Here is a 56,976-nt window from a genome sequence, read left to right as displayed (position 1 = left end):
CACCTTCATCGACGAGCTCCACACCCTCATGGGTGCGGGCGCCGGTGAGGGCAGCGTTGCCGCATCGAACATGCTCAAGCCCATGCTCGCGCGCGGTGAACTCCGGATGATCGGGGCGACGACACTCAACGAATACCGCGAATACATCGAGAAGGATGCCGCCATGGAGCGGCGGTTCCAGCAGGTGTACGTCGGAGAGCCGAGCGTCGAAGACACCGTCGCGATCCTGCGCGGGCTCAAGGAGCGCTACGAAGCCCACCACAAGGTGACAATTGCCGACTCCGCCCTCGTGGCCGCGGCATCCCTCTCGAATCGCTACATTCCATCCCGCCAGCTGCCGGACAAGGCGATCGACCTCATCGACGAAGCAGCCTCACGCCTGCGGATGGAGATCGACTCGTCGCCGGTGGAGATCGACGAACTGCGCCGCAGTGTCGACCGGCTCAAGCTCGAGGAGCTCGCTCTCAAGAAGGAGAAGGACGACGCGTCCAAGGAGCGCCTCGCGAAGCTGCGTGAGGACCTTAAGGAACGCCAGGCCACCCTCTCTGAGTTGCAGGCGCGCTGGGAGAAAGAGCGCGCGAACCTCAACCGAGTCGGTGAGCTGAAGGAGCGACTCGACGCGGCCCGTGTGGCATCCGATCGTGCCCAGCGTGAGGGCAACCTCGAGAAGGCGTCGCGACTGCTCTACGGCGAGATTCCGGTGATGGAGCGCGAACTGCGTGAGGCGGAGCAGGCCGAGAACGACGGGCCGCTCATGGTCAACGACCAGGTCACCGCTGACGACATCGCCGCCGTGATCGCCGCGTGGACCGGTATCCCGGTCGGCAGGCTGCTGCAGGGCGAGACCGAGAAGCTGCTGCACCTCGAAACCGAACTCGGCAAGAGGCTCGTGGGGCAGAAGCAGGCCGTCAAGGCGGTATCGGATGCCGTTCGGCGTACGCGGGCGGGAATCTCAGACCCCAACCGGCCGACGGGATCGTTCATGTTCCTCGGCCCCACCGGCGTCGGTAAGACGGAACTCGCCAAGGCGCTCGCCGAGTTCCTCTTCGACGACGAAAAGGCCATGGTGCGGATCGACATGTCGGAGTATGGCGAAAAGTTCTCCGTCTCCCGGCTCGTCGGTGCCCCTCCCGGCTACGTCGGCTACGAACAGGGCGGCCAGCTGACCGAAGCCGTGCGGCGCAGGCCGTACTCGGTTGTGCTCTTCGACGAGGTCGAGAAGGCCCACCCGGAGGTGTTCGACGTTCTGCTGCAGGTGCTCGACGACGGCCGGCTCACCGATGGGCAGGGCCGTACCGTCGACTTCCGCAACACCATCCTCATCCTCACCTCGAACCTCGGCTCCCACTTCCTCGTGGACCCGTCGATGTCGTGGCCCGAGAAGGAAGAGGCGGTGCAGAACCTCGTTCGGCAGGCGTTCAAGCCGGAGTTCGTGAACCGGCTCGACGACATCGTCGTCTTCTCCGCTCTCACCGAGGAGGACCTCAGCCAGATCGTCGAGCTCTACATCGACCGCCTGCAGCGTCGCCTGCAGGAGCGTCGACTGGAGCTTGCGGTGACACCGGATGCCCGCAGCTGGCTCGCCGAACGCGGGTACGACCCGATCTACGGGGCGCGGCCGCTTCGCAGGCTCATGCAGAACGAGATCGACGACCGGCTCGCCACAGCGATCCTCGAGGGCAGCATTCGCGACGGCAACACGGTTCGCGTCGACCTCGACCCGGTCTCCGACTCGCTCACCGTCGGATCCGTTGCGGTGCCGGTGTAACGGCATCCGCTCGAATCCGATCGAAAACGAAGAAGCCCGCGTCCGCCCTCCATGGGCGCCGCGGGCTTTCTCTGTGAACTCAGGCGTTGACCAGCACGAGGTCCTCGAGCGGGCGGCGAGTGCGTGGGGCGACTTCGCGCTCACGCAGAACGTCACTCGTGAGGGCTTCGGGGGTTCCGAGCACGCCGAGGGCCGTCACGGAGATCGGCTCGAGGTTGTCGTCGATGTCGAACGCCGCCCGCAGGCCGTCGACCTCGATGCCGCCCATCTGGTGAACGTGAAGGCCGTCGTGGTGTGCCTGAACGGTGAGGCTGGCGACAGCCTGACCGAGGTCGTACTGCGACCAGCGGAGCGGTGTGCCGTCTTCGGCAGCGATCTCGGCGAGGTTCACGATGAGGACCTGCGCTGACGACGCCCAGACCTGGTTGAAGCCCATGAGGTTCTCGACGATGGTGGCGTGCTCCGTCGTTCCGCGACGGGCGACGATGAAGCGCCAGGGCTGTGTGTTCGCGGCGGATGCTGACCAGCGGGCGGCCTCGAGGGCTGCCGTGATCTTCTCAGCGGGAACCTCGACGCTCGAGTCGAAGGAGCGGGGGCTCCAGCGCTCGGCGAGCACCTCGTGGATCGGTGCGCTCGTCTCGGCGGTGCGGCTGATGAGGGGGACTGTCATGTGGCTTCCTTCGTGTTGCGGATGTACGGTCGGTCGCCATTGACCCGATCCAATGAAAGCGGAAGGCGCCACGGGATATTCCGTGACGCCTTCTGTGTCGCTCTCTGTGTCGTCGAGTGACGGCATCCGTCAGGACAGGGCCGGGATGACCTCACGTTCGAACAGTTCGATGCCGGACCGGTCGTACGCGGCTTCGGGGAAGTAGGTGATCGCGTACGCGAGGCCCTTCTCCTTCATGCCGGAGAGTCGTTCGACGATTTGTTCGGGCGTGCCGACGCCGAGCGCCTTCCCGCTGCGGTACTCGGCCATGAAGTCTGCGGCCTTCTCTTCACCGAGGTACGGGGTCACCCGGGCCTGGATCGCGTCGAGGCGTTCCGCGACCTCTGCTTCGGTGTCGGCGATGACGATGTTGTAGTTCGAGCTGCGCACGATCTCGTCAAAGTTGCGGCCGACCTTCTCGCAGTGCCCGCGCAGAACGTCGCTCTTGTGTGTGAAACCCTCGGGGGAGCCGTCGAAGTTCGTGTATTGGGCATACTTCGCCGCGATCCGCAGGGTGACCTTCTCCCCGCCGCCGGCGATCCAGAACGGGATGCCGCCTTCCTGCACCGGAAGCGGCCGGACGATCGCGCCGTCGACCTGATAGTGCTTGCCGTCGAGGGTCGCTGTGCCTGTCTCCCACGCCTGCTTCATGATCTGGACGCCCTCGTTGAGACGGCCAAGACGGTCGCCCGCGCTCGGGAACCCGTAGCCGTAAGCGCGCCACTCGTGTTCGTACCAGCCACCGCCGATCCCCATCTCGACGCGTCCGTCTGAGATGACATCGATGGTCGCGGCGACCTTGGCGAGATAGGCCGGGTTCCGGTAGCTCATGCACGTGCACATCTGGCCCAGGCGTACCCGCTTGGTGGTCGCGGCGAAGGCGGACATCAGCGTCCACGCTTCGTGCGTTGCTTCTTCGCTCGGCACCGGGACGGTGTGGAAGTGGTCGTACACCCAGATCGATTCCCAGGGTCCGGCATCCGCGTGGGCGGCCAGGCTGCTCATCGTCTCCCACTGGTCGCGAGTGCCGATTCCAACAAGGTCATGTCGCCATCCCTGGGGGATGAAGGTTCCAAATCTCATCGGCCCAGCCTATTGGGGCAGGTTGGTCCCATAGAGGGATTGACACAACAAACACTTTGGCGAGTCGCGCGTGCGTCGAGGCTATCCGCAGTAAATGAGCCGGTTGCCCCACTGGTCCGTGGCAAGACGCACTGTCCCCGTCGCGATCACCGTCTCCTGGCCGTTGGTCAACCTTTGTTTCACAGTGACAGGAACCGTGGTGTTGTTCGGTGCGGCGTTGTGGGCGCTGGAGGGGTCAATCCCGAAGGTTTCCGCCCACCTGTCGCTCAGCCCGGTGACTTGCGTGCCGTTGACGCTCAGGCTGTAACCGGCGACTGCGGTGTTGTCCTTGGCGTTGTTGGTCCAGGCGTAGTTCAGCCAGTAACCCGGGCTGTTGGGGTCAGGCGCGGAGCAGCGCAACGATTGCGGAGTTGTCACCGTTGCCGAGTTCGACGCAGCCGAGATGTTACCGGCCGCGTCCCTCGCGCGGACCGTGTACGTGTACATCGTGTTTGCCGCAACCGGAGAGTGCGTGAACGTCCGGACGGAGGCGGTCGTCGTGCCGACCTCGGTGCCGTTCCGGTAGACGATGTATCCCGTGACGCCGACGTTGTCTGTCGAAGCGGCCCAGCTGAGCGACACAGATGTGCTTGTTGCCGCTGCAGCAGTCAGGCTGGTCGGGGCTGTCGGCGCCTGGGTGTCCCCAGCAGGCACCGCCCGGAGGCTGAAGGTCTGTGCCGGGTTCGAGGAGTCGCAGGTTTGCTGATCGTAGGTTGCACCGATGGTGTTCGATGCTCCGACGACCGAGAGGCACTTACCGCTGTTGCGAGCGACAAACTGGTAGACGCCGGATGCAACCGCGACGACGCTCCACTGCTGGTTTGTTCCCGAGTTTGGCTGGTGGAGGATCACCCTGGCTGCGTCGTTCCCGGCAGCACCCTCGACGTCCCAGAGGATCGTCGGAGTGAGCCGAGGTGCCACCGTGTAGTACCCGTCGGCGTTCGGACCGGTGAAGTTCCACGACTGGTTGAGGCTGGCCGGGCTGCTGCAGCTCTGCTGTGTCAGAGCGGAGAAGTTGGCGGTGCCGGCAGCGTTCATGCACAGCTGGCTCTTGGTATTGACGAGCTGGTGGTAGCCGGTGGGTGCGCTGACCGCGGGAGTCGTGAGCGTGATCGAGGTAGAGCTCGTCGACTGACCCGCTCCGTCCCGAGCCCGAACCGAATAGCTGTACTGGGTGGAGGGTCGCACCGTCGTATCGACGAATGATGTCGTCGTGGTCGAACCGAGAAGTGTCGAGCCGCGATACACGTCGTATCCGGTCACCGCGACATCATCGGTTGAAGCGGTCCATGCCAACGTTGTCGAAAAACCAGTTGTCCCGGAGAACCTCAGGGCCGTCGGGGCGGACGGGGCTGCATCGCTGAACGTTTGCGGGAGAGGCGTGGCAGCAAGGCTCGACCATTCCCCTTTGGCCATGGCCGTTTCCAGGGAGGCCAGGACCGTTGACCCCGACGTGATCCCGACAGGGTTTGAGAGCGTCGTGCGCACGCAGTAGTGAACCGATGCTTGAGCGTTGAGGGTTCCGGAGAGTGCCAGTGCCGCTGCCCCCCATGCATAGGAAGGTGTATTGGCTGGCAGGACGCAGCTCCCCGCCGTTGTCGTTCGCCAGATCTGTACTGTCAGGCGCCCGGCGAGGGTGGTCGACAGGGGAGTGGCGACTTTAGTGGTGGTCGTGTAGTTCGCCGCCACCGTGCCGCTGTTTGTGAAGCTTGCGGTGTCTGTGCGAGTCAACACTCCCGCAGAAAAAGCGCCAGTCGACGTTTTAGCGCCTGCCGTGGCCGTGACAGTCCCCGCGGTCGCGACCTGCGGCTGTGCTGTCGACGTATCCGACCACAGTGCGTACGTCTGTCCAACGTTGCCAGTTGCCCCGACCGCGATCACTGCCGCGATCACTGCCGCTGCGACGACGGGGGCCCGCCCGAACCTGCGCCAAACGCCGCGACGTCGTGCAGACGCCGCTTCGGCAGGTTGGTTCGTCATGGAGAGGTCAGGTCTCGACTTTCGGAGAAGGAAACTCACCTTGCAGTTTAGCGGTGCAGTCAGGGCGAAAGCTGCGGACCAGCACACCCAATTCGGGGCGCGGTCGATCTCGATACATGGCCTCGCTTCACTCGGGCGTTACTCGATCAGCGGTATGAAGCGCGCGCCCGCACGATCTGCTCGATCCGTGCGGGAACCGTGTCGTCCTGCAGGCTGGTCACATCGCCGAGCGTTCGCCCGTCGGAGATGTCTCCGAGCAGCCGCCGCATGATCTTGCCCGACCGGGTCTTCGGCAGGTCCGGCACCACCACCACATCACGGGGCTTCGCAATCGGCCCGATCTCACTCGACACGTGGGCACGCAGCATCGCCGAAAGTTCATCGGCAAGTCCCAGCCAGTAGTCCGCATGCTCCGCCGCGGCACCGTGGGAACCCGCGGCGGGTATGACGTACGCCGCGATGGCCTGCCCGGTGAGGGCATCCGTCACACCAACGACGCCCGCCTCGCCGACCGCTGGATGCGACACGAGCGCGCTCTCGATCTCGATCGTCGACAGGCGGTGACCGGACACGTTGATCACGTCGTCGACGCGGCCGAGCACCCAGATGTCGCCGTCGGCATCCCACTTCGCGCCGTCTCCGGAGAAGAAGTACCCCTGCTGCCAGAACCGCGCCCAGTAGGAGTCACGGTAGCGCTCAGGGTTGCCCCACACGGTGCGGGCCAGCCCTGGACCCGGCCGGTCGACAACGAGGTAACCGCCCTCACCATACGGAACCGGGTTGCCGACGTCGTCGACGATGAGCGTCGAGAGACCCGGCAGCGCCCGGTTCGCCGACCCGGGCTTGAGTGTCGACACACCGGGAAGCGGCGCCATCACCGACGCTCCGGTCTCGGACTGCCACCAGGTGTCGATGATCGGAAGCCGGCCGCCGCCGAGGTGAGTGTGGAACCACACCCATGCCTCCGGGTTGATGGCTTCGCCAACCGTGCCGAGCACGCGCAGCGACGTCAGGTCATAGTCGGCGGGCACGCCGTCGGGGAACCACGTCATGAGCGTGCGGATCAGGGTCGGTGCCGTGTAATACGTCGTCACGCCGTAGCGCTCGATGATCTCGAAGTGCCGCGCGGTGTGCGGGGTATTCGGTGTGCCCTCGTAGATCACCTGGGTCAGGCCGTTCGACAGCGGCCCGTAGATCTCATAGGTGTGTGCGGTGACCCAGGCAAGGTCGGCGGTGCACCAGTGCACGTCATCGGGCTTGGCGTCGAAGATCGCCCAGTGGCTCCACGACGCCTGGGTCAGGTAACCGCCCGAGGTGTGCACAAGCCCCTTCGGCTTGCCGGTGGTGCCAGACGTGTAAATGATGAACAGCGGCGTCTCAGCGTCGAACGCCTCCGCCTCGTGAACATCGGATGCCACTCCAACCGTGTCGTGCCACCACACGTCGCGCCCCTCGGTCCACGCGATCGGCGGGATGTCATCGCCCGTGCGACGCACGACGAGAACGTGCTCGATGCTGTCGACTCCCGCCACCGCGGCATCCGCATTGTCCTTCACCGCGACAGCCGCGCCGCGCCGGTATTGCCCGTCGGTCGTGATGAGGAGTTTCGCGCGGGTGTCCTCGACCCGGAATCGGAGCGCATCAGCACTGAACCCGCCGAACACGAGGGAGTGGATGGCGCCGATCCGGGCAACGGCGAGCGTCGCGATGATCGTCTCAGGGATCACCGGCAGGTAGATCACGACTCGGTCGCCCTTGCCGATGCCCAGCTCGGTCAGCGCGTTGGCGGCACGCGACACCTCACGCTGCAGGTCGGCGTACGTGATCGAACACCGATCGCCCGGCTCGCCCTCGAAGTGCAGCGCGACCTTGGCGCCGTTTCCGGATGCCACGTGGCGGTCCACGCAATTCACCGCGACGTTAAGCGTGCCTCCGGCAAACCACTCGGCTCTCGGCACGGTGAGTTCGCCGTCTGGCCCCTCGGTCACAGGCTCCCAGGAATGCACCGTGTGCCACGGCTCCGCCCAGTCGAGACGCCGGGCGGCGTCCTCCCAGAACGTGACCGGGTCGGCGTCCGCTTGCGCCCAGTCGGCGGCAGAAACATTGGCCTGCGCGGTGAACGCACCCGGTGCCGGGTACCGTCGCGTTTCGGTGGCGAGGTTGGCAAGAGTGGGGGTGGATGCTTCAAGCGCGGGCATTCTTCGACGGTACGGTGGGCCCGTCGACAGCCGAAATCGCCGGGAAACGCAGCGTAACCTGCGCCGCTGTCAAGGTTTTCGGGGAATTTGTCGCGAAGCCCGCGAAATCTGGCAGATCGCGAGAGGATGGGCGCATGACTGCAAAAAGTGTCCTGTTTCTCGGTGGTACCGGCATCATCAGTTCGGCTTCGGTGGCGCTCGCCGCCGAACGCGGCTGGGAGGTCACAGTCCTCAATCGCGGTGAGTCGACGAAGCGGCCGCTGCCCGACGGTATCGAGACGCTGCAGGCAGACGTCCGCGACACGGATGCCGTGACACACGCCATCGGCGACCGCCGGTTCGATGTCGTCGCCGACTTCCTGAGCTTCACGCCCGACCAGCTGCACCTTGAGACCTTCCGTGACCGCACCGGACAGTACGTGTTCATCAGCTCAGCGTCCGCGTACCAGACGCCGCCGTCCCGCCTGCCCATCACCGAGTCGACCCCGCTCCGCAACCCGTTCTGGGAGTACTCGCGCAACAAGATTGCATGCGAGGACATGCTCGTCGCCGAGTACCGGGAGGGCGGCTACCCGATCACGATCGTGCGCCCGTCGCACACCTACGACCGCACAGCGCTCCCGACCCTCGGCGGATGGACCGACATCGACCGAATGCGACGCGGAGCACCTGTCGTCGTGCACGGCGACGGCAGTTCCCTCTGGACGATCACGCACACGCGGGACTTCGCCGTCGGATTCGTCGGACTGCTGGGTCATCCTGCAGCGCTCGGAGAGTCATTCCACATCACGGGCGATGAGGCACCGACCTGGGATGCCATCTATCGCGCGCTTGGCGCAGCCGCCGGCGTCGAACCGGATCTCGCGCACGTGACGAGCGACGTGATCGCCGCGGCAGCTCCCGACCTGGGAGCCGGCCTGCTCGGTGACAAGACGAATTCGAGTGTGTTCGACAACAGCAAGCTCAAGGCCCTCGTCCCTGACTTCGGCCAGCGCACGCTCTTCAGCGACGGTGCTCGCGAAATCGTCGAGTGGTACGACGCCGACGAGTCGCGCCGGGTCGTGAATGCCGACACGGATGCCCTGTTCGACCGGCTCCTCGCCAACCGCGGCTGAGCGCTCGCGGTCAGTCGCGCTCCGGTACCAGCTCCGCTTGGATCCCGGCGACGAACGCATCGATGTCGGCTTCGGTCGTGTCGAATGAGGCCATCCAGCGCACTTCGTTCTTCGAAGCATCCCAGTCGTAGAACCGGAACTGTTCGCGCAGCCGGTCGGCGACCCCGGGCGGCAGGGTCGCGAACACCGCGTTCGACTGTGTGGGCTGGCTGAACTCAAGCCCCTCGATGGCGCCCGCCGAGACGAGCTCATCGAGCGAGCCGCGAAGGCGGGCGGCCATCGCGTTGGCGTGTGACGCCGAGCGCAGCCACAGGTCGCCCTCCAGAAGCGCGATGAGCTGGGCCGAAACGAAGCGCAGCTTCGACGCCAGCTGCATGTTGAGCTTGCGCAAAAAGATCAGACCGTCGGATGCCGCGGGGTTGAGGACCACGACCGCCTCACCGAACAGCAACCCGTTCTTGGTGCCGCCGAACGAGAGAACGTCGACACCGGCGTCGGTCGTGAAGTCACGGAACGGCACACCGAGCGCCGCAGCAGCGTTCGAGAGGCGCGCGCCGTCCATGTGCAGCTTCATGCCGTGGCGATGCGCGTGTCTCGCGATCGCCTTCACTTCGTCGACGCTGTAGAGAGTGCCGAGCTCCGTGGACTGCGTGATCGAAACGACGAGTGGCTGGGCGCGGTGTTCGTCGCCCCAGCCCCATGCCTCCTGGTCGATCAGCTCGGGGGTGAGTTTGCCGTCCGGGGAATCGACGGTGAGCAGCTTCATTCCGCCCACGCGCTCAGGCGCACCGTTCTCGTCGACGTTGATGTGTGCGCTGGATGCCGAGATGACGGCGCCCCAGCGGGGCAGCATCGACTGCAGCCCGACGACGTTCGCGCCGGTGCCGTTGAAGACCGGGAACACCTGCACGTCGTCGCCGAAGTGCGAAGCGAAGACCTGTCTCAAGCGGGTCGTGTACACGTCAGCGCCGTACGCCGTCTGGTGGCCACCGTTGGCGGAGGCGATCGCTTCGAGAACTTCGGGGTGCACGCCGGCGTAGTTGTCGCTGGCGAATCCGCGGGAGTTGGGGTCGTGCAGAATTTCGGTCACCCCTCTAGTTTTGCGCAGAATTTCGGAGAACGACTGCGCGTCACTCATCGAACAGGTCGGTGTATTGCTCCTGCAGCGAATCCCAGCCGTGCAGCCGTGCGTCTTCGCCGACCATCCGCGGTATCTCGACGCCTCCCGCGACAGCGTCGAGTGCGGTCAGGCACAGGTGCCAGCCGGCAGCGTAACTCGACGCGGTGGCCCGGTCGTCGAAGGTGTGGCTGAGCCGAAGGACGGTGCCGGATGCCGTTGGCGCCACCTCGATGTCGAGAGGATCGCCGCCCCAGATGAGCGACAGCATCCGTTGTGGGGAGACCGTCACGATGGTGCCGATCGAGTCCTCGGAGTCGTCGTCTTCCGCGCGCGTCACACCGGCTTCGGGCAGGGCGACGAACCCGGTCTCGGTGAGGTCCCGATCCGGGTCGAACGGCGCCCACCGACTAACCAGGGTGCGATCCGTCAGGACGGCCCAGATCACGTCGGTGGGGTGAGCAAGTGTGCGCTCGATCGTGACGAGCCAGCGCGAACCGAGGTTGGCGAGGCTCGCTTCGACCGGATGCTGCGGGAGTTGCGACGTCGACATAAAACCCTCCTTGGTGGCGAGTTCCAGTCTGGTCGGCGCGGCATCCCTCGTCCAGATCGGCTACGGCCCGGTTCAGCCGAACAGCGCAACCAGGATGGTCGGGGTGAGTAGCGCCCAGGTTGCACCGAACACGACGCCCGTGGCGATTCCCCACACCGACAGTGCGGTGTGGGCGGGCTCGCGGCCAAGAGCGATCATGCCGAACACGAGCGCGGCGATCGGTGCGAGAGCCGTGAAGCCAACCAGCAACGAACCGAGACCGAGCACCAAAGCTGTGACGCTGAGGCGCTTCGGTCCCGGTTCGAGGTGAACCGGCTCGGGGATCCGAGCCGGGCTGACCATGGCGTGGTAGCGAAGCGGATTGAGCTGCCTTTGTCGTTCTCTTCGGGTGAGAGCGGTTTCGGGCGCAATGGAAGATGTCATGACGGTCCTTTCGGGTCAGACCGGGTGATGTCCGCAGACTATTCCTGAGTGATGCTCATGTCACGGACATTCCCGGAAATGACCCCCGAAGAGGCGGCGTCAGCTCTTGAGTGCCTCGCCCCACTTCACGCGGGCGCCCATCTTCAGCAGCGAGTTCTGGTAGATCCTCGAGCCGACCCAGATGCACGCGACCGTCGTCAGCGCGAGGATCACGAGGGAGAGGATCGGCTCCCACCAGGCGGCCGTTCCCAGGAACAGGCGTACAGGCATCCCCACCGGCGCTGAGAACGGGACGTACGACATGATGGCCATCACCGTCGGGTTCTCGTTGAAGAAGATCACCGCGAAGTACGGGAGCATGATCATCATGGTCACCGGCGTGGTGGTGGAGCCGATGTCCTCCATGCGCGACACCATCGACCCGGTCGCCGCGAACAGGGCGGCGAGCAGAACGAAGCCGATGGCGAAGAAGGCAACGAACCAGATGATGGGCGTGCCGAGTCCGCTCAGCAGGTCGGTCTGCCCTGTGATGGTCAGGCCGATAATCGATAACGCGGCTATGACGGCGATCTGGCCGAACGCGAGGATCGAGTTGCCGAGTACCTTGCCCGCCATGAGAGCGTGAACCGGAATCGCCGACATGAGAATCTCGACCACACGTGTCTGCTTCTCCTCGACGACGTTCTGGGCGATGACAGAACCGAATGTCATCGCTGACATGAAGAAGACGAGTCCGAAACCAAGAGCGACGAAGTAGGTGATGAGCGGGTTGGTTGCGTTCTCGTCGAGGAGCGTCACCGGCGGTGAGATGCTCAACTGGCCGATGAGCCCGCCTGGCGCGCTCGTGTCCGCGATGATCCCGATGCCAAGTGGTGTCGATGTGTCCGGCACGATTGCCGCGTCGACGGTGCCGTCGCGCACGAGCTCCCGAGCCTCATCGACACTGGACGTTTCGGTGATGTCGAGGGCTGCCCCGGAGGGGATCGCTTCCGCTGCCGTGCCGACGACGGCAACGGGCGTCGTTTCGTTCGCCGCGTTCTGTGCCGCGAAGCCGCCGATGACGATCGATGCGAGCACCAGCAGCAAAAGGATGCCCGTGGAGATCAGGAATGCCTTGCTGCGCAGCCGTACGGTGATCTCGCGTTCAGCGACGAGCCACGTGCTCTGCGCGATGCTCGGCGCTGCGGGCCGTGTCGTCGGCGTCGTAGTCATGGTGCTCATCGGATGACCTCCTTGAAAATCTGTGCGAGTGACGGATGCTGCGGGGAGAACGTCGCGACGTCGCCGCGACCAATGGCGTCACGGAGAACGGCCTGGGCCGTTGATTCGGTGTCGACGTCGAAGAGGGCGTAACCACCGTCGAAATCGACGACACTGACTCCGGGAACGGACCGGAGCCAGCCGGCATCCCCGCTCGAGATGAGTTCGTAGCGCAGGGTCGAATGTGCGGCGCGCAGTGATTCGCGGGACCCGTTCGCGCGGATCGACCCGTTCGCGATGATGACGAGGTCATCACAGAGGCGTTCGACGATGTCGAGCTGGTGCGACGAGAAGAGCACAGGGGCGCCGGAGACGGCACGGTCCTTGAGCACGCCGACGACGACGTCGACGGCGAGAGGGTCGAGCCCGGAGAATGGCTCGTCGAGGATGAGGACCTCGGGATCGTGTACGAGCGCTGCTGCGATCTGTGCGCGCTGCTGGTTTCCGAGGGAGAGACTCTCGACCGTTGAGCCTGAGCGCTCGGTGAGGCCGAGCTGTTCGAGCAGAGCGCCGGCGTTCTTCTTCGCCGCTGCTGATGACAGGCCGTGGAGCCGGGCGAGGTAGATGAGTTGCTCTTCGACCTTCATCTTCGGGTACAGGCCGCGTTCCTCGGGCATGTAACCGAAGCGTCGGCGGTCTTCCGGGGTGAGCTTCGTGCCGCCGAGGGTGATGGTTCCGCCGTCCGACGCGAGCACGCCGAGGATGATCCGCATCGTTGTGGTCTTTCCGGCGCCGTTGCCGCCGACGAACCCGGTCATTCTGCCGGGGATGACGTCGAAGTTCACGTCGGTGAGCACCTGGGCGGTGCCATAGCGTTTGTCGACGTTTCGGATCTCGAGCATGCTGCCTCCTCTGGGACGATGACTCAACGGTACGGCCGGGCGGTGAGGGGAGGCATCCGCCTGTCGGGGGGTCTTTTGACGGGTGCTTTCTCCGCCGAGCGGGGGAGCCGCATACGCTGGGCTGGTGCCTCGATTGTCCTTCCCGCGTCTGACGAGCATTCGTCGTCTGCCGCGCGACGTTCTCGTGCTCGGGGTGATCGCGTTTTTCGTGATGGTGGGTTTCGGCGTCGTGGTTCCGGTTCTGCCGGTGTACGTGCGCAGTTTCGATGTCGGCTACCTCGAGGTCGGTGCCGTGGTGTCGGCGTTCGCGCTGATGCGGTTTGTCGCGAGCCCGTTCTGTGGCCGGCTCATCGACTGGATGGGTGAGCGCACGCTGCTCGCGATCGGCATCGGGATCGTCGCCCTCTCGAGTGCGCTCGTCGGCCTGGCCGGGAGCTACATCGAGATTTTGTTGCTGCGCGGGGCAGGCGGCATCGGGTCTGCCATGTTCACCGTGTCGGCGATGACGCTGCTCCTGCGATCGACGCCCGCGTCGAGCCGAGGTCGTTCGGTCGGGTTTTACCAGGGCGGATTCCTGCTCGGGGGCATGGCCGGGCCGGCCATCGGAGGGGTGCTTGCGACGGTGTCGCTCACGGCGCCGTTCTTCTTCTACGCCGGGACGCTCGCGGTTGCCGGGCTCGTCGGACTTCTTCTCCTGCAGCGTGGCGCCGTCGACGACTCGGGTGCGACCGTCCCGGCCGACCTGCCGTTGCGCATCGTTCTGCGGGACCCTCGCTTCCGTGCCGCGTGCCTCGCGAACTTCGCGAACGGCTGGACCTCACTCGGGGTGCGCAGTGCCCTCATCCCGGTGCTCGTCGTCGAGGTGCTCTCGGGAACCGCGGCGTGGACCGGTGCAGCCTTCGCCATTGCTGCGGTCGTGCAGACGGTCGCACTCGGACCCGCCGGTCGCTTTGTCGACACCGTCGGCCGCAAACCCGCGATCCTCGGCGCTTACACCGTCGCGGCTGCGACGATCCTCGCGATCTCGATCGCCCCGAACTTCGCGATTCTCACCGTGCTGTTGTGCGTCTACGGGATCGCTGCCGCGTTCATGGGCACTGCCCCGGCTGCCGCGGTCGGGGACGCAACAGCCGGAGCGCGCGGCGGCCGACCGGTCGCGGTGTTCTCGATGACGAGCGACCTCGGTGCGATCGCCGGACCGCTCGTCGCCGGCTGGCTCGTCGACGTGGCATCCTTCCCCGCCGCCTTCGGCGCTGCGGCGGTATTCCTGCTCATCGCCGCGCTGTCTGCGTTGCGGATGCCGCGTGAGGCTCCGCCGACGGACTAGGCGCCGCAATCGATCGGCCAGAGGGCCTCCCGCAGGTCGTGCGCGTGACCTCGACATCCGTCAGGCGTCTTGACATCGAGACGTATCGGTGGCATCTTCGAAATCGTTGGAAACGTTTACAGTCCGCTCAAAGGAGAGCCTTGGTTCGTGTCACCATCACCCAGGTCGCCGCTCATGCCGGCGTCTCCGTGGCGTCTGCCTCACGCGCGCTGAACGGCCAGATCGCGAGCGCGGAGACGATCGCGAAGGTGGAACACGCGGCGGCCACACTCGGCTATGTCGCCGATGCGACGGCACAGTCCCTCAAACGCGGCCGCACCAAACAGCTCGCCTATGCCGTCGCGGACATCGGAAACCCGGTGTACGTCGAAATGATGAGCGTGATCGAGCGTGTGGTCTCCGCATCCGGTTACCGCCTGGTCCTCTCGTCGACGGGCACCGCGTCATCGTCGGTCGACGTCGTGCGCGACCTCGGACGCGGGTACGTCGACGGCATGATCCTCTCGCCGCTCCGGGTCACCGACGAACTCCTCACGGCGCTCGCCAAGACGCCGACACCTGTCGTCGTCCTCGGTCGTTTGCCCGACGACGTGAACCTCGATACCGTGCGCGCAGACTCGCTCACGGCGATGCGGCTCGTCGTCGGTCACCTGGTTGCCGAGGATCGCCGGGACATCGCCTTCGTGAACGGACCCGTGGACACGACACCCGGCGCTTTTCGCCGCGATGGTTTCGCCGCGGCCGTCCTCGCGCATCCGCTTCTCACGACGCGCAGCGTCGATGCCCAGGACTTCACGATCTCGGCGGGGTACGCCGCCGCGCGCCGCGTTCTCGAGGGCGACCGGCGTCCTGACGCCATCGTCGCCGCAAACGACCTGATCGGCATCGGTGCCATTCGAGCGGCCGAAGACCTCGGACTGCGGGTCCCGCAGGACATCGTCGTCACCGGAATCGACAACACGGAGCTCGCTGGAGTGGTCAGGCCTGGACTGACGAGCGTCGACCTCGGAGCAGAGGAGCGCGGCCGCGTTGCCGCCGAACTCCTGCTTGCCCGCATCGCTGAGCCGTCTCGTGCTGCGCATACCGTCACCGTCGCACCGTCGCTGGTCGTGCGCGGATCGTCGGTTCACCGCCCCAACACGCAGGGCAACGCCGCATCTCCGGCAGACCGCAGTACCGAAGCCACCGGGCTCGGCGAAGAGAGGGCAGCCGGATGAGCAGTGTCGTCACAAAGGTTCCCCGGCAGACGAAGCGGATAGGTCATCGTGCCCGCGCGCAGCGCCGTGAGGCGATAGCCCTCGTCATCCCGGCCCTGCTGCCAATCATCATCTTTTCCGTCATTCCGCTCGCGAGCGGTGTGGCCCTCGGCTTCACGGATGCCACGCTGAAACGCAACGCCGAAATCAACTTCATCGGGCTCGGCAACTTCATCGAACTTCTCGACGATCACCGCTTCTGGGGGTCTTTTGGGATCGGCATCGTCTGGGCCGGCTCGGTGGCGCTTCTGACCCTCGTCTGCGCGATGGCACTCGCGCTGCTGCTCAACAGTGATCTACGGCTGAAGGGGCTCACCCGTGTACTGGCGCTGATCCCGTGGGCGATGCCACCGGTCGTGATCGCGATCGTATGGCGGATGATTTACAACCCCAACTCAGGTCCGCTCAATGGCGCGCTCGAAGTGTTCGGGATTCCCGGCGTCAACTGGCTTGGCGACTTCTCGACGGCCCTCCCGGCGGTCATCGTGGTGGGCGTCTGGTCAGGCATTCCTCAAACCACCGTGCTTCTGCTGGCCGGCATGCAGTCCATCTCGGCAGAACAGCACGAGGCTGCGGCCGTCGACGGCGCAGGTGCATTCCGCCGCTTCTGGCACATCACCCTGCCGAGCCTGCGTCCCATCATCATCGCCGTAACGGCGCTCGACTTCATCTGGCAGTTCAACTCCTTCGGACTCATCTATGTACTCACCGAAGGCGGCCCAGGCGGGCGCACGATGATCCCGCCGCTGTTCACTTACCTCGAGGCGTTCCGTAACCGCGAAATCGGGTACGCGTCGGCGATGGGCGACGTGCTCGTGATCGCCATCATGCTCATCCTGTCGCTCTATCTCGTCAATCAGTTCCGCCAGTCGAAGGGATCACGCGCATGACCATGAAGCGCCCCTGGTACGCAACGGTGCTGATGTACGTAGCACTCGCGATGTTCCTCTTTTTCCTCGGTTTTCCGCTGCTGTGGCTTTTGTCCGCCTCGTTCAAATCGAGTGGAGAGCTGAACTCGCTGGCCGTGAATCTGTTGCCGGCGGAGTGGGACTTCAGCAACTTCGGTGCGGCCCTCGAACGCCAGAACCTGCTGCTCGCGGCAGGCAACTCGCTCTTCGTCTCCATCGCGACGATGGTGATCACCGTGCTGCTGTCCATGCCGATGGCCTACGCGCTCGCTCGCCTCAAGGGGCGCCTGCGAGCCGCGGGCACTGTGTGGATTCTCACCAGCCAGGTGTTCCCATCGATCCTCATCATCATCCCGTTGTTCCTGGTACTGCGCGCCATCAGCCTGAACGACACCCTGCTCGGCCTCATCCTGGTTTACGTCACGTTCACGCTGCCCTTCACCCTTTGGATGCTGCAGGGTTACGTCGCGGCGATCCCACCCGAGCTGGAAGAAGCGGGAGAGATGGACGGCGCTTCACGCATCACCATTCTGCGGACGATCGTTCTTCCTCTGCTTGCACCCGGTCTCGTTGCGACGGCGATGTTCACGTTCGTCTCGGCGTGGAACGAGTTCTTCCTGGCTCTTGTGCTGCTGCAGAGTCCGGAGCTATACACGCTGCCGATCGCCTTGCGCTCATTCCTGGGCGCCGAAGGACAGACCCAGCTCGGACCGCTGGCCGCAGGCGCGATCCTCGCGACCATCCCGTCGCTCATCATTTTCAGCATCCTGCAGAAGAAGCTGACCGGCGGAATGCTCGCCGGCGCAGTCAAAGGCTGACCCGGCCTACCAAGGGGAATCACAATCAGAAAGGCGAGCAACATGAAGAGAATACGAGGCATTGGAGCCGTCGCGTTCGCGGGCGCGGCGGTCCTCGTCCTGAGCGGATGCCAGCAAGGCAGCGCAACCAACAGCGGAGACGGAGGCGACGACGGTGCAGTCACGCTTCAGTTTCAGTCGCTGTCCGACCAGCCAGCGACGCAAGCGGCTGTCAAGGCGATCGTCGACGACTGGAACGCGGAGAACTCCGACGTTCAGGTCAAGATCGTCCAGGCGGGATGGGACGGGACGTTCGACAAGCTCGTTACGCAGTTCACCGGCGGAACGGCACCGGACATCATCCACTATGAGGCAAGCTCGATCGTCTCCTTCGCGGCCGATGGCTATCTCGCCGATCTGACTGACTACATCGATGGGGACCTGAAAGCGGACATCTCCGAGGGCATCTGGGACTCTGTCACCCAGAACGACGAGATCATCGCGTACCCGTCGACGCTGCAGTCCTACATGGCGTTCGCCAACGCGGACCTTCTCGAGGCCGCCGGTGTCGAGGTTCCCACCGGGGACTCGATGACGTGGGATGAGCTTCAGGACATCGCGAAGGCGACCACCACAGGCGACGCCCACGGTCTTGGCTGGGGACTCGCGTCGCCAACTGCGGCGATGATGAGCCTCGCGCTCGGCTTCGACGGCACCTTCTTCTCGGGTGAGGGCGAGGGCGCCTCGATCGAGGTCGGCGACGCGGAACTCGCCGTGCCTGAGTTGGTCCACGAGATGACGTACACCGACAAGTCGGTCGATCCCACCTCCCTGACCCAATCGGGATCAGAGGTGCTCGCATCGTTCTACGGCGGCAAGGTCGCAATGACCGTGCAGGGCTCATTCCAGGCGACGAACATCGCCAACGATGCTCCTGAAGGATTCAACTGGGTGGCTCTGCCTCCGCTTGAAGGCTCCGAAGGCGCTATCCAGGCAGCGAACCCGCAGACGTACTCGGTGAACATCGATTCCGAGTATGTCGAAGAATCGGCCGAGTTCCTCAACTTCTTCATGGCTGGCGACAACCTCGCCCAGATTGCCTACGCCGATGCGCTCATCCCGTCGTCTGACGCGGCGCGCGCCGAGGTGGAGAATCTGGCCGCGGACAACCCCGCCTGGACTCAGGTGCTGGCATCAGGCGATGGTCTCGTCGGACCGCCGTTCCTCAAGGTGGAGAAGTACACCGAGTGGAAAGACACGATCGCGACGCCGGCCTTCCAGCAGTACCTGGCCAATGAGATCACGAGCGAACAGCTCGCCGCTCAGCTGTCCGACGGCTGGGCCGACATCGCCGGCTGATGACACCCCGCGGGGGCGGGCCACCGGTTCGCCCCCGCGTTTGTCGACAGCTGGAGTCAAAAGGAGAAGATATGTTCGTGTTGCAGGACCGAGTGGCCGGAGTGCTCGCAGGAGCCGCGGTGGGAGACGCCCTGGGCGGGGCGACCGAGGGATGGACTCCCGATCAAATCGAAGAACGTCACGGCGGTCGGGTCGAGGGAATCGTTGGGCCGTTCCTTGCCGACTGGAAAACAGCACGGCCGATTGCCCCGTACCACAAGGGCGATGGGCACGTCACCGATGACACCCTCATGACGCACGCGCTCGTGGAGGTATACGCCAAACGACGTCGTCATCTCGACGCTTACGACGTCGCCGGCGACCTGGTTCCGCTCATGATCGGCGAACGACGCTGGGTCCCCGAACTCGAGGACGACGCACTCATCCTGCAGCGCGTCTTTCTCGCCGAGAAGTGGATCGTCGCGAAGCTGCACTACGGCCACGCGGACCCCCGTGAGGCGGGCGTCGGCAACATCGTCAACTGTGGCGCCACGATGTACATGGCACCCGTCGGGCTCGTGCACATCGGTGACGCGCGCGGTGCATACGCCGAGGCGATCGACATCGCCGGCGCGCACCAGTCGTCGTATGGGCGCGAGGCAGCGGGAGTGTTCGCGGCGGCGGTGGCGGCATCCGCAGCCCCCGGTGCGACCATCGCCGATGTCCGCGCTGCCGTACTGGACGTAGCTCACGATGGCACCGCCGCTGCGATTCGCGCGGTGTTCGACGCCGTCGACGCTTTCATGGCCGCCGGTGGATCGGATGATCCCCGGGACCTCGCTCGCATCGTGCGCACTGCCGTCGCCCCGTTCGACACAGTGGGCGACCATTACCGCGCTCCAGCGATGGATGCCCGGCTCCCGTCACGCACCAAGTCGATCGAGGAGCTTCCGGTCGCGTTGGGCTTCGTCGTTGCCCGGGACGGGGATCTGCGGGCGGCCGTGCTCGATGCCGTGAACTACGGTCGTGACTCCGACTCGATCGCGACGATGGCCGGTGCCATCTGCGGCGGTCTCTCCGGCTACGACGCCGTCCCGAGCGAATGGGTGTCCGGCGTCACAACGGCCAGTCGGCTCGATCTCGACGGCGTGGTCGCTTCGATGACGGACGTCGTCCGCGACGTCGCACGAGCGGATGCCGACCGCGCGACGCAGCGAGCGGCGGCCCTAGCAACAGTGATCGGCCGGGAGACCGCGGCGTGAGGTTGACGTGGGCGCAACCGGAAGACCTGGTCCCCGCCGAGCTCGCCGCCCTGCGCGAGCAGGGTGTCGAGGAGAGCGAGATCGCTCCCATCGAACGGCGATGGGCGGACGGGGGCGGGTCGATTGCGCTCGCGCCTTCTGGGGCAAGTGCAGCGCCCGCTCCACCCGAGGTGCGCGCTCTGGCGCGCACAGTGCTTGATGAGCTGCAGGCCCTGCAGACGCCGAGCTCCGAGGAGCCGGACGAGTGGTCCGATATCACCGCGCTGCTCCCCGCCGCTTCATCGCCGGGCGAGGTGTCCGTGGTGTTCGCTCGCGCGCATGGAGCGTGGCTTGGCCGGTCCGCTGGGTGTCTGCTCGGCAAGCCCGTCGAGAAGATTCCTCGCAGGGGCATTGAGGAGATCGCGCGTTCGACAGGGAACTGGCCGATCCAGACGTACTTCACCGCTGTCGGTCTTCCGCCCGATATCGGGAATCGGTGGCCCTGGAACCGTCGCTCGGCACCGACCTCCCTCCTGGAGAACATCGACGGGATGCCTGAGGATGACGATCTCAACTTCCCGATCCTCACGCTCCAGCTGCTCGAGACCCATGGCGCGAACCTGACGACCGAACACATCGCCGAAGCCTGGCTGGGCGCCCTCCCCGCTGGCCGGGTCTTCACCGCCGAGCGTGCGGCGTATCGGAACATCCTCGACGCGCGGCCCGTCCCGGACACGGCGAAACATCACAACCCGTTCCGAGAATGGATCGGCGCTCTCATCCGTGCCGATGTGCATGGCTGGGCGCACCCGGGTGATGTGCGTGCCGCTGCGGCATCGGCATGGACAGACGCGCGACTGAGTCACACCCGCAACGGCATATACGGTGAGATGTGGGCTGCCGCGCTGTGCTCTGCGTCGCTCGTTGCCCCTTCCGCTGGCGAGGCTCTGGACGCTGCAGACACCGTTGTGCCGCCGGGTTCTCGCCTTGCCGCCGCCGTGCGCCTGGGACGGGAAACGGGGCGCTCGCTCGCCACTGGCGGGTTGACCGCGGAATCAGCGCTCGACGCCCTGCATTCTGCCTTCGAGGGGATGCACTGGGTGCACACCCTCAACAATGCGGCGCTCGCGGCCTGCGCTCTTGAGGCGTATGGCGATGATTTCGGCGCCGCGATCGCGTTCGCCATCGCCGGCGGCTGGGACACCGATTCGGTCGGCGCGACCGTCGGATCCGTCGTCGGCGGACTCGTCGGTGCCGAGGGAATCGGTGAGGCGTGGACCGGGCCGTTGAAAGATCGAATCTCGACCTCGATGCCCGGAGGTGCGGAGCGCTCCATCCGGGAACTGGCCGACCGTACACTTCGCCTCTCGAAAGGAATGTCATGAGCGTCGTCATCGTCGGCAGCATCAATCAGGACGTCGTCACGCGCGTCCGCCGGATTCCAGTGCCGGGCGAAACGGTACTCGCGTCCTCGCTCGTGCGCACCGGTGGAGGAAAGGGTGCGAACCAGGCCGTCGCTGCCCGTCGGGCGGGAGGAGCATCCGTCGCCTTCGTCGGGGCGGTGGGAACCGACCCGGAGGGTGAGAATCTTCGGGATGCCCTCGCAGCTGACGGCATCGACGTCTCCGGGCTGTCGCAGGTCGAAGGACCGAGCGGTATGGCATTCATCTCGGTGGACGACACCGCAGACAACACCATTGTTGTCGTGCCCGGCGCCAACGCGGCAGCCACCGCTCTGACGCCAGTTCAGCGTTCGCTCGTGTCACCGGCACGTGTCGTCCTCACACAGCTGGAAATTCCCGTCGCTCTGGTACAGGATGCCGCCACCGGCCGCGGCGCCCAGACCTGGCACCTTCTCAATGCCGCACCGTCGGCGCCATTCCACTCGGCCAGGGCGGCGCTGCTTTCCTCGGTGGATGTGCTCATCGTCAACGAGCATGAGGCGCTCGACATCACCGACGTTGACGACCTCGAGGCGGCGGTGACGGCGCTCGCACCACTCGTACGCGCGCTCGTCGTCACCCTCGGCCGTCGCGGGTCGCTCGTCGTGTGCGGAGATGAGCGCGCCGACATCGCGGCTTTCGCCGCAGACGCCGTCGACACGACCGGCGCGGGCGACACATTCTGTGGGATGTTCGCCGCTGCCCTTGCAGCATCCGGACGCGCACCCCAGAGCGCCGATATTTCATTGCTCGCAGGCGCAGCCAGGGCAGGGGCGGCTGCGGCCGCGATCGCTGTTACCCGCCCGGGCGCGCAGGACGCGGTGCCGTCAGCATGGGAGGTCGCCGCATTGACCGAGAGGACACAGGCATGAGCGGCGGATTTGACCCCCTTCACCCACGCGAGCTGGATCTGCCCACGCGGGTTCCCCTCGACGTCGATCTCTCCGAGGGAGAAGCGGCAACTGTTCTCGACGACGCCAAGATCTTCGCGGCGCCCACCGACGCGGCCGACCTCGACCGGTGGCGCGCCCAACTCGCTGGGTGGCGCGACGGTGCGAGGCGACGCCACGGAGAGCCCACCCGTTACGCCGACCCTGCGTCGGCTTGGGCAAGCAGCTGTTTCACCGTGGCGCAGACCTGGCTGTGGGACGAGCTGTTCTTCGACTTCGAAACCCAACGCTTCACCCCTGAGCGTTTTCTCGCTGATGCCCGGGAGCGCTTCGGTGGTCTCGACGGAATCGTGCTGTGGCACGCCTATCCAGTGATCGGTATCGACGATCGCAATCAGTGGGACTTCTACGAGGTGCCAGGGCTTGCCGACGTCGCCGCGGTGTTGCGTGCCGCGGGCGTTGCCGTGTTTCTCGACTACAACCCGTGGGACACAGGGACCCGTCGAGCCGGTGATGACGCGACCGAACTCGCCACGACGGTGCGCCGAATCGGCGCAGATGGCGTCTTCCTCGACACGCTCAAGAAGGCCGATCCTGACCTCGTCGCAGCACTCGACGCTGCACGAGAAGGCATCGGCCTCGAAGGAGAGTCGAAGCTCGCAACCGAGCGGATCGCCGACCACACGCTCTCGTGGGCCCAATGGTTCGCTGATTCCGAGACCCCGGGCGTCCTGCGCGCCCGGTGGTTCGAGCGCCGCCACATGCAGCATCACATCCGCCGCTGGCACCGCGATCACGCGGCCGAACTTCGATCGGCCTGGCTGAACGGTGTCGGGGTCATGGTGTGGGAGGTCGTCTTCGGCGCCTGGGTCGGATGGAACGACCGGGATGCCGCGACGCTGCGCCGGATGCTTCCCGTCCAGCGCGGGCTCCATCGCTGGCTCGTGGAGGGAGAGTGGACGCCCCTCGCCGTGCACGAGGGCGGGGTCGTCGGTTCAACTTTCGAGCTTGACGGTGTGACCGTGTTGCTTCTCGCCAACACAGCGAACGACGACGCCGTGTATGTTCCCTCCGGCACAGGATGGTCGCCGCTTCACGCCGGTGACACCGCCGAAGCGATCACGGTCCCCGCAGGCGGAATCGCCGCGGCCGTGCAGACCAGCCACGGAGCTCCATTGCCAGAGGAGCTCGGGATTGCGCAGACCGCTCTCGCTGGCCGAACCGCCGACCGGGACGCGTCGTTCCGGCACCGCACCTCCCGGCGTCTCGACGCACCCCGGTGGAACGGACCGGTCGTGCACGATGAATCGGTGTGGGGCCGACCCGTCGAGGTACCCGCCGGCGAATACACGCTCACCGTGCGATACCGGATGAGAGAGACCGGCATGTACGACGGTGCGCCCTACGTCGACGAGTGGAAGCCACTGCCTCCTCGGTTGCACGATCAGCGGACCATCGACCGGGTGGTGGCCGTTGCGCGGCCCGTGCAGGTCGCTGCCTCGGAGGTGAGCGAAGCTGATTACGCTCGCTTCCTCGAAGCGATCGGCGAGGTCGCGGACGCCCGCGACCCTGAACGTCCGGCGACGAACGTGACGTTCATGCGCGCCAGGGAGTACGCGGCCTGGGCTGGCGGCCGGCTTCCCACAGAGGGCGAGTGGCAACTCGCCGCTACCCAGCAGGATTTCACCCGCAGGACCCCGGAGGTGTGGAACTGGACCGAGTCGGAGCACTCAGACGGCCGCTCGCGATTCGTCATGCTGAAGGGCGGCAGCGCCCACTGCAGTGTGGGTTCGGACTGGTATTTCGACGGAGGGGTGAAGTCTCCTGAGTTCAGTGCGAAACTGCTCCTGCCGGGGCTCGGCCAGGATGCGTCGCCGTCGATCGGCTTCCGGATCTGCAGAGAGGATGCGCCGTGAGTGCGCTCGAAGGAGTGCGGGTGGTCGACGCGTCGACGCTGTTCGCCGGCCCCATGGCTGCGATGCACCTCGGCGACATGGGTGCCGACGTCATCAAGGTCGAGCATCCGAACCGGCCTGATCCTGCGCGCGGTCACGGACCCAGCAAGGACGGCCAGAACCTGTGGTGGAAGACGCTCGGTCGCAACAAGCGCACCGTGGCGATCGACCTGCACACCGACGGTGGGCGGGATGCGTTCCTCCGGCTCGCACAAACCGCTGACGTCGTGATCGAGAACTTTCGCCCGGGCACCCTCGAGAGATGGGGGCTCGACTACGCCGCGCTCTCCGCCCAGAATCCCGGACTGGTGCTCGCCCGCGTGACCGGGTTCGGACAGATCGGCCCGTACCGCCGCCGCCCGGGTTTCGGCACCCTTGCGGAGGCAATGAGCGGGTTCGCGTCGTCCACCGGTGAACCCGACGGCCCGCCGACTCTTCCTCCGTTCGGGCTCGCGGATGGGGTGGCGTCACTTGCGACGGCATACGCCATCATGGTGGCCCTGCATGCACGCGATCGAGGTGGCGTCGGCCAGGAAATCGACGTTGCGATCATCGAGCCCATCCTCGCCATGCTCGGCCCGCAGATCACGCGCTGGGATCAACTCGGAACGGTGCAGCCACGGACAGGGAACCGATCGGTCAACAACGCACCTCGAAATGCGTATCGAACCGCTGACGGATCGTGGGTCGCTGTATCGACGAGCGCACAGTCGATCGCCGAGCGGGTCGTTGCTCTGGTGGGCCGGCCAGACCTCGCTGATGAGGCGTGGTTCGCAAGCGGGGCGACTCGCGCTGAGCACTCGGACCTTCTCGACGACGCCGTCGGCGGCTGGATCGCGCAGCACTCGCGCGATGAGGTCATTGCAGCGTTCGAGGAAGCAGAGGCAGCGGTCGCGCCGATCTATGATCCGTCCGACATCGTCGCCGACCCGCAGTTCAACGCGCTCGGTACGATCCACCGCATCCATGATCCCGACCTCGGTGAGATGGCCATGCAGGGACCGCTGTTCCGGCTCTCGCGCGATGACGCGACCATCGCGTTCACGGGTCGGGCGCACGGTGCGGACACCGACGCCGTGCTGGTCGAATTGGGCTACACCGACGACGAGCTCGCGGCCCTGCGTGCTGACGGGAGCATCGTATGACTCAATTGACCATGGTCGCGCTCTACGCTCCGGCAGACCGACCGGAGCGGTTCGAAAAGGCACTCGACGCCGGGGCGGACGCCGTCATCGTCGATCTCGAGGATGCGGTCGCCGCATCGCGCAAGGCGGACGGCCGGGCGGCGCTGAGCGACTTCGCGGCGAAGTGGGGGGCCCGTGGCGAACGGGCACCCACGGTGCAGGTGCGAGTCAACGGGTCCGGATCGGCCGCGCACGACGCCGACCTGGCGGCGATCACCGAACTCCCGATCGCATTCGGCGTGCGCTTGCCGAAGACCCAATCGGCCGAGGACGTCGCAACACTCCGTGCCGCACTTCCGGGCCGCGAGGTGCACGCCCTCCTGGAATCGGCGATCTCGATCGAGCGCGCGTTCGAGATCGCCTGCTCGGGTGTCTCCTCGATCGCAACCGGTGAGGCCGATCTCCGAGCCGAGCTCGGCGTTCCTACGGGGCCGGACGGGGAGGCGGGGCTCGCCTGGTCGCGCAGCCGTATCGTCAATGCCGCCGCAGCGGCCGGGCTCCCGGCGCCTTTGATGGCCGTCTTCGCCGATGTTGCGGATCTCGATGGTCTGGAAGCGAGTTGCCGTGCTGGCCGAGCGCTCGGTTTCGCCGGGCGAACCGCTGTGCATCCGCGCCAGCTCGATGTCATCCGCACAGTCTTCACACCAGATACAGCCGACATTGCCCGCGCGCAACACATCGTCGACCGCGTGCGTTTCGCCGCTGCCGACGGCACCGGCGCATTCGTGCTCGACGACGGCACGTTCATCGACGTCGCGATGGTGCGGGCCGCCGAGCGTGTTCTGCGGCAGGCAGGGGTTCGGCGCGATCTCCAGAGTTGACGGCCCAGAGGCGCCGAGATTGGCGTTTCACCCCCCTGGGACAGCAACCCGGTTCTCGTACGCCCAGACCACGGCTTGAATCCGGTCGCGAAGGCCGAGCTTCTGCAGCACCTTCGACACGTGCGACTTCACCGTTGCTTCCCCGACGAACAGCTGAGTGGCGATCTCGGCGTTCGACATCCCCTGAGCCACGAGCTGCAGCACCTCGGCCTCCCGGTCGGTGAGGGTCTCGAGCGCGGCGGGCGGCGTCGCCGGCGTTGTGCTCGCTTCGACCGGTGACCCGAAACGCTCGATCACGCGCCTGGTCACCGCCGGGGCGAGTAGAGCATCACCCGAGGCGACGACGCGAACGGCGTCGATGAGCTGCTCCGGCGTCGAGTTCTTCAGCAGGAACCCGCTCGCCCCTGCCCGCAGCGCTTCGAACAGGTAGTCGTCACGGTCGAACGTGGTGAGAATGAGCACGGCGGATGCCACGGAGTCGTCCGCAACGATCCTCCGTGTCGCTTCGAGCCCGTCCATATCCGGCATCTGGACGTCCATGCAAATGACGTCCGGCGTCAGCTCCGCAGCGCGGGCGAGAGCCTCGGCGCCGGTGGCGGCTTCTCCGACGATCTCGATGTCGGGCTGGGAACCGAGGATGATGCGGAACCCGGCCCGCACCATCTCGTGGTCGTCGGCGAGGAGCACGCGGGTCGGGGTCATCGGTTACTCCTCGGCGGGAGCCGGTCGAGGGCCTCCGGTGTCGGGTCGGTGGCGGCATCCGTCGGGGTCGATGCCGACAAAGGGGGTGCAGAGGCGAGGGGAAGGCGGGCGCGGACCAGATATCCGCCGCGCTGGCGGGGGCCGAGCTCGAGGCTGCCGCCGAGCGCGTCGACACGCTCCCGCATACCGATCTGGCCGAGTCCGCCTGGGCGCGGGGTCAACGGAACGGTGCCTGTGTTGGTCACCTCGAGCTCGAGGGCGTCCGCGAGATAGCGGAGTCGCACGTCGGCGGTGGCACCCGGTCCGGCGTACTTGCGGGCGTTGGTGAGTGCTTCCTGGGCGATCCGGTACACGCTGAGGGCGACGAGCGGCGACACATCCGACGGTTCGCCGATGACGCTGAGGGTCGTCGGCATCCCCGACCCCGTCGAGTCGCCGACGAGAGCGTTCAGGGATTCGAGGCCGAGCGTCGATGCGCTCGTCGATGCCGCGTCGATGGGGTCGCTTTCACGCAGGGTATGCAGAAGTTTTTGCAGCTCATCGATGGCTGACCTGGCGCCGAGTTCGATGTTCGCGAGGGCATCCCGTGCCGCTGCCCTGTCCGAATCGAGAACCGTGCGTGCGGCGCTGGCCTGCACCCCCATGACCGACACATGGTGCGCAACGACGTCGTGCAGTTCGCGGGCGATCCGAACACGCTCGAGCGCGACGGCCTGGTCTGCGGTCAGTTCCCGTTCCCGTTCGAGCTCGTCGGTGCGGTAGGTGAGCAGCGCCTTCTGCCTCGCCGCAGCGTATGACCGGTCACCGAAGTAGTAGGCGCCACCGAAGTAGAGCAGGTTGGTGAGGATCTGGATCATCAGGAACGCGACGAGCGGTGAGAAGGCGCCGACGCGGGAGAACCCGTCGAGTCCCTCCGGGTTGGTGGTTTCACGGAGCATCGCGATCACGAGCCAACTGAGCATCGCCCCGATGATGAGCCCGCGCACGAGCATCGCTGTTCGCCGGTTGTCGACCCACGCGCCGACGGCATAGAGAGCCATGAACAGGGTGATGTTGCAGAACAGCAACTCGGGCACCCTCAGCTCACCACCGGCGATGAAGGTGACCGACACGATGATCGCGGCAGTGTTCGGGTATCGCCGCCGAAATGCGAGGGGAAGGGTGATGAGGACTGCCCAGATGAGGCTCATCCACATCGGTGCCGGCTCCTCGTAGACACCCGCGATGTCGTACAGCACGAGGCTCATCAGCGTGCCGACGAAGAGGACGGCCGCGAGAATGGCGTCGGCGCGCAGGTCCTTTGGCGACACCGCTGGCCGGCGCCACGCAGAGTCGCCCGGGTCGACGAGGTGCGAGGCTGAAGAAGTCACTCTCTCACGCTAACGAGTCGCGCGGTCACGTGGCATCCGTCGTGAGACGGAGAATCGTGTCAGGTAGCCGGGTCAAGCACGACCCGCGACAGCGATCCGGATGCTGCACCCGAGTCCCACAGGGCCGTCACCTCTGACGCGAGTTGTGCCTCGAGCCCGTCGAGTGCCTTCACGACGAAAATGGTGGCGGATGCCGCCGGTGCAGACTTCGCGAATCCCGCGGCAATCGCACGCACCCAGGTCTCCGCTGCAGCCTTCGCTGCCGCGTAATTGGCGCCACCCGGTGTCGGACGATCGACGCTCGTCGAGGAGACGATCACGAGCCGGCCGGCATCCGATGCGCGGAGGTCGTCGGTGAAGACGCGGGTCGTGTTCCGCAGGGTCGTGAGGACGCGGGAGTGCAGAAAGTCCCAGTCTTCGTCGGCCTGGCCCGCGAGCCCTCCGCCACCACGCCAGCCGCCAACGAGATGGATGAGCCCGTCGATCGGTCCGTTCTCGGAGTGCACGCGCTCGCCGAGGGCGACCACCTCATTGAAATTGCTGAGGTCGCAGACGTGCGTCAGGGCATCCGGAACCGCGTCGGTCACCGCTCGCAGGCGTTCAGCGTCCGATCCGACCGCGACCACGCGGGCACCCGCTGACGCGAGGCTTCGGCAGACCGCGATTCCCGCAGCGCTGGTCGCACCGGCGATGAGCACGGTACGACCAGCGACTGCGGTGACGGGGGAATCAGTCACGACCGGTGATCCCAGCGGTCGACTCGATCACGTCGCGCATCTTCTTCGAGAGTGCTTCGTAGAACATGCTGAGCGGGAACTCGTCGTCCATCACCAGGTCGGTGTACCCCTTCGGCGCCCCGGTGAGCACGTCGTCTGGCAAACCGCGCGCCCACTTCGATGCGGGGTGTGGCTCGACGGTGCCGGACACCAGTTCATATGCAGCGAGCCAGTGCGCGACCTTCGGGCGGTCGATCGAGCGCCAGTACAGGTCATCGATGGCGTTGCCGAGGGCGACGACGACATCGGGCACTTCAGCCCAATCGATCGTGAGCGCGGTGTCTGTCCAGTGCAGAACGTGGTGCTGGTGCAGCCACGCGAACAGCAGCTGCCCGCCGAGCCCGTCATAATTGCGCACGCGACTGCCCGTGAGAGCGAACCGGAAGATCCGGTCGAAGATCACCGCGTACTGCACCAGTTTTGCGTGGGCGAGGATCTCCGTCTCGGCCGCGCTCAGCTCAGCGGGGCTCTGCGCTGACAGCGTGCGCTCGAGCTTCACCGATTCGCGGAACGCGGTGAGGTCGCAGCGCAGTTCCTCGAGTGAGTAGAGGAAGAACGGCATCCGCTGCTTGATCATGAAGGGGTCGAACGGAAGGTCGCCGCGCATGTGGGTGCGGTCGTGGATGAGGTCCCACATCACGAAGGTCTCTTCGGTCAGCTTCTGATCCTCGAGCAGAGCCTGCGCGTCTGCCGGAAGTTCGAGCTTGGTGATCTCGGCCGCGGCTTTGACCACACGGCGGAACCGCGCTGCCTCGCGGTCGGCGAAGATCGCACCCCAGGTGAAGGTCGGGATGGCGCGCATCGCGACGGTCTCAGGGAACAGTACGGCCGAGTTCGTGTCGTACCCGGGCGTGAAGTCGACGAAGCGGATCGGTACGAACAGTTTGTTCGAGTAGTCGCCGGCTTCGAGTTCGGCGATGAACTCGGGCCAGAGCACTTCGACGATCACGGCTTCGACCAGGCGGTCGGTCGATCCGTTCTGCGTGTACATCGGGAACAGCACGAGGTGCGTGCGGCCATCGATGCGGTGCTCCTGCGGCTGGAACGCCATCAGCGAGTCGAAGAAGTCCGGCACACCGAAGTCCTCGCGGGCCCAGCGCTCCATGTCGAGGACGACGGCGTCGAGGTACGCGGCGTCCCACGGAAACAGTGACGCCAGCTCGCGGACCGCGCCGACGATCGTCGCGACGAACTCGCGGGCGGAGGCGTGAGCATCCGTCTCCGGGATCGATCCGTCCTTGACCTGCAGTGGGCGGATGCCGGCGGCAGCGTCCTTGAGGCGGAGCCAGGCCGGGTGGGTGGCCAGGTCGGTGCGGTCTTCAAGCACCTCGGGCTCGCCAACGATCACTTGTGCGTGAGATTTCGACATAACTACCCTCCCGGTGCTTGAGTGTGAGAACTGCGGATACGTCGAGCATATTGGCCCACGGTCAGGCGTTTTCTTGACTCTCACGACCGAGAGCTGCGTCGTTCGTCGCCGCGGCGCAGCTTTACTGCGTGGGGTGAGGTTGAGAGCCGAAGCTAGAGTGCCGGTATGACGGATGCGACAGCGCACGACGTGCAGGACGCGCTCGCCGAGGTGTCGTCGCCGGAGCGGGCCCTGAGCTCAAGCCGGTTCTTCAAGACTGGGCCAGGGCAGTACGGCGAAGGCGATGTGTTCCTCGGTGTGACGGTTCCCGCCACCCGCGCCGTCGTCAAGCGGTTCGTCGACCTTCCGCTCGTCGAGGTGGACGTACTGCTCGACAGCGCGGTGCACGAGCACCGGCTCGCCGGGCTGCTGATCCTCGTCGCGCGATTCGAGCGTGCGTCGAAACCGCGCGGCTTCGACGACCAGGCACGGCGGGAGCTCGCCGTGTTCTACCTCGAGGTGGTGCGTCGGGGCCGGGTCAACAACTGGGACCTCGTCGACTCCTCGGCGCCGACGCTGCTCGGTAGTTACCTGTTCGACCGGCCCCGCGACGTGTTGTTCGAACTCGCGGGGAGCGATGTGCTCTGGCACCGGCGGGTGGCGATGATCGCGACCGCAGCATTCATCAACGCGGGCGACCCGTCGACGACGCTCGAGCTTGCCGAGCTGCTGAGCGGCGATCGGGAGGACCTCATCCAGAAAGCCGTCGGCTGGATGCTCCGTGAGGTCGGCAAACGGAATGACCAGACCCTGCTCACCGGCTTTCTCGACACTCACGCGGCGGCGCTCGGTCGCACGGCACTGAGCTATGCGACCGAGCACCTGCCGGCCGAGGACCGCGCCCGCTACCGGGCGAAGCGCTGAGCGGCCGGCCCGCGGCATCCGTTCTTGCCGAACCCCGGTCGCGAATTCACTCGCGGCGGACGGATACGCCCGGCGCGCTGCGTGATCTGGTCCGCAACGAGTGAATTCGTGCGCCCTACGCCGCTCGCAGCGTCGCGCCCTCCAGCCGTTCCATCGCGAGCTTCTCGGCTGCGGCGAGCGTAGTCGTTCCCTGCTCCGCCGCCGACCGGTACACCGAGCGCAGAGTGTCACCGATGCCATCGACGCGGGTGAGGATCGAGTCGAGGTCGGCCCCCGGCCGTGACGCCATGTCGAGGTAGATCACTCCACCCGCGTTGACGATGAAGTCCGGCGCCCACAGGATGCCCCGCTCGGCCAGTTGTTCGGCGCCATCGCGTTCGGCAAGCTGGTTGTTCGCGGCTCCGACGACGGCACGGCAGCGCAACTCGGCGATGATCTCCCGGGTGAGCGCACCGCCAACACCGCAGGGGATGAAGAGGTCTGTCTCGAAAAGGTGCTCGTCGCCCGGTTCGATCCAACTCGCGCCAATCTCCTCGGCGAGGGCCCGGCGTGCGGGGTTCACGTCTGTGACGATGAGGGATGCTCCGGCAGCGGCCAGTGTGCGGGCGAGACGTCCGCCGACCTGTCCGAGCCCGGAGATGGTAACGTGCCTGCCGCGCACGAGCGGGCTCCCGAGCACCGTGTCGAGTGTCGTGAGAACGGCGGAGAACACACCGGCGGCTGTCGCATCGCTCGGTTCACCGACGCCGCCCCGATCGGCGGGGAGCCCGGAGACGTGCCGGGTCCGTTCCGAGACGATGGCCATGTCGTTGGCGCTCGTGCCGACATCCTCCGCCGTTTGATAGCTGCCGCCGAGGCTCTCGACCGCGTCGCCGAGGTCGAGCATCGCGTTCCTCCGTGTGGTGTCGTCGAGTGAGGTCCCGTGCGGCACGAAGATGACGGACTTGCCGCCGCCGCGGGCGAGTCCTGCTGCGGCGTTCTTGAGGGTCATTCCGGCGGAAAGCCGGAGGGAGTCCTCCACGGCTTCGAGCCAGGACCCGTAGTTCCAGACCCGGGCGCCACCGAGGGCTGGGCCGAGTTTTGTGGAGTGAACGGCGACACTGATCGTGAGAGAAGATCGGATGCCGCGGGTGACCAGGACCGTTTCGTGGTCGATGGTGGGGGAGTGCAGGGCGTCGAGGGACGCGCCCGCATGGAATGGTGACGTCATTGTCGAAATCTCCTTGTGGGTGATGGTGCTGCCCGTGGTGTGGGCGGGTTCGCATCGGCGCGGGTAGCGCTTCGCGAACACCTCCATCTCACCAACAACGCCGCAGTTTCACAAGAGACGCATCAGCTCCAGCGCTTGTTCACCCAGCGCTCGAACAGCCCGACGAGGGAGTCGGTGATCTTGCCGAGGAGGGCGAGGAGCACGATCGCCAGGAAGATGCGGTCGAGCCTGCCGTTGTTTTGGGAATCACTCAGCAGGAAGCCCAGACCCATGGATGCCCCGAGCAGCTCGGCGGCGACGAGGAACAGCCACGCCTGGGCGAGGGCGAGCCGCAGCCCGGAGACGACGGATGGCAGGACCGCGGGGAGCTGCACGGTGGTGAAGAGGCGGGCGCCACCCAGCCCGAACGCGCGACCGGCTTCGACGAGCTGGCGGTCGACGTGGCGGAGGGCGGCGGAGACGGTCGTGTACACGGGGAAGAACGCGCCGATCGCGATGAGGGTGATCTTCGACTCTTCTCCGTACTTGAGCCAGATGATGAGGAGTGGAACCCACGCGAGCGACGGCACGGCGCGGATGGCGCCGAGGCTCGGAGCGAGAAGGATGTCGCCGAGTTTGGAGAGGCCGACGATGGCCCCGAAAAGAAGGCCGAGGCCGGCGCCGATGGCGAAACCGATGAGCACGCGTTGGGTGGAGATTGCGGTGTAGAGACCGAGGTCACCGCGCTTGGCGAGGTCGACGGCCGCCTCCCACACCATCACGGGGGAGGGAAGCTGCGATACCGGGACGAGCTCGAGTGAGGTGACCAGCTGCCAGATCGAGAGGACCAGCACCGGGATCAGCGCGCCACCGAGCGCGATGAACCAGGTGCGACGCGTCAGCGGGCGGCTGATGACCGGGTCGTTTGCCGGACCATCGCCGACGGCATCCGCGGTTCGCCGATCACTCGTCAGGGTGTCGTTGCTCGTCATGCTCAGTCCTCAGAACGTGGAAGGCGGGAGCCCGGATCCGGGCTCCCGCCGGGGCGACTAACCGATCGCGTCGGGGTCTGCTTTCGTCGCGAAGCTGTCGTTGACGATCGACTCGAGTGCCGCGTCCACCTTCTCCTGAGTGGGCACGTCACCGGTTTCGACGAAGATCGGGCCGATGATCTCGAGGACATCGAGCTGGGCGCTGCCGGGAACCGGGTCGACGTCGAGGTTCGAGCGTTCCGCAATGACCTTGGTGGCGACCTCGAGGTCGAGACCCGCGACATCCGCGAGGATCTCAGCGGTCTCCTCGGGGTTTTCGGAGGCCCAGACCCGGGCGTGCTCGTAGGCGTTCACGACGGCCTGCGCGAGGTCGGGCTTCTCCTCGAGGAAGCTCTCGGTGGCGTTGAGGAATCCGTAGCTGTTGAAGTCGACGTTGCGGTAGATGAGATTGGCGCCTTCCTGCTCCGCGCCGGCCATGATCGGGTCGAGCCCGGACCACGCGTCGACGGAACCGTTCTGGAGCGCGGCCCAGCCGTCGGCGTGCTGGAGGTTCTCGATCGTGACGTCTGCGGGGCTGAGGCCCGCTTCTTCAAGCGCCTGGAGCAGGAAGAAGTACGGGTCGGTTCCCTTGGTCGCCGCGATCTTCTTGCCCTTGAGCTCGGCGACGTCGGTGATGGTGGAGTCGGGTCCGACGACGAGCGCCGACCACTCCGGCTGCGAGTACAGGTCGATGACCTGGATGGGTGAACCGTTGGCGCGGGCGAGAAGGGCGGCCGAGCCAGCGGTCGAACCGACGTCGACGGCGTTGGCGCGGAGAGCCTCGTTGGCTTTGTTGGAGCCAGCCGACTGGAGCCAGTTGACGGTGACGTCCTGATCCTCGAGGGCGTCCTCGAGCCAGCCCTTCTCCTTGATGATGAGGGAGAGCGGGTTGTAGGTGGCGAAGTCGATGTTGAGCTCGCCACCGGTCGTGACGGTCTCTCCGCTGGCGTCGGTGGTGGACTCCGATGCGCTTCCGGCGTTCTCACCGGCAACGCATCCGGTGAGGAGGAGGGCGGCTGCGCCGGCGAGGAGCGCCGCGGCCGAGAGGCGTTTGCGAATCATGAGGGTCCTTTGTGGGTTTAGTAGGGGAAGTGGGGGATCGCGGTGGTCGTTTCGACGCCGCGGGCCTGACCGTGGCGGTCGATGCCGAGGCCGTCGAGAAGGCGGCCGCGAAGCTCGGCGAGTTCCGCTGACCCACGGTCGCGCGGACGGGTCCCAGGAACGACGATCTCCTGGGCGATGGTCGACCCGTCGGCGTCGTTCGAGCGGCCGAGCAGGATGATCCGGTCGGCGAGCTGGAGGGCTTCGTCGACGTCGTGGGTGACGAGGAGAACAGTGGTGGGCGCAGCGGCATGCACGTCGAGCAGTAGATCCTGCATCTTCAACCGAGTCAGTGCGTCGAGAGCGCCGAATGGCTCGTCGAGGAGCAGAACGCCTGGATTGCGGGCGAGCGCACGGGCGAGGGATGCTCGCTGCGCCATCCCGCCGGAAATCTCCCGTGGGCGGTGCCCGGAGAAGTCGCTGAGTCCGACGAGTTCGATCAACCGGGCGACGCGGGCAGCGCCGTCAGCTTTGGGGGTTCCTCGGGGAAGCCCGAGGGCGACGTTGTCTGTGATGCTGCGCCACGGCAGCAGCCGTGGTTCCTGAAAACCGACGGCGGTGCGGTCGTCGAAGTCTGTGGCCGGCGTGCCGTCGATGAGCACACGCCCCGCCGTCGCGGTGTCGAGTCCGCCGGCGATGCGGAGCAGAGTGGACTTTCCGCAGCCGCTCGTGCCGAGGATGGCAAGGACTTCGCCAGGCTCCACGGTGATCGAGACGTCGCGAAGGACGGTTCGGGATGCTCCGCGGTCGCTGGGAAACGACCGGCCGAGGCCCTGAAATTCCACCGCGAACGCGGCATCCGCCGTGCCTGTGCGAGCGGACGCGCTGCCGGAGGCGGCGGGTGCTGTGCTGGCGAGGTACATGGGATCTCCGAGAGAGGAAGCGGGTATCTACACGGTAATGAGGTGCCCGCAACCCTGCTCGCTCCACCGAAACACTGTGTAACACTGGCCGACATGGCTGGCGTACCCTCGATCGTCTGGTTCCGCGACGACCTCAGAATTGACGACAACCCGGCGCTCGCCGCCGCTGTCACCCGAGGCGGACCCGTGATCGCGATCTATGTTCTCGACGAAGAATCAGACGGGTTCCGGCCCTATGGCGGCGCCGCACGGTGGTGGCTGCATCACAGCCTCGCCTCACTCGCCGCGTCGCTCGAGAAAATCGGTGGGCGACTCCTGCTTCGGCGCGGGCCTGCTGAGCAGGCACTTCCCGCACTTGTTGCCGAGACCGGTGCGAGCGCGGTGTTCTGGAACCGGCGTTATGGCCGGGCCGAGCGAGAGGTCGATGCGCGGCTGAAGTCCGGCCTGCGGAACGACGGTGTCGAGGTCTCGAGCTTTGCCGCCTCCTTGCTCTACGAACCGTGGACGATCGCCACTGGCCAGGGCACTCCGTACTCCGTCTTCACCCCGTTCTGGCGCGCATGTCAGGCGGCACCGCCTCCCCGCGCGCCGCTCGACGCCCCGACCGCGATCGGCGGCTGGGCGGGCACGGCCCTCAGTGACGACCTCGACGACTGGCAGCTTCTGCCGACGCGACCGGACTGGGGAGGTGGCCTGCGCGACGCGTGGGAGCCGGGCGAGGCATCCGCTCATCGTCTCCTCGACGAGTTCCTCCATGAGAAGCTCGCCGCCTACGACACCGAGCGCGATATTCCGGCGCAGGGCGCGACATCCGGGCTCTCTCCGCACCTGCGCTGGGGGGAGATCAGCCCGAACCGTGTGCTTTCCGAGACGGAGCAGGTTCGGCGGGGCGCCGGCGCTGCGGCGGCCGCAGGGGCGACCCGGTTTCTCACCGAACTGGGCTGGCGCGATTTCTGCTCTCATGTGCTGTTCGCTGCTCCCGATCTCGCGACCGTCAACTGGCGGCGAGAGTTCGACGCATTCCCCTGGCCTCCGCTCAACGAGTCGGCGCTCGCCAACTGGCAGCGGGGAACCACCGGCATCCCGATCGTCGATGCCGGAATGCGGGAGCTGTGGCGCACAGGGAGCATGCACAACCGGGTGCGGATGGTCGTCGCGTCTTTCCTGACGAAGAACCTGCTGATCGACTGGCGGCTCGGGGAGCAGTGGTTCTGGGACACCCTCGTCGACGCCGATGCGGCCAACAACGCTTTCAACTGGCAGTGGGTGGCGGGCTCGGGGGCGGATGCGGCGCCCTACTTCCGCATTTTCAACCCGGAGCTGCAGGCCAAGAAGTTCGACCCGCACGGCGAGTACATCCGCCAGAATGTGCCCGAGTGGGGAACGGATGCCTACCCGCAGCCGATCGTGGACCTTGCGGCGTCGAGAAAGGCGGCGCTCGCCGCGTACGACGTGGTGACGCGGGCAAAGCGGGAGACCGAAGAAGACGTGTCACGGTAGCCGTATTTCGCAGCATCGGTTTCCTCGCTAGGGTGGCTGGATGTCCGACGCCCGGCGAGACACGCTACGTCGGGCTTATCTGAGCCTTGGCGCTGGAGAGTTGATCGCGGCAGGAGTTTTCGCTGCCGTAGCCGTTACCGTCGTCTCCCCCCGGCTCGAGGCGACGGATCGGGCTGCGCTGTGGTCGGCTCTTGTGCCGTTACTCGCGATACTGGTGCAGGCGGGCATGTACTGGTTGCTGGCGCGAACCTGGGTGGGGCGTTCGCAGATGCCGTCCTTTGCCGCGAACCTCTATCGGGTGTTCCGGATCTGCAACGTGGGGCTACTCGTCGGTGGTCTCATCGGAATCGTGGTGTGGAAGCCCGACCAGGCCAGCATCCTCATGCTGGTCACGGCCGTGTGGCTCTTCGGCGCCGTCGAGTACATCAACTACTTCGTAGTTCGCCTGGCCTACCCGTTTCGGCGGTGGCTGAGAGAGGTTGTCCACTGGAAGAAGCCGCGGCTGGTGCGGGATCTCACGTCAGGCCGGTAAGGAACTACCGATCACAGTTGGCGTTCGGACAGCCACGAGGAGATCACGGCAATGAACTCGCGTGGATGCTCGACGCTTGGCAGGTGGGCGGTGTCGGGAAAGATGTGGCGGGTGGCGCCGGGGATCGTTGCCGCGAGGTATTCGAACTGCAGGAGTGCCCGGGAGATGTCGAATTCACCCACGGTGACGAGTGCAGGCACATCGATGTCGACGACGCGGTCGTATGCGGGCGGTTCGAGTTCGTCTGCCGGTGCGTCAACGCCCGGTTGGTGGTGCAGATTCGAGCGGCCGAGTTCGTAGGCGGTGCGGACGAACTCGGGATCGAGCTCGTCCTCGTTCCGGAGGGGACCGATCGCCCAGAGCCGCGTTTCGAGATCGAGTATTTTGCCGAAGTCTCGAGCTTCCCAGGCCTGGTCGATGTCGGTGCAGATCCGGTCTTCTTCGTCGGTGAGTTCCACCTCGGGAAATCCGCTGGGTCCCGATCCGACGGTCACGATTCCGGCCACTCGCTCCGGTGTTTCCACGGCGACGTCGAGGGCGATGCGCCCGCCCCTGGACGCTCCGATGAAGGTGGCCCGTGAGACGCCGAGATGGTCGAGGATCGCGCGTGCATCGTCGCGATCGGAGAACCCTGTGGGCTGGCTACTCGTCTGGCCGAAGCAGCGGGTGTCGTAGCGAATCACGTAGTGGTTTGTCGCGAGGGAGTCGATGAGCGGATCCCACATGCGGAGGGTGGCGATGCCGGCGTGAAGGAGGAGAAGTGGTTCCTCTGAGGCGTGACCGGCGGTTTCGTAGTAAAGCCGGGCTCCCGGCACGTCGACGTGGGGCATGATTCGAGGGTAGCGAGGCGGAGGGCGGACAGCTAGAGCCAGTGTGCAGCCCGCGGTCGTCGACCTGACAGAATGAGGGGGTGTCTGGCGTCCTCACGGGTTTCGGCGTCATCGGCGCCATCATCCTCGTGGGCTATATCGTCGGTCGGGCCGACTTCCTCGGGCCTCACGGTCAGCCGGTCATTGCGAGGACAGTGTTCTTCGTTCTCTCGCCGTTCCTGTTGTTCACGGTTCTCGCCGATGCCGAGGTCGACCGGTTGTTCTCGCCGCTCCTCGTGGTGTCACTGCTCGCCGCGGTTGCTGCGTTCGCTCTCTTCCTCGCGGTTGCCGCCGTGTTCTGGCGCCGGAAGCTGCCAGAGGCAACCATCGGCGCGCTCAGCGCCGGCTACGTGAATGCCAACAACATTGGCATTCCGGTTTCGGTATATGTGCTGGGGGATGCCGCGTACTCGGCGCCGGTTGTGCTGCTCCAGTTGCTCGTGTTCACCCCGATCGCACTGACGCTCCTCGATGTCGGGACCGGTGGCAAAACATCCGTCGGAAGGGTTCTCACCCAGCCGTTCCGGAATCCCATCATCATCGGCTCGTTGCTGGGGCTCATCGTCTCGGTTACCGATCTCGAGATTCCGGTGCCGGTCATGGAACCGTTCCGCCTCATCGGTGCTGCTGCGGTGCCAATGATGCTCATCAATTATGGGATGTCACTGCACGGCACGCGGGTTCTGGAACCGGGCGGCAGCAGGCGGGATGTTGTTCTTGCAACGTCGATCAAGCTCGCGTTCATGCCGGTGGCTGCGTGGTTGATCGGGCAGTACGGATTCGGGATCACGGGAACCGAACTCTTCGCAATCGTGGTGCTCGCCGGGCTTCCGACCGCTCAGAACGTCTTCAACTATGCCCAGCGATATGACCGCGGTGTCCTGCTTGCCCGTGACACCGTGCTGCTCACGACCTTCGGTTCGGTCGCGGTGCTGCTGATCGCATCCCTGTTGCTGCACTGAGCGTTGTTGCACTGACCGCTCTTGCTGCACCGGGCCGACGGCTCAGTCGCGATCACCGATCTCGCGTCCGAGGCGCTGCGATGCCCAGACCGGCAGGAGTGAGAAGAGGATCACGACCGTAGCGACAACGTTGACCATGCTCGCCTCGTTGGGGCGCGCCATCTGGTTCATCATCCACAGGGGAAGAGTGTCGACGCCGGGGGGAGCGGTGAAGATGGTCACGACCACTTCATCGAACGACAGGGCGAACGCGAGGATGCCTCCGGCGATGAACGCGGACCGGAACTGCGGGAAGGTGATGAGCCGGAAGGTCTGCCAGGGCGTCGCCCCGAGATCGCGAGATGCCTCTTCGACGTTCGGGCTCAGTCGGCGGAGTCGCGCGAACACGTTGTTGAACACCATGACGATGCAGAAGGTCGCGTGAGCGATGATCATCCCGAAGTAGCCGACCTGGATGCCGATTGGTTCCAGGAGCTGGTTGTAGGTGTTGTTGAGTGCGACACCGGTGACCACACCGGGCAGAGCGATCGGTAGCACCACAAGCAGGTTGACGCTCTGCTTGCCGAAGAAGGAATACCGCTGAAGCGCAAACGCAACGAGGGTTCCCAGGATCAGTGCGATCGCGGTCGCTCCGAGACCAACGAGTACCGAGTTCAGCAGCGCGGCACGAATCGGTTCGCTCACGAACGCTTTTCCCCACCACTCGAGTGAGAACTCGCGGATGGGCCAGCTCGCGATTCGTGCGGCGTTGAAGGAGTTCAACACAACGAGCAGAAGGGGTGTGTACATGAACACGAGGACGGCGGCGACGATGGTGCCGAGACCGATTCGGGCCCCACGGGAAAGTCTGAGCATGAGAGAACTCCCTACATCCGCTCGAGCGCGCCAGTGCGCTGCACGCTCAGCAGATAGACGACGACGAAAGCGATGGGCACGACCGCAAACGCCGCGGCGATCGGCGGGTTGAGGTTGATGTTCGACGCGATGATGCTTCCGATCATCTGGGTGGAGCCGCCGACGAATTTGGCCGCGATGTAGTCACCCAGACTCAGCGAGAAGGTAAAGATCGATCCGGCGATGATGGCCGGTTTGATGAGGGGAAGAACGATCGTGCGGATCGTCCGCCATGCCCCAGCGCCGAGGTCGGCCGATGCGTCGAAGAGATTGGCGGGGAGCTGCCGAATCGCTGTATAAACAGGAACGGCCATGTACGGCAGCCACAGGTAGGTCAGGGTCAGGATGACGGTGGTGATGCTGAAGCTGGGACCCGTGATCCCGAAGGGTGCAAGCGCCCAGTTGAAGAAACCGGCGTCTGTGAAGGTCACGCGCATTGCGAGAATCTTGACGAGATAGCCCGCCCAGAGCGGGAGTGTAATGGCGACGGCGAGCAGAGCGCGAAGCCATGGTTTCGCGATCTTCGCCATGAAGATGCCCAGGGGAACCGAGATCAGCATGCACAGCGCCGTCACGGCGAGGGCGATGAGGAGGGTGCGGACAGCCGTCGACAGGTAGGCCGGGTTCGCGATCAGTTGCTCGAAGTTGCGGAGAGTGAAGCCGGGTTTCACTTTCGACGTGAACGGGTCGGTCGTCCAGAACGCCGTCACAAGAAGCATGACGAGCGAGAAGATGTAGATGCCGACGAGCCAGAACATCGGCAGGGCGAGCAGTCCCGCAAGGTGAGCGCGACGCTTCATGGGCGTTACCTTTCAATCGAAGTGTGGCCGGTCTCAGCCGAAGATGGCTGGGCGGTGCCGTCGGGCACCGCCCAGCCTCGCGGGCTAGCCCTTGACGGTCAGCCAGGCGTCAGTCCACTCCTGGAAGTTCGTGCACTGCACGTCGGTGCGGCCATCGATGCACTGTTCGATGGGGGTGGTCCAGAACCACACCTTCTTGAAGTACTCCTCGTCGGTGGCGTTGAAGTAATCGCAGTGTGCTTTCGCTTCGTCATTGAGGTCGCAGAATGCGGCGTTAGCAGGAGCCATGCCGAATCCCATGGCGATCTGACCGTTCACCTCGGGGGCGCTGGTGTAGTCCATCCACGCGTACGCGCAGTTGGGGCTGTCGGATTCAGCGGAGATCATCCAGGCGTCGGACCAGCCGGTCGATCCTTCTTCAGGAAGGACGCTCTTGAATTTCTCGTCCTCGCTGAGCTTGCGCAGTACTTCCCACGACGTTCCGATGACGCTGTTCCCGCCGACAAACGACGTGATCTGCGCGGCAGGGTCTGCCCAGTACTCCGAGACGATCTTGTTCTGCTGCTTGAGAAGGTCGATCGCTGCAGCGAGCTGCTCCTTGTCGAGTGCGTAGGGGTTCTCGATGCCGAGGTCCGGCTCGTGCGCCATCAGGTAGACGGCGGCGTCCGCGATGTAGATCGGTGCGTCGTATCCGATGATCTTTCCGGCGTACGGGCTGTCGGACTCCCACGCCACAGACCAACTCGTCGGCTCTTCCGTCACCACTTCGCTGTTGTACTGCAGGATGTTCGCGCCGCGGCCGATGGGCACTCCGTACGACTTGCCGTTGATCGTGTCGTAGATCTGGCCCTTCATTCCCTCGACGATGTCGTCGCCGAAGTTCGGAACCAGGTCAAGGTTGATCGGGGCGACGTCGCCACCGGCGATGAGGCGCAAGCTCGCGTCGCCCGAAGCCGACACGAGGTCGTAGTCGCCGGTGCGCATGAGCTGAACCATCTCGTCGCTGGTGCCGGCGACGCGACGGTTGACGGTGCATCCGGTTTCGGCCGTGAAGTCGTCGGACCAGGCGGGCTCGACGAATCCGCTCCACGCGACGATGTCGAGCGAGTCTTCGAAGTCGCCCATCTTTTCGTGCATCGGGAGATCGGGTACGTCGATCTTGAGTGCGCCTCCGCCGGCGTCGGACTCGTCAGCGCTTGCCGTACAGCCGGTAAGCGCGAGGGCGGCGACCGCAACGACTGCGGCGCCGGTGAAGAACCTGCTTTTCATGGACTGCTCCTTGTGTCGGTATTTCCTGGTGCTGGATGAGTGATGTCGTGGTGTCAGGGCAAGGTGGCGGCGTGGTCATTTGTCCAGGCCACGCGCACTCTGTCGCCGCGTCTGACCTCAACGTCGGCTGCCGGGTGGTGACTGTTCTGGGTTTCGGTGATCAGCCGAATACCGTCGGCGGTATCCACGAGAACGCGTGTGGTTGGACCGGTGTACACGATCTCGGCGACCGTGCCAGCGAGGATGATGTCGTTGTCGGATGCCGTGTCCGCTTCGGTCAGGAGACGGACGCGCTCCGGACGTACGCTGACGACCCGCGCTTTCCCGGTGAGCCGTTCGACCGTGTCGGAGGGAATGATGTTCGAGAGGCCGAGGAACCGGGCGACGAACTCAGTCTGTGGGTACTCGTACACCTCCCTGGCAGTTCCGATCTGTTCGATTCGTCCGTTGTTGAAGACCGCCACTCGGTCGCTCAGGGTCAGGGCTTCTTCCTGATCGTGCGTCACGAAGATGAAGGTGATTCCGACGTCTCGCTGGATGCTCTTGAGCTCGATCTGCATTTCTTCTCGGAGCTGCTTGTCGAGTGCACCGAGTGGTTCGTCGAGCAGCAGAACCCGCGGACGGAGGATGAGCGCGCGAGCGAGGGCGATGCGCTGGCGCTGACCTCCGGAGAGCTGGTGGGGCAAGCGTTCTGCGACGTGTCCGAGCTTGACCTGCGCGATCGCGCTCGCGACGGCGGCCTCCCGGTCGCCCTTGGATTGCCCACGAACCCGCAGTCCGTACGCGACATTCTCGGCGATCATGAGGTGAGGGAAGAGAGCGTAATCCTGAAAGACCGTGTTGACCGGGCGCTGGTGTGGGGGCATCCGCGTGAGATCTTCGCCACCGATCCGGATGCTGCCGCTCGTCGCGTCTTCGAAGCCAGCGATCATTCGCAGAACTGTGGTCTTGCCAGAGCCCGAGGGGCCGAGCATGGACAGGAACTCGCCCTGCGGAACGTCGAGATCCAGATTCTGCACAGCGGTCAACTCGCCGAAGGTCTTGCTCACGCCGGTGAGGGACACGTCTCCCGCTGCCGTCGATGGAGCCATGGTGGTGGCGATGGGTGACGACATGCGGTTCTCTCCTCGGGACGACTCTGTGCTCCGTGCACGAGTAAACATATAAAACCAGATGTCATATTTCAAGCGTGTGTCACAATCGTGACATTCGCGTTCCACGACGCTGCCGGAGGGCGACAGGACGTGCCGGGTGAGAGGATGGGGATCGTGAGCAGCCAGCCCCAGGCGTCGGATCGGCGACCACATCGACTCCAGGGTGCGATGTTCCTCCCGATCGGTGACGCTGGTCGGGCCGAACTCGTGGAACGGCGAATCTCCGAGGCAATCACCGGAGGCCACCTGCGGGCTGGCGATCGACTCCCCTCGGAAGCAGATCTTGCGCGCACCATGGGCGTTGCGCCGGTCACCGTTCGCGAGGCTCTCCTCGGGTTGCGATCGCGGGGACTCGTCGTCACCCGTCGTGGCAGGAACGGCGGCAGCTTTGTCTCGGAAGAAGCCGATCCTTTTGAGTTTGCCCGTGAGACTCTCGTCGCGTCATCGCGATTCGCGATCCGTGACCTCGGAGTGCATTACGCCGCTTTGACGATGGCAGGAGTCCGGTTGGCTGCGCGTCGCTCGGCCCCGATCGAGGTCGCGGCCATCCGTTCGCGGCTGGGCAGGCTGGACGGTCTCGCCGGGCGGGAGCTCAGCCCAACTGAACTCGGCGCGTGGCGTCAGAACATGGACGATCTGGTTCTTGAGCTCGTAGCCCTGAGCCAGTCGGCGCGCCTCACTCGCGACCAGATGCGACTGCAGGCGGAGCTTTCGCCGCTGCTCCGTCTCATCGACGTCGATGCTGGTATCCGGGTGCACCACCGCGAGTTGTTCGAAGGTGTACTCAGCGAGGTCGAATCCGGCGACGAGGACGCCGCGGGATCAGCCATTGAACGGCTCATCGCCCACGCCATCGATGCGCTTGACGAGCTGCGTTTGCGGGCAGATGATGCCTGATCGGGTGCCGCCTGTGTACGATGCCGTTCACGGTGATGTCGCTTTGACGCAGCGCTCGATGATGGGAGACGGCATGTCCGCGACGACGGTCCCGACGCCCGGGGATGCTGTGACGACGGTACTCGAGTCCGCTTCCTCGATTGTTTCTGCCTACTTCGCCAAGCTGCTGCCCATGCTTGAGGAGCACGCCGCCCGGCTCGCGAGTGAAATCATCGAAAGCGGGAGCGAAGGGCTGACAGCCACTCGCATGGATGACCTCGTCGAACCGCACGCGAATGAGCTGCTCAACTTCGCCGATGAACCGATCTACGGTGCCGGCTTCATCGCCACCCTGGATCTGCTGGCTGACGCACCCAGTCATCTGGCGTGGTGGCAGGGCGCAGACCGGCGGAAGCTTGTATTCCCGCCGCAATCGATCAAGCAGAGCATCGACTACCGAGATCTTGAGTGGTTCCGGGTCCCATCGATCACCGGGAACTCGCACGTGGCAGGGCCATATGTCGATTACCTCTGCAGTGACGAGTACACGATGACGGCAGCAGCGCCGGTAGCAGTCGACGGCACTTTTGTTGGAGTCGCAGGTCTTGATGTGCTGATCGAAACGATCGAGCGGCGCCTGACGCCGCCGCTGCGGGCGCTCGCCAGCCCGGTGCTCCTCGTCAATGGGGTGAGCCGGGTCCTCGTCTCGACAGATCGCCGCTTTTCGGCCGGTGATGTTCTGCGAGCGGACCGCGTCGAGGTTCTCGAACGGCGCGGATGCGACGCTGTCGACCTCGAGGTCGTCATCCTCCGCTGAGGGCAGTCGCGCGGCGGCGCTGCGTCGTCAGAACGGTGGCGGTTCATCGGGTGTCGGAACGGGCGGCGCCTGCGGCAGTTCTCGCTGCTCGGGTGGTGCGGGCTTCGGCGGCGGCTGCGGGGCGGATCCGAAGCCGGGCGGAGTAAGCAGCACCTCAGGTTCTGTGACGTGGCTCCTGCCACCGGGGGAGACCCACTCGAGCACCCCCTCGCCCCGCTGTTCCACCTTCCAGGTGGACTGATGTTTCAATCGATGATGTTTTCGACACAGGTGCGACAGGTTCTCGCACTCGGTCCGACCACCGAACGCGGCAGCCTGCGTATGGTCGAGGTCACAGTGTGCCGCGGCTCGATTGCACCCCGGGAACCTGCAGGTGCCGTCGCGGTATCGCAGGTACCGCTTCATCGCTTTGGTTGGCCGGTACTGAGTGTTGTCGAGGGCAATCGGAGCGCCCGTTTTCGGATCGGTCAACATCCGGTACCAGGTCCTGGACTGCCCGGCGAGAGCTCGGGCGCTGTCTGCATCGATCGGACCATAACCCTCGAGAACGGCTGGGGAGTCCGTGATCCCCAGAAGCGTGAGTGCGGGAACCGCTACCATAACGGTCGGCGAAATACGCCGGAACGCCGATCCGGCACCAAGCGGCGACCCGGCGCCAAGCGGCGACCCGACCTCCTTGTTTCCTGGCGTTGGGGCAACCTCCCCGGACAGCCCAACCGACACAGCGTCGGTGAATACGTCTGCCGTCAGTTGCGTCAGGGTGCGAGCATCGCGCGGACTCTGCGCCGATATCGCGGCGTCGCGTGCGGCGCGATAGATCGACGAGGCCTCCGGGGCGGTCGTGTACAGGCTCAGCCATGCCATCCCGTCGTCGGCAGGCTGAAACTCGAGGCGGCGGCCCTTCGCGGAGCGGGCAACGCGGTCGGTGATCGACTCCGGGTCGAGGTTCTCACGCAACAGGCGCGTCTTGGCGCGGAATTTCGGAACCGTCAGAGTTCTCGCATGCGGCAGCGCCTGCTCCTCGAGCGCCAGGGCGGCATCGTTACCGAGAGCGGCGGTCTGGTCGACCATCACTCGAGCATGCCGATACGAGATGTCGCCAGCTCTGATGGCCCCCATGGTCGCTGGAAGCCGATGCATCAACGCCTCCGCTTCCGCGATCGTCCCGATCACCGTGGCCTCCGGCATCCGCAACGCACAGGCAAGTTCTGCGACCAGCGACCGTCGCGCCATCTCCTGCTGCTTCGCCGGCGACAACGTCGACCCCAGTATGGGCACCCCGTGCAGCGTCGCCTCGGATGCACGCCGCGCCTCATCGACGAGCTCGACCTTCCACGCTTGCCTTCGCGCCTCTGCCCGGTCGATCTCCGCGATCTCATCCACGATGCTCGAACAGCTTTCAGCGAGAACCCGGGTGTAGCTTGACTCGACAAATTGCGGGGCGGATGCCTCGGTGTCGTCGGGCGCTGCGTCGTCGAACTCCTGGAGAGGCGGCCAGGTGCCTACGAATTCCACGCCATCGCACTCCAGCGGCGATCTGGACGAGAGGTTCGGCTGCAGCTCAGCGCGCCTCTCGTTACTGTCGTCGTGGAGTTCTTCCATGCCCCAATTCTTCCGGCGGCCACCGACATTCCGCCGATACGAAGCCGGTGAAAAGACCCGGCTGTGGATAGTTTTCAAGCCAGAACAACCTGTGGAGAAACGGAAGCTCGCGCGCAATCCTTGACCCAACACCTAAACCGGTATAGTTTGAACCTAAACCGGTTAAGCTGCGCCGGGAAGCCGTTACTCAGCGTGGAGACGACATGGCACTTCGCAAGCCGACCATCACGGATGTGGCGCGCACCGCCGGAGTCAGCAAAGGCCTCGTCTCGTTCGCCCTCAACGACAAGCCCGGTGTCTCTCCCGAGACCCGAAAGCGAATCCTCGAAGTCGCCGGAGACCTCGGCTGGCGCCCCAGCCTCTCTGCTCGATCCCTGTCGACCCGCACATCATTCGCTCTCGGTCTCGTGATCCGCCGCAAGGCCGAAGTGATCAGCGCGGACCCGTTCTTTCCCGCCTTCATCGCGGGAGTCGAATCGGTCCTCACCGAAGAGGGCAGGGCACTCGTGCTCAGCGTCGTGCCCGACGCCGAAGCCGAGCTCCGCACGTACCGGACACTCGCTGGTGACAACCGCGTCGACGGAGTGTTCCTGACCGACCTCCGGGAGAACGACGAGCGCTTCGCCGAACTCGCCGACCTCGGGCTGCCCGCCGTCGCCCTCGGCCACCCGGCAGGCCGCGACGACATGCCCTTTGTCCAGGTCGATGACACCCACGGAATCACGAGTGCCGTCGAACACCTCGCCTCCCTGGGCCACACGCGCATCGCGCACGTCGCCGGCGACCCGCTCATGATGCACGGTGGACGTCGCCGAAGCTCATTCGACGAGGCGATGCGAGGAGCAGAGCTCGACCCGTCACTCGTGATCGACACCGACTTCTCCGCCTCCAGCGGAGCGGATGCCACGAAGCGGCTCCTCGACGACCCTCGCCCTCCGACAGCGATCGTCTACGCCAACGACCCCATGGCAATTGCAGGACTCGGCGTCGCACAGCAACGGGGACTTCGCGTGCCCGACGATCTGTCGATCACCGGTTTCGACGGCACCGACATCTCCGGCTATGTCTTTCCAGCCCTCACCACCATCACGAGCGACCCGGCGGAGTGGGGCAGGGTCGCAGCGCGCACCCTGCTGGAACTCATCGGCTCCGGCTCAGCCGAGAGCGTCGAGCTTCCGCCCGCCTCACTTCTCATCCGGGCCTCTACCGGCCCAGCACCATCAGACAGCGGCAAACGCGCCGCCCGCAGTTAAGGAGAAACACCGTGCAACGACGCACTCGGATCACCGCGACGGCCACAGCAGCCATCGCCCTTCTCGCGCTCACCGCCTGTTCGGGCGGAGGAGGTGGAGGGGGTGGCGCCAGCGACGCCCTCTCCGCTCGGGGAGACATCACCATCTGGTACTCGAACAACGAGCAGGAAGTCGCCTGGGGCAAAGCCATGGTCGAGGCGTGGAACGCCGAAAACCCTGACGAGCAAATCACGGGGCAGGAGATCCCTGCAGGCAAGTCGAGTGAAGAAGTCATCGGCGCTGCCATCACCGCGGGCACCGCGCCCTGCCTCGTCTTCAACACCGCACCATCCGCTGTGGGTCAGTTCCAGAAACAGGGGGGTCTCGTCGATCTCGCCTCGTTCGAAGACGGAGTCTCATACATCGAGGAACGCAGTGGAGAATCCGCCGCGCAATACGAGGCACCCGATGGCGGCTACTTCCAGATGCCGTGGAAGTCGAACCCCGTCATGATCTTCTACAACAAGGACATGTTCGCCACAGCGGGGCTCGACCCGGAGAACCCGGACCTGTCGACCTACGACGACTTCCTTGCGACCTCGCGGACGCTCGTCGAATCAGGAGCAGCCCCGTTCGCCATTAACCCGGCACCGACAAGCGAGTTCTTCCAGACCCAGTTCGACTTCCTCCCGCTGTTCGCCGCTGAAACCGGTGGCATGGGACTCGTGGAGGACGGCAAGGCCACATTTGCGGGAGAAGAGGGGATCGCGGTCGCCGAGTTCTGGAAGACGCTCTACGACGAAGGCCTCTCCGGTCGCGAGCAGTACCAGGGCGATGCATTCGCCGACGGCGAAGCTGCCATGGCGATCGTCGGCCCGTGGGCCGTTTCGGTCTATCAGGATGCCGTCAACTGGGGTGCCGTTCCGGTTCCGACGAGCGACGGGACCGCGCCGGAGGACACTTACACGTTCAGCGATGCCAAGAACGTCGGCCTGTACTCGGCCTGCGAGAACCAGGCGACCGCGTGGGACGTGCTCAAGTTCGCGACGAGTGAGGAACAGGACGGCCAGCTTCTTGAGCTGACCGGCCAGATGCCGCTCCGTGCGAACCTCCCTGACACCTACCCGGATTACTTCGAAGCGAACCCGGCGTACACGCAATTTGGTGACCAGGCGTCGAGAACCGTCGAAGTCCCGGCCGGCAGCAATACCGTCGAGATGCTGCAGGACCTCCGCGACGCGTACACCCGCGCCGTGATCTCCGGTGAAGGTGACCTCGAAGAGGCACTGAAGGCTGCGGCCGAGAAGGTCGACGCTCTGGCCGAAGAGGGCTAAGTCATGCCATCCGAGACACTCGGCCGCTCCGCGGGGGTCACCAGCCTCAGCGGGCCGGCCGGGTCGGGTGCACGCAAGCCGCCGGCCACGCAACGGGTGTTCGGCAAGAACCCGCTCGGCGCACTGCTCAGTGCGCCCTACCTGCTGTTCGTCGCCCTCGTCTTCGCATATCCGCTGATCTTCGCCGTGTACATGTCGCTGCACGACTATTTCTTCTCCGCACCCGGCGCGACGGTCGACCGGCCCTTCGTTGGAATCGACAACTACGTCGAAGCGCTGACGGACCCCGAAGTTCTCCGGTCGTTCCTCAACGTCGGTGTGTTCCTGATCATCAATGTTCCCCTCACCGTCGTCCTGTCGATCGTCCTCGCCACCGCACTCAACCGGGTTGTCCACCTCCGCGCGTTCCTCCGCGTGAGTTTCTATGTGCCATATGTCACGGCGAGCGTCGCGGTGGTCGGTGTCTGGCTGTTCATGTTCAGCGGCGGCGGGCTCATCAACACCGTGCTCGGACCGATCGCTCCCGACCCGTCCTGGCTGATCAACCCGACCCTGGCGATGCCCACCATCGCGCTCTTCGTCACCTGGAAGCAGCTCGGCTTCTTCATCCTGCTCTACCTCGCCGCCCTCCAGAACGTGCCGAACGAGCTCTACGAGTCGGCCTCGACCGACGGTGCCGGGCCGGTGAGATCGTTCTTCTCGGTCACCGTTCCCGGAGTGCGACCAGCCACGGTTCTCGTCCTCGTGCTCGCCACGATCACCGGGGCAAACCTGTTCACCGAGCCGTACCTCCTCACCGGGGGCGGTGGGCCGAACGGCGCATCGACCTCTCCGGTATTCCTGATGTACCAGCAGGGTCTCCAGCAAGGAAAACCTGGCTTTGCGGCCGCAATCGGTGTCGTACTCGTCATCGTCGTTCTGATTATCGCTTTGCTGCAGAACCGGTTCGCCGGTGGAAAGGAGCAGTGATGGTCATCCGTCGCCGCGCCCCCGGCGAACTCAGCCGCGGCCAGACGATCCTCCGTGGCGTCGTGCTCGGTGTTGGCGCACTCGTCTTTCTCTTCCCGTTCTACTACATGGTGATCGGGTCGCTGCAGACAGACCCGGACACATCGCTCGGCGGGATCTTCCCGAATCCGGCGAACATCACCGGCGAGAACTACGTCGCGATCAACGAACGCATCAACCTGATGACGGGCCTCGTCAACTCCGGCATTTTCGCCGGCGCTGTCGTGCTCGGCACGGTCGTGTTCGGGATGCTGACCGGTTACGCCCTCGCGGTTCTCAAATGGAGAGGCCGCGGGACCGTGTTCGCTCTCGCCCTGCTCGTGCAGGTCGTCCCGTTCCAGCTGCTGATGATCCCGCTCTACGTGATGATTGCCCGTGACTACGGCCTCGGCGACACCCATCTGGGCATGATCCTGCCGTACCTGATCAACTCGACAGCCGTCGTGATCTTCCGCCAGTACTTCCTGCAGATCCCCAAGGAATTGTTCGACGCGGCACGGATCGACGGCGCCGGGGAATTGCGGGTGCTCTGGCAAGTCGCCATTCCGCTCGTGCGCCCCGCGCTCGTCACGGTGATCCTGCTCACCTTCATCGGACCGTGGAACGAGTTTCTCTGGCCGTTCCTCATCACAAAGGAGGCGAGCCTGCAGCCGCTCGCCGTCTCGCTCGCGAATTACATCTCCACCGTGGCGGCATCCACGGCGAACCCGTTCGGCGCCATGCTGGCCGGCGCCGTCGTACTTGCCGCACCGGTCGTCATCCTGTTCATCTTCTTCCAGCGGTTCTTCATCTCCACGGACATCGGGTCCGGCGTGAAAGGTTAAACATGTCAGTTCAGTCCACCGGATTCCCGTACCAGCTCACCCGGGTCGGCGTCGTCATGACCCCGGAGCCCGGAAACAAATTCGAAGCAGAAGGAGTGCTCAACCCCGGCTCGGGTCGCGGGCCGGACGGCGAGCTCTACCTGCTGCCCCGGATGGTCGAGGCAGGCAACGTCTCCCGCGTTGGTCTTGCGCGTGTTGTGATCGAGGACGGCGTTCCTGTTTCGGTCGAACGCGAGGGCATCGTGCTCGCTCCCGACCGCGGCTGGGAACGCGGAGTCGGCAATGCCGGCGTCGAAGACCCACGCATCACCTGGATCGAGGAACTCGGTCTCCACGTGATGACGTACGTCGCATATGGTCCCCTCGGTCCACGGAGCGCGATCGCGACGTCGTCAGACCTCCGCACGTGGACCCGGCTCGGCCCGGTGCTGTTCGCCTATGACGACGATCTCGACATGGACCTCAATCTGTTCCACAACAAGGACACCGTGTTCTTCCCCGAAGCGGTGACCGCACCCGATGGCATCCGCAGCTTCGCCGTGCTCCACCGGCCGATGTGGGACCTCGACGAGGTCAAGCAGGGCCAGGGCATCCGCGTCCCCGCCGGGGTGGAAGACGAACGGCAGAGCATCTGGATCAGTTTCGTCCCCGTCGAAGACGTCGCGCGCGACATCCGTGCACTGACGCTGTGGCGAGGTCACCGATTCCTCGCCGGCCCCGAGTTCGCGTTCGAAGCGGTCAAGGTGGGCGGAGGACCTGCGCCTCTCCGCGTTCCTGAGGGCTGGCTGCTGCTTCACCACGGCGTGACCGGTGTTCTCGCTCGCGCTTTCGACCAGCAGCAGAACGTCAACTACGCCGCTGGCGGAATCCTCCTCGACGCCGACGAGCCCTGGAAAGTCGTGGCCCGCAGCGCCGAACCGCTCCTTTCCGCTGAAACCGAGGACGAGAGAAGCGGCATCGTCCCGAACGTCGTCTTTCCGACCGCGATAGAAAAAGTCGGCGATGTGCACTTTGTCTTTTATGGCATGGCAGACTCGAAGATCGGTGTTGCCCGGCTGGAGAGCGTAAGCTGACGGATACTCACAGCACCGGAGCTTGAGAGGAGTGGCGGATGTTCTCACGAGCGCGAAACAAAATCGCCGCGGTTCTGACCGTCGGGGCTCTCGCCATCGGTGCACTCGGTATCGCAGCACCTGCCGCAGCAGCGCCCGATCCGCTCACAAACCTCTCGCATCTCGACTTTCTTCTCGACGAAGTGGCGCCAGCCGACACCGCTGAGCACACCACCTACCGGCTGGCCGAAGAACCCGAACTCGTCATGCCATGGACCTACGCGGACGCGAGGGATGGCGGAACATTTGAGCGCGTCGGCGGCGGTCCACGCGACCCCGAGACCGGCCACTGGGGGCAGGGCGCATATAACGCCGACGATGTGACCCGCACCGCCGTCGTTTACCTGCGCCACTGGCAGCAGTTCGGAGACACCGCGTCCAGGGAGAAGGCATACGAACTTCTCCGCTCGGTCGCCTACCTCCAGACAGCGGCGGGACCCAACGCCGGCAACGTCGTGCTGTGGATTCAGGACGACGGAACGCTCAACCCCAGCGCAGAACCGGTCGAACTGCCCGACCCGTCCGACTCGGCTGAGAGCTACTGGCTCGCCCGCACGCTGTGGGCCTTGGGTGAGGGATACGCCGCCTTCCGCGATGTCGACCCCGAGTTCGCCGCCTTCCTGCAGGACCGTCTGCAGCTCAGCGTCGCCGCTGTCGACCGGCAGGTTCTCGACACCTATGGCACGTACCACATGGTCGACGGCGTAAAGCTACCGTCGTGGCTCATCGCCAACGGTGCAGACGCCAGCGCAGAGGCCGTTATCGGCCTCGCCGCGTATGCAACCGCCGCGCCGACGGATGCTGCCGCTCGTGACACCCTGTCGAAACTGGCTGAAGGTATCTCCAGGATGGGTGCCGGGAACGCTCGCACCTGGCCGTATGGGGCGATCCTGCCGTGGGCGGAATCGCGAACGATCTGGCACGCCTGGGGTTCCCAGATGCCTGCGGCGCTCGCTGCGGCATCCACCACTCTCAGCACGAAGAACCTGCTCGGCCCGGCCATCACCGACTCCGCGGTCTTCGATCCGATCCTGCTGACGGCGGGCGGCCCCGACAACGGCTGGCAGCCCACCCCAACCGATCGCACCCAGATCGCGTACGGCGTCGATTCGCGACTGCAGTCCCTGCTGGCCGTGTCGGACGTCGCGAAGTTGCCGGGCCTCACCGAGCTCGCCTCGCTCGTCGGAAGCTGGTACTTCGGAACCAACGCCTCCGGCGAACCGATGTATGACCCCGACACCGGCGTCACGTACGACGGGGTGTCAGCGGAGGGCGAGATCAACCGCAACAGCGGTGCAGAGAGCACCATCCATGGTCAGCTCTCGATGCTCGCCCTCGATGCACACCCCGACGTTGCCGCCCAGGCGACGGGCGTGAACACCGTGGAATCCCGATCCGGGCTGAGCACGGTCGAAGCAGAAACCGCCACATCGACCGGCTCGGTCGTGACCCCCGAATCGCGATGGACTGGAGAATCCCTCTACTCGGGAACCGGTTATCTCGAACTCAGCCGCGGGGAGACCGCGTCGTTCCGCCTGCCGGCGGCGACAGCACCACGAATCGTTGAACCCGTTGTGTTCTCCGCTGAGAACGGCAACGGGAGGTCCCTGTGGCGAAGCGGCGTCCTGCCGCTCGGCGTGCTCAAGCATGGCGTCGGCGCTCAGGGGATTTCGGCTGTGCCCGGTGCCCTCCTGCCCCAGCCGCTCCCCATCTCCGTGCCGGCCAAGCATTCTTCGGTATCCGTGACCGCGCTCAACCGCACGGTGTCGCTCGACGCGCTCATCGTGCGACCGGTCGTCGGTCGTCTTGTCTTCACCGGCGACGCCGGACGGACCGAACTGGCGCACTCGTCGAGCGCGACTCCACAACGGGTGCAGATGAACGCCGATGGGGGAGCGGGAACGCTCCGCAGCTACAACGCCGGCGGCAAGCTCGTCGCGTCACACAACATCTCCGGCCCGGCCACGGTCACCATCAAGCCCGGCGGATTCGCCATCGTCACGAACTAGACGGCTCGAACGAGCCTGACGAACGAGCCTGACGAACGAGCCGCGATCTAGAAGATCATCGGCCGATCGTCGTCATCCTCGGTCGGAAGATCGAGATCAACAACGACGGGAACGTGGTCGCTCGGGGCCTCGCCCTTGCGTTCGTTGCGGTGGATGGAGGCATCCGTCACGAGGTTCGCGAAGTCGGGAGAGCCGAGGATGAAGTCGATCCGCATGCCCTCGTTGCGGGGGAAGCGGAGCTGCTTGTAGTCCCAGTAGGTGAAGCCCTCAGGAACGATCGGCCGCACGACATCGGTCAATCCGATGTCTCCGAAAGCAGCGAGCGCGTCACGCTCCGGCTGCGAGACGTGGGTGGAGAGCCCCGGGATGACCGTGGGGTCGCCCATGTCTGAATCGAAGGGCGCGACGTTGAAGTCCCCCATCAGGGCGAACGGGACGCCAGGATTCGCGGCCAGCCAGGCGGCGGCATCCGTTTTCAACCGGGCGAGCCAGTCGAGCTTGTAGATGTAGTGCGGGTCCTCGAGAGACCGGCCATTGGGGACGTACAGGCTCCACAGCCGGACACCGTTGATCGTCGCACCCATCGCGCGGGCCTCGAGCGGAAGCCCGGGGCCCTCTTCGCCCTTGAGAAAACCGGGCATGTCGGTGAACGCGGTGACGACATCCTCGATCGGGAGCCGGCTGGCGAACGCAACACCGTTCCACTGGTTAAGTCCGTGGATCGCGAGTTCGTATCCCGCCTCCTCGAACACGTCGGCCGGGAACTGGTCCGGCCGGCATTTGATCTCCTGCATCGCGAGCACGTCGATGTCTTCACGCACCATCCAGTCGACGGTTCGACGAACGCGGGCACGGATCGAGTTGACGTTCCAGGTGGCAATGCGCATGGACTCAACGCTATCCGACGCCGGCGACACCGAAGTGTGCGCAAGGATGGGGGGATGGGTTCTCTCTCGGTCGGTTACGCCGCGATGCTGGAGCAGTTCGCGCCGCAGGAAGCGGTCGCTTTGAGCGCGCTCGCGGAGCAGCACGGGTTCACCGGGGTGATGGCGACCGACCACTTCCAGCCGTGGGTTCCTCAGCAGGGCCAGTCATCCTTCGTCTGGAGTGTTCTCGGGGCGCTGGGGGAGCGCACCACCGGTGACTTCGGCACCGGGGTCACCGCACCGACGTTCCGGCTGCACCCGGCGATGGTCGCGCAGGCCTCTGCGACCCTCGCCTCGATGTATCCGGGAAGGCACTGGCTCGGCCTCGGCTCCGGGGAGGCGCTCAACGAACACGTCGTCGGGCAGTACTGGCCCGAACCCGCCGAGCGCATCTCGCGCATGTTCGAAGCCGCTGACATCATCAAGAAGCTGTTCGCCGCGTCTCTCGCCGGACGCGATGCCCGGCACGCGGGCCAGCACTTCAAACTCGAGTCGACCCGGTTGTGGACCATGCCCGAGGTCGCCCCGGAGATCCTCGTCGCAACGGCTGGCCCCGTCACGGCGAAGCGGGCAGGAAAACACGTCGACGGTCTCATCACCGTCGGTGCTCCTCTCGAGAAGATCTCCATGCTGTTCGGCCGATTCGCCGAGGGTGCCCGCGAATCCGGCCGCGACGCAGCCACCATGCCCAAGGTGCTGCAACTCCACCTGTCGTGGGCGCGAACCGATGAAGAGGCCATGCGCAACGCGCTCGTCGAATGGCCCAACGGCGGCATGAGATTTCCCAAGGCCGACATCCGCTCCCCGTTCGAATTCGAGCAGATGGCCAAGATGGTCCGCGCCGAGGACTTCGAGGGGCGCATGGTCATCTCCTCCGACCCCGACGTGCACCGCGCCCACATCCAGCGCTTCGCCGACCTCGGCTTCGACCGGATCTACCTGCACAACGTCGGCCGCAATCAGCGCGACTGGATCGAGACCTTCGGCCGCGACGTGCTCCCGAAACTGGTGCGCTGATGCTGTCGATCTGGGCCCCGGACGGAATCGGTGAGATCTCCTCCGGTGACGACCTGGCGAGAATCGTGACGGATGCCGTCGGCGCAGACCTCGCCGACGGAGACATCCTCCTCATCACCTCCAAGATCGTGTCGAAAGCCGAGGGTCGCCGCATCCTCGCCGCCGATCGCGAACAGGCCATCACCGACGAGACTGTTCGCGTGGTGGCCCGTCGGGAGCATCCGAACGGGGTCACCCGGATCGTCGAGAACCGGCTCGGCCTCGTCATGGCCGCGGCGGGAGTCGACTCGAGCAACACCGACGAAGGCACCGTGCTCCTGCTGCCGGTGGACCCGGACGCTTCCGCCCGCGCGCTCCGCTCAGCTGTGCACAGTGCCCTCGGAATCCGCGTCGGCATCGTCATCACCGACACCGTCGGCCGGCCCTGGCGCGAGGGCCAGACCGACATCGCGATCGGGGCCGCCGGCATCCGTGTCGTCGATGACCTGCGCGGTCAGACGGATGCTTCTGACCGCTTGCTGACAGTCACCATCACCGCTGTCGCTGATGAGCTCGCGGCAGCTGCAGACCTCGTCAAGGGCAAGGCGTCGGGGCGCCCGGTCGCTGTTGTCCGCGGGCTCGCACACCTCCTCACCGAGGAGGACGGGCCAGGAGCTCGCGCGCTCGTTCGCAGCGCCGAGAAAGACATG

The 56,976-nt window shown here is 65.5% G+C and carries 51 protein-coding genes (2 of these 51 cut by a window edge); 27 read left to right on the top strand and 24 right to left on the bottom strand.

Going from position 1 to position 56,976, the window contains the following annotated elements:
* Positions 1-1,768: the 3' portion of an ATP-dependent Clp protease ATP-binding subunit gene (locus tag ACWA1Q_RS13055; RefSeq protein ID WP_463757929.1), read on the top strand. Its footprint begins 383 nt before the window's first position; only the last 1,768 of its 2,151 coding nucleotides appear in the window; the start codon falls outside the window, past its left edge; its stop codon occupies positions 1,766-1,768.
* Between the two features lie 79 nt (positions 1,769-1,847).
* On the opposite strand, the gene ACWA1Q_RS13050 is transcribed toward ACWA1Q_RS13055, so the two are convergent.
* The 4 genes from ACWA1Q_RS13050 to acs all read right to left on the bottom strand — a co-directional run bounded on the left by ACWA1Q_RS13050 (position 1,848) and on the right by acs (position 7,777).
* On the bottom strand, positions 1,848-2,438 hold the full coding sequence (locus tag ACWA1Q_RS13050) for a nitroreductase family protein (RefSeq protein ID WP_463757927.1): 591 nt from the start codon (positions 2,436-2,438) through the stop codon (positions 1,848-1,850).
* A gap of 129 nt (positions 2,439-2,567) precedes the next feature.
* The gene (locus ACWA1Q_RS13045) at positions 2,568-3,560 is read right to left on the bottom strand and encodes an LLM class F420-dependent oxidoreductase (RefSeq protein WP_463757926.1); all 993 of its coding nucleotides are present in this window, start codon (positions 3,558-3,560) and stop codon (positions 2,568-2,570) included.
* Between the two features lie 81 nt (positions 3,561-3,641).
* Positions 3,642-5,015 carry an RICIN domain-containing protein gene (locus ACWA1Q_RS13040; protein WP_463757924.1) on the bottom strand — a complete coding sequence of 458 codons (1,374 nt, stop codon included), beginning with the start codon at positions 5,013-5,015 and terminating at the stop codon, positions 3,642-3,644.
* 710 nt (positions 5,016-5,725) lie between these two features.
* Positions 5,726-7,777 carry an acetate--CoA ligase gene (gene acs / locus ACWA1Q_RS13035; protein WP_463757923.1) on the bottom strand — a complete coding sequence of 684 codons (2,052 nt, stop codon included), beginning with the start codon at positions 7,775-7,777 and terminating at the stop codon, positions 5,726-5,728.
* Positions 7,778-7,911: 134 nt separating this feature from the next.
* On the opposite strand from acs, the gene ACWA1Q_RS13030 reads away from it, so the two are divergent.
* Positions 7,912-8,892 (top strand): NAD-dependent epimerase/dehydratase family protein, encoded by a 981-nt coding sequence (locus ACWA1Q_RS13030; protein WP_463757921.1) that lies wholly within the window; start codon positions 7,912-7,914, stop codon positions 8,890-8,892.
* A gap of 10 nt (positions 8,893-8,902) precedes the next feature.
* On the opposite strand, the gene ACWA1Q_RS13025 is transcribed toward ACWA1Q_RS13030, so the two are convergent.
* From ACWA1Q_RS13025 to ACWA1Q_RS13005, 5 genes are all read right to left on the bottom strand, one after another.
* Positions 8,903-9,982, bottom strand: coding sequence for a threonine aldolase family protein (locus tag ACWA1Q_RS13025; protein WP_463757919.1), 1,080 nt, complete (start codon positions 9,980-9,982; stop codon positions 8,903-8,905).
* Between the two features lie 40 nt (positions 9,983-10,022).
* Positions 10,023-10,562, bottom strand: coding sequence for an SRPBCC domain-containing protein (locus ACWA1Q_RS13020; RefSeq protein ID WP_463757918.1), 540 nt, complete (start codon positions 10,560-10,562; stop codon positions 10,023-10,025).
* Positions 10,563-10,634: 72 nt separating this feature from the next.
* Positions 10,635-10,985 (bottom strand): hypothetical protein, encoded by a 351-nt coding sequence (locus ACWA1Q_RS13015; RefSeq protein WP_463757917.1) that lies wholly within the window; start codon positions 10,983-10,985, stop codon positions 10,635-10,637.
* 99 nt (positions 10,986-11,084) lie between these two features.
* Complete coding sequence (locus ACWA1Q_RS13010) at positions 11,085-12,197, bottom strand: ABC transporter permease (protein ID WP_463760870.1); 1,113 nt, start codon at positions 12,195-12,197, stop codon at positions 11,085-11,087.
* 5 nt (positions 12,198-12,202) lie between these two features.
* Entirely contained in the window at positions 12,203-13,087 is an 885-nt protein-coding gene (locus tag ACWA1Q_RS13005; protein ID WP_463757915.1) for an ABC transporter ATP-binding protein, read from the bottom strand.
* A gap of 124 nt (positions 13,088-13,211) precedes the next feature.
* Between ACWA1Q_RS13005 and ACWA1Q_RS13000 the strand changes: the two genes are divergently transcribed.
* The 11 genes from ACWA1Q_RS13000 (at position 13,212) to ACWA1Q_RS12950 (ending at position 26,246) form a co-directional block, all read left to right on the top strand.
* Positions 13,212-14,414, top strand: a complete 1,203-nt coding sequence (locus tag ACWA1Q_RS13000) for an MFS transporter (protein WP_463757913.1) — start codon at positions 13,212-13,214, stop codon at positions 14,412-14,414.
* A 140-nt stretch (positions 14,415-14,554) separates the two neighbouring features.
* On the top strand, positions 14,555-15,631 hold the full coding sequence (locus ACWA1Q_RS12995) for a LacI family DNA-binding transcriptional regulator (protein WP_463757912.1): 1,077 nt from the start codon (positions 14,555-14,557) through the stop codon (positions 15,629-15,631).
* On the top strand, positions 15,628-16,560 hold the full coding sequence (locus tag ACWA1Q_RS12990; protein ID WP_463757911.1) for a carbohydrate ABC transporter permease: 933 nt from the start codon (positions 15,628-15,630) through the stop codon (positions 16,558-16,560). The genes ACWA1Q_RS12995 and ACWA1Q_RS12990 overlap by 4 nt, the downstream gene beginning before the upstream one ends.
* Complete coding sequence (locus ACWA1Q_RS12985; protein ID WP_463757909.1) at positions 16,557-17,396, top strand: carbohydrate ABC transporter permease; 840 nt, start codon at positions 16,557-16,559, stop codon at positions 17,394-17,396. The genes ACWA1Q_RS12990 and ACWA1Q_RS12985 overlap by 4 nt, the downstream gene beginning before the upstream one ends.
* 42 nt (positions 17,397-17,438) lie before the next feature.
* Positions 17,439-18,734 carry an ABC transporter substrate-binding protein gene (locus ACWA1Q_RS12980; protein ID WP_463757907.1) on the top strand — a complete coding sequence of 432 codons (1,296 nt, stop codon included), beginning with the start codon at positions 17,439-17,441 and terminating at the stop codon, positions 18,732-18,734.
* Between the two features lie 71 nt (positions 18,735-18,805).
* Complete coding sequence (locus ACWA1Q_RS12975) at positions 18,806-19,975, top strand: ADP-ribosylglycohydrolase family protein (protein ID WP_463757906.1); 1,170 nt, start codon at positions 18,806-18,808, stop codon at positions 19,973-19,975.
* On the top strand, positions 19,972-21,339 hold the full coding sequence (locus ACWA1Q_RS12970; protein WP_463757904.1) for an ADP-ribosylglycohydrolase family protein: 1,368 nt from the start codon (positions 19,972-19,974) through the stop codon (positions 21,337-21,339). The genes ACWA1Q_RS12975 and ACWA1Q_RS12970 overlap by 4 nt, the downstream gene beginning before the upstream one ends.
* Positions 21,336-22,268: a ribokinase gene (locus ACWA1Q_RS12965; protein ID WP_463757902.1), complete on the top strand. Its 933-nt coding sequence runs from the start codon at positions 21,336-21,338 to the stop codon at positions 22,266-22,268. The genes ACWA1Q_RS12970 and ACWA1Q_RS12965 overlap by 4 nt, the downstream gene beginning before the upstream one ends.
* Positions 22,265-24,202: an SUMF1/EgtB/PvdO family nonheme iron enzyme gene (locus ACWA1Q_RS12960; RefSeq protein WP_463757900.1), complete on the top strand. Its 1,938-nt coding sequence runs from the start codon at positions 22,265-22,267 to the stop codon at positions 24,200-24,202. The genes ACWA1Q_RS12965 and ACWA1Q_RS12960 overlap by 4 nt, the downstream gene beginning before the upstream one ends.
* Entirely contained in the window at positions 24,199-25,386 is a 1,188-nt protein-coding gene (locus ACWA1Q_RS12955; RefSeq protein WP_463757898.1) for a CaiB/BaiF CoA transferase family protein, read from the top strand. Before ACWA1Q_RS12960 ends, ACWA1Q_RS12955 begins: the two co-directional genes overlap by 4 nt.
* Positions 25,383-26,246, top strand: a complete 864-nt coding sequence (locus ACWA1Q_RS12950; RefSeq protein WP_463757896.1) for an HpcH/HpaI aldolase/citrate lyase family protein — start codon at positions 25,383-25,385, stop codon at positions 26,244-26,246. The genes ACWA1Q_RS12955 and ACWA1Q_RS12950 overlap by 4 nt, the downstream gene beginning before the upstream one ends.
* Before the next feature lie 27 nt (positions 26,247-26,273).
* Here the strand turns inward: ACWA1Q_RS12950 and ACWA1Q_RS12945 are convergent, their stop codons facing one another.
* The 4 genes from ACWA1Q_RS12945 to ACWA1Q_RS12930 are packed head-to-tail and all read right to left on the bottom strand — an operon-like array spanning position 26,274 to position 30,463.
* The gene (locus tag ACWA1Q_RS12945; RefSeq protein WP_463757895.1) at positions 26,274-26,948 is read right to left on the bottom strand and encodes a response regulator; all 675 of its coding nucleotides are present in this window, start codon (positions 26,946-26,948) and stop codon (positions 26,274-26,276) included.
* Positions 26,945-28,318 (bottom strand): sensor histidine kinase, encoded by a 1,374-nt coding sequence (locus ACWA1Q_RS12940; protein ID WP_463757893.1) that lies wholly within the window; start codon positions 28,316-28,318, stop codon positions 26,945-26,947. The genes ACWA1Q_RS12945 and ACWA1Q_RS12940 overlap by 4 nt, the downstream gene beginning before the upstream one ends.
* A gap of 59 nt (positions 28,319-28,377) precedes the next feature.
* Positions 28,378-29,055, bottom strand: a complete 678-nt coding sequence (locus ACWA1Q_RS12935; RefSeq protein WP_463757892.1) for an SDR family NAD(P)-dependent oxidoreductase — start codon at positions 29,053-29,055, stop codon at positions 28,378-28,380.
* Positions 29,048-30,463, bottom strand: a complete 1,416-nt coding sequence (locus ACWA1Q_RS12930; protein ID WP_463757891.1) for a DUF6421 family protein — start codon at positions 30,461-30,463, stop codon at positions 29,048-29,050. The genes ACWA1Q_RS12935 and ACWA1Q_RS12930 overlap by 8 nt, the downstream gene beginning before the upstream one ends.
* 165 nt (positions 30,464-30,628) lie before the next feature.
* On the opposite strand from ACWA1Q_RS12930, the gene ACWA1Q_RS12925 reads away from it, so the two are divergent.
* Positions 30,629-31,366: a DNA alkylation repair protein gene (locus tag ACWA1Q_RS12925; RefSeq protein ID WP_463757889.1), complete on the top strand. Its 738-nt coding sequence runs from the start codon at positions 30,629-30,631 to the stop codon at positions 31,364-31,366.
* Positions 31,367-31,481: 115 nt separating this feature from the next.
* Here the strand turns inward: ACWA1Q_RS12925 and ACWA1Q_RS12920 are convergent, their stop codons facing one another.
* From ACWA1Q_RS12920 to ACWA1Q_RS12905, 4 genes are all read right to left on the bottom strand, one after another.
* A complete protein-coding gene (locus tag ACWA1Q_RS12920) occupies positions 31,482-32,576 on the bottom strand; it encodes a Glu/Leu/Phe/Val dehydrogenase family protein (RefSeq protein WP_463757888.1) in 1,095 nt (364 codons plus the stop codon).
* A 122-nt stretch (positions 32,577-32,698) separates the two neighbouring features.
* Positions 32,699-33,547, bottom strand: coding sequence for an ABC transporter permease (locus ACWA1Q_RS12915; RefSeq protein WP_463757886.1), 849 nt, complete (start codon positions 33,545-33,547; stop codon positions 32,699-32,701).
* A 57-nt stretch (positions 33,548-33,604) separates the two neighbouring features.
* Positions 33,605-34,648 (bottom strand): aliphatic sulfonate ABC transporter substrate-binding protein, encoded by a 1,044-nt coding sequence (locus tag ACWA1Q_RS12910; RefSeq protein WP_463757885.1) that lies wholly within the window; start codon positions 34,646-34,648, stop codon positions 33,605-33,607.
* A gap of 17 nt (positions 34,649-34,665) precedes the next feature.
* Positions 34,666-35,550, bottom strand: a complete 885-nt coding sequence (locus ACWA1Q_RS12905) for an ABC transporter ATP-binding protein (protein WP_463757884.1) — start codon at positions 35,548-35,550, stop codon at positions 34,666-34,668.
* 93 nt (positions 35,551-35,643) lie between these two features.
* Between ACWA1Q_RS12905 and ACWA1Q_RS12900 the strand changes: the two genes are divergently transcribed.
* Together ACWA1Q_RS12900 and ACWA1Q_RS12895 are read left to right on the top strand one after the other, a co-directional pair.
* Positions 35,644-37,050 carry a cryptochrome/photolyase family protein gene (locus tag ACWA1Q_RS12900; RefSeq protein WP_463757882.1) on the top strand — a complete coding sequence of 469 codons (1,407 nt, stop codon included), beginning with the start codon at positions 35,644-35,646 and terminating at the stop codon, positions 37,048-37,050.
* Between the two features lie 40 nt (positions 37,051-37,090).
* Entirely contained in the window at positions 37,091-37,582 is a 492-nt protein-coding gene (locus ACWA1Q_RS12895; protein ID WP_463757880.1) for a hypothetical protein, read from the top strand.
* Between the two features lie 11 nt (positions 37,583-37,593).
* Here the strand turns inward: ACWA1Q_RS12895 and ACWA1Q_RS12890 are convergent, their stop codons facing one another.
* Positions 37,594-38,412: an alpha/beta fold hydrolase gene (locus ACWA1Q_RS12890; protein WP_463757879.1), complete on the bottom strand. Its 819-nt coding sequence runs from the start codon at positions 38,410-38,412 to the stop codon at positions 37,594-37,596.
* 80 nt (positions 38,413-38,492) lie between these two features.
* On the opposite strand from ACWA1Q_RS12890, the gene ACWA1Q_RS12885 reads away from it, so the two are divergent.
* The gene (locus ACWA1Q_RS12885) at positions 38,493-39,413 is read left to right on the top strand and encodes an AEC family transporter (protein WP_463757877.1); all 921 of its coding nucleotides are present in this window, start codon (positions 38,493-38,495) and stop codon (positions 39,411-39,413) included.
* 42 nt (positions 39,414-39,455) lie between these two features.
* On the opposite strand, the gene ACWA1Q_RS12880 is transcribed toward ACWA1Q_RS12885, so the two are convergent.
* The 4 genes from ACWA1Q_RS12880 to ACWA1Q_RS12865 form a co-directional block, all read right to left on the bottom strand.
* A complete protein-coding gene (locus ACWA1Q_RS12880; protein ID WP_463757876.1) occupies positions 39,456-40,268 on the bottom strand; it encodes an ABC transporter permease in 813 nt (270 codons plus the stop codon).
* Between the two features lie 11 nt (positions 40,269-40,279).
* Positions 40,280-41,107 (bottom strand): ABC transporter permease, encoded by an 828-nt coding sequence (locus tag ACWA1Q_RS12875; protein WP_463757874.1) that lies wholly within the window; start codon positions 41,105-41,107, stop codon positions 40,280-40,282.
* Positions 41,108-41,191: 84 nt separating this feature from the next.
* The gene (locus ACWA1Q_RS12870) at positions 41,192-42,376 is read right to left on the bottom strand and encodes an extracellular solute-binding protein (protein WP_463757873.1); all 1,185 of its coding nucleotides are present in this window, start codon (positions 42,374-42,376) and stop codon (positions 41,192-41,194) included.
* Positions 42,377-42,429: 53 nt separating this feature from the next.
* Positions 42,430-43,491, bottom strand: a complete 1,062-nt coding sequence (locus ACWA1Q_RS12865) for an ABC transporter ATP-binding protein (protein ID WP_463757871.1) — start codon at positions 43,489-43,491, stop codon at positions 42,430-42,432.
* A gap of 144 nt (positions 43,492-43,635) precedes the next feature.
* On the opposite strand from ACWA1Q_RS12865, the gene ACWA1Q_RS12860 reads away from it, so the two are divergent.
* Positions 43,636-44,427 carry a FadR/GntR family transcriptional regulator gene (locus ACWA1Q_RS12860; protein ID WP_463760868.1) on the top strand — a complete coding sequence of 264 codons (792 nt, stop codon included), beginning with the start codon at positions 43,636-43,638 and terminating at the stop codon, positions 44,425-44,427.
* Between the two features lie 73 nt (positions 44,428-44,500).
* Complete coding sequence (locus tag ACWA1Q_RS12855) at positions 44,501-45,223, top strand: cache domain-containing protein (protein WP_463757869.1); 723 nt, start codon at positions 44,501-44,503, stop codon at positions 45,221-45,223.
* A gap of 27 nt (positions 45,224-45,250) precedes the next feature.
* Here ACWA1Q_RS12855 and ACWA1Q_RS12850 read toward each other — a convergent pair whose 3' ends face one another.
* Positions 45,251-46,825 carry an HNH endonuclease signature motif containing protein gene (locus ACWA1Q_RS12850; protein ID WP_463757867.1) on the bottom strand — a complete coding sequence of 525 codons (1,575 nt, stop codon included), beginning with the start codon at positions 46,823-46,825 and terminating at the stop codon, positions 45,251-45,253.
* Between the two features lie 203 nt (positions 46,826-47,028).
* Between ACWA1Q_RS12850 and ACWA1Q_RS12845 the strand changes: the two genes are divergently transcribed.
* The 6 genes from ACWA1Q_RS12845 to ACWA1Q_RS12820 are packed head-to-tail and all read left to right on the top strand — an operon-like array spanning position 47,029 to position 54,344.
* The gene (locus ACWA1Q_RS12845; RefSeq protein ID WP_463757866.1) at positions 47,029-48,078 is read left to right on the top strand and encodes a LacI family DNA-binding transcriptional regulator; all 1,050 of its coding nucleotides are present in this window, start codon (positions 47,029-47,031) and stop codon (positions 48,076-48,078) included.
* Positions 48,079-48,089: 11 nt separating this feature from the next.
* Positions 48,090-49,391 (top strand): extracellular solute-binding protein, encoded by a 1,302-nt coding sequence (locus tag ACWA1Q_RS12840; protein WP_463757864.1) that lies wholly within the window; start codon positions 48,090-48,092, stop codon positions 49,389-49,391.
* A gap of 3 nt (positions 49,392-49,394) precedes the next feature.
* Positions 49,395-50,360, top strand: coding sequence for a carbohydrate ABC transporter permease (locus tag ACWA1Q_RS12835; protein WP_463757862.1), 966 nt, complete (start codon positions 49,395-49,397; stop codon positions 50,358-50,360).
* The gene (locus ACWA1Q_RS12830) at positions 50,360-51,223 is read left to right on the top strand and encodes a carbohydrate ABC transporter permease (protein WP_463757861.1); all 864 of its coding nucleotides are present in this window, start codon (positions 50,360-50,362) and stop codon (positions 51,221-51,223) included. Before ACWA1Q_RS12835 ends, ACWA1Q_RS12830 begins: the two co-directional genes overlap by 1 nt.
* Before the next feature lie 2 nt (positions 51,224-51,225).
* Positions 51,226-52,296: a glycoside hydrolase family 130 protein gene (locus ACWA1Q_RS12825; RefSeq protein ID WP_463757859.1), complete on the top strand. Its 1,071-nt coding sequence runs from the start codon at positions 51,226-51,228 to the stop codon at positions 52,294-52,296.
* A gap of 38 nt (positions 52,297-52,334) precedes the next feature.
* Positions 52,335-54,344 (top strand): hypothetical protein, encoded by a 2,010-nt coding sequence (locus tag ACWA1Q_RS12820; protein WP_463757858.1) that lies wholly within the window; start codon positions 52,335-52,337, stop codon positions 54,342-54,344.
* Positions 54,345-54,391: 47 nt separating this feature from the next.
* Here the strand turns inward: ACWA1Q_RS12820 and ACWA1Q_RS12815 are convergent, their stop codons facing one another.
* A complete protein-coding gene (locus ACWA1Q_RS12815; protein ID WP_463757856.1) occupies positions 54,392-55,231 on the bottom strand; it encodes an exodeoxyribonuclease III in 840 nt (279 codons plus the stop codon).
* Positions 55,232-55,285: 54 nt separating this feature from the next.
* Here ACWA1Q_RS12815 and ACWA1Q_RS12810 point away from each other — a divergent pair, with 54 nt between their 5' ends.
* Positions 55,286-56,287: a TIGR03557 family F420-dependent LLM class oxidoreductase gene (locus ACWA1Q_RS12810; protein WP_463757854.1), complete on the top strand. Its 1,002-nt coding sequence runs from the start codon at positions 55,286-55,288 to the stop codon at positions 56,285-56,287.
* Positions 56,287-56,976: the 5' portion of a coenzyme F420-0:L-glutamate ligase gene (locus tag ACWA1Q_RS12805; RefSeq protein WP_463757852.1), read on the top strand. 66 nt of this gene lie beyond the right edge of the window; 690 of the gene's 756 nt are visible here — the first part of the coding sequence; the start codon lies at positions 56,287-56,289; its stop codon lies beyond the right edge, outside the window. The genes ACWA1Q_RS12810 and ACWA1Q_RS12805 overlap by 1 nt, the downstream gene beginning before the upstream one ends.

Source organism: Mycetocola sp. TRD_SC_2, assembly GCF_055361225.1.
Note: the sequence above shows the minus strand (reverse complement) of the source record. Positions and strands in the feature narration are given on the sequence as shown.

Bases quoted from the DNA above. Each gene is read 5' to 3' on its own strand.
- ACWA1Q_RS13050 (WP_463757927.1), bottom strand. From the start codon at position 2,438: ATGACAGTCCCCCTCATCAGCCGCACCGCCGAGACGAGCGCACCGATC.
- ACWA1Q_RS13045 (WP_463757926.1), bottom strand. From the start codon at position 3,560: ATGAGATTTGGAACCTTCATCCCCCAGGGATGGCGACATGACCTTGTT.
- ACWA1Q_RS13040 (WP_463757924.1), bottom strand. From the start codon at position 5,015: ATGGCCAAAGGGGAATGGTCGAGCCTTGCTGCCACGCCTCTCCCGCAA.
- acs (WP_463757923.1), bottom strand. From the start codon at position 7,777: ATGCCCGCGCTTGAAGCATCCACCCCCACTCTTGCCAACCTCGCCACC.
- ACWA1Q_RS13030 (WP_463757921.1), top strand. From the start codon at position 7,912: ATGACTGCAAAAAGTGTCCTGTTTCTCGGTGGTACCGGCATCATCAGT.
- ACWA1Q_RS13020 (WP_463757918.1), bottom strand. From the start codon at position 10,562: ATGTCGACGTCGCAACTCCCGCAGCATCCGGTCGAAGCGAGCCTCGCC.
- ACWA1Q_RS13015 (WP_463757917.1), bottom strand. From the start codon at position 10,985: ATGACATCTTCCATTGCGCCCGAAACCGCTCTCACCCGAAGAGAACGA.
- ACWA1Q_RS13010 (WP_463760870.1), bottom strand. From the start codon at position 12,197: ATGACTACGACGCCGACGACACGGCCCGCAGCGCCGAGCATCGCGCAG.
- ACWA1Q_RS13005 (WP_463757915.1), bottom strand. From the start codon at position 13,087: ATGCTCGAGATCCGAAACGTCGACAAACGCTATGGCACCGCCCAGGTG.
- ACWA1Q_RS12990 (WP_463757911.1), top strand. From the start codon at position 15,628: ATGAGCAGTGTCGTCACAAAGGTTCCCCGGCAGACGAAGCGGATAGGT.
- ACWA1Q_RS12985 (WP_463757909.1), top strand. From the start codon at position 16,557: ATGACCATGAAGCGCCCCTGGTACGCAACGGTGCTGATGTACGTAGCA.
- ACWA1Q_RS12980 (WP_463757907.1), top strand. From the start codon at position 17,439: ATGAAGAGAATACGAGGCATTGGAGCCGTCGCGTTCGCGGGCGCGGCG.
- ACWA1Q_RS12975 (WP_463757906.1), top strand. From the start codon at position 18,806: ATGTTCGTGTTGCAGGACCGAGTGGCCGGAGTGCTCGCAGGAGCCGCG.
- ACWA1Q_RS12965 (WP_463757902.1), top strand. From the start codon at position 21,336: ATGAGCGTCGTCATCGTCGGCAGCATCAATCAGGACGTCGTCACGCGC.
- ACWA1Q_RS12960 (WP_463757900.1), top strand. From the start codon at position 22,265: ATGAGCGGCGGATTTGACCCCCTTCACCCACGCGAGCTGGATCTGCCC.
- ACWA1Q_RS12950 (WP_463757896.1), top strand. From the start codon at position 25,383: ATGACTCAATTGACCATGGTCGCGCTCTACGCTCCGGCAGACCGACCG.
- ACWA1Q_RS12945 (WP_463757895.1), bottom strand. From the start codon at position 26,948: ATGACCCCGACCCGCGTGCTCCTCGCCGACGACCACGAGATGGTGCGG.
- ACWA1Q_RS12930 (WP_463757891.1), bottom strand. From the start codon at position 30,463: ATGTCGAAATCTCACGCACAAGTGATCGTTGGCGAGCCCGAGGTGCTT.
- ACWA1Q_RS12925 (WP_463757889.1), top strand. From the start codon at position 30,629: ATGACGGATGCGACAGCGCACGACGTGCAGGACGCGCTCGCCGAGGTG.
- ACWA1Q_RS12920 (WP_463757888.1), bottom strand. From the start codon at position 32,576: ATGACGTCACCATTCCATGCGGGCGCGTCCCTCGACGCCCTGCACTCC.
- ACWA1Q_RS12915 (WP_463757886.1), bottom strand. From the start codon at position 33,547: ATGACGAGCAACGACACCCTGACGAGTGATCGGCGAACCGCGGATGCC.
- ACWA1Q_RS12910 (WP_463757885.1), bottom strand. From the start codon at position 34,648: ATGATTCGCAAACGCCTCTCGGCCGCGGCGCTCCTCGCCGGCGCAGCC.
- ACWA1Q_RS12905 (WP_463757884.1), bottom strand. From the start codon at position 35,550: ATGTACCTCGCCAGCACAGCACCCGCCGCCTCCGGCAGCGCGTCCGCT.
- ACWA1Q_RS12900 (WP_463757882.1), top strand. From the start codon at position 35,644: ATGGCTGGCGTACCCTCGATCGTCTGGTTCCGCGACGACCTCAGAATT.
- ACWA1Q_RS12895 (WP_463757880.1), top strand. From the start codon at position 37,091: ATGTCCGACGCCCGGCGAGACACGCTACGTCGGGCTTATCTGAGCCTT.
- ACWA1Q_RS12890 (WP_463757879.1), bottom strand. From the start codon at position 38,412: ATGCCCCACGTCGACGTGCCGGGAGCCCGGCTTTACTACGAAACCGCC.
- ACWA1Q_RS12880 (WP_463757876.1), bottom strand. From the start codon at position 40,268: ATGCTCAGACTTTCCCGTGGGGCCCGAATCGGTCTCGGCACCATCGTC.
- ACWA1Q_RS12875 (WP_463757874.1), bottom strand. From the start codon at position 41,107: ATGAAGCGTCGCGCTCACCTTGCGGGACTGCTCGCCCTGCCGATGTTC.
- ACWA1Q_RS12870 (WP_463757873.1), bottom strand. From the start codon at position 42,376: ATGAAAAGCAGGTTCTTCACCGGCGCCGCAGTCGTTGCGGTCGCCGCC.
- ACWA1Q_RS12865 (WP_463757871.1), bottom strand. From the start codon at position 43,491: ATGTCGTCACCCATCGCCACCACCATGGCTCCATCGACGGCAGCGGGA.
- ACWA1Q_RS12860 (WP_463760868.1), top strand. From the start codon at position 43,636: ATGGGGATCGTGAGCAGCCAGCCCCAGGCGTCGGATCGGCGACCACAT.
- ACWA1Q_RS12855 (WP_463757869.1), top strand. From the start codon at position 44,501: ATGTCCGCGACGACGGTCCCGACGCCCGGGGATGCTGTGACGACGGTA.
- ACWA1Q_RS12850 (WP_463757867.1), bottom strand. From the start codon at position 46,825: ATGGAAGAACTCCACGACGACAGTAACGAGAGGCGCGCTGAGCTGCAG.
- ACWA1Q_RS12845 (WP_463757866.1), top strand. From the start codon at position 47,029: ATGGCACTTCGCAAGCCGACCATCACGGATGTGGCGCGCACCGCCGGA.
- ACWA1Q_RS12835 (WP_463757862.1), top strand. From the start codon at position 49,395: ATGCCATCCGAGACACTCGGCCGCTCCGCGGGGGTCACCAGCCTCAGC.
- ACWA1Q_RS12830 (WP_463757861.1), top strand. From the start codon at position 50,360: ATGGTCATCCGTCGCCGCGCCCCCGGCGAACTCAGCCGCGGCCAGACG.
- ACWA1Q_RS12825 (WP_463757859.1), top strand. From the start codon at position 51,226: ATGTCAGTTCAGTCCACCGGATTCCCGTACCAGCTCACCCGGGTCGGC.
- ACWA1Q_RS12820 (WP_463757858.1), top strand. From the start codon at position 52,335: ATGTTCTCACGAGCGCGAAACAAAATCGCCGCGGTTCTGACCGTCGGG.
- ACWA1Q_RS12815 (WP_463757856.1), bottom strand. From the start codon at position 55,231: ATGCGCATTGCCACCTGGAACGTCAACTCGATCCGTGCCCGCGTTCGT.
- ACWA1Q_RS12810 (WP_463757854.1), top strand. From the start codon at position 55,286: ATGGGTTCTCTCTCGGTCGGTTACGCCGCGATGCTGGAGCAGTTCGCG.